At 70.9% G+C, this 57,671-nt stretch carries 44 protein-coding genes and 2 pseudogenes (1 of these 46 running past the window's edge); 31 read left to right on the top strand and 15 right to left on the bottom strand.

From position 1 onward, the window contains the following. The 3 genes from ABT137_RS12725 to ABT137_RS12715 form a co-directional block, all read right to left on the bottom strand. Positions 1-789, bottom strand: the 5' portion of a protein-coding gene (locus ABT137_RS12725) for an ABC transporter permease (RefSeq protein WP_351706798.1). The gene continues 36 nt to the left of window position 1, outside the view; the window shows 789 of its 825 coding nt (coding positions 1-789); its start codon is at positions 787-789; its stop codon lies beyond the left edge, outside the window. Next, the gene (locus tag ABT137_RS12720) at positions 789-1,718 is read right to left on the bottom strand and encodes an ABC transporter ATP-binding protein (protein ID WP_351706795.1); all 930 of its coding nucleotides are present in this window, start codon (positions 1,716-1,718) and stop codon (positions 789-791) included. The genes ABT137_RS12725 and ABT137_RS12720 overlap by 1 nt, the downstream gene beginning before the upstream one ends. Before the next feature lie 557 nt (positions 1,719-2,275). Beyond that, positions 2,276-3,436, bottom strand: a complete 1,161-nt coding sequence (locus tag ABT137_RS12715) for a serine hydrolase domain-containing protein (protein WP_351706792.1) — start codon at positions 3,434-3,436, stop codon at positions 2,276-2,278. Between the two features lie 303 nt (positions 3,437-3,739). Between ABT137_RS12715 and ABT137_RS12710 the strand changes: the two genes are divergently transcribed. Beyond that, on the top strand, positions 3,740-5,431 hold the full coding sequence (locus ABT137_RS12710) for an RNA polymerase sigma factor (RefSeq protein ID WP_351706789.1): 1,692 nt from the start codon (positions 3,740-3,742) through the stop codon (positions 5,429-5,431). Positions 5,432-5,510: 79 nt separating this feature from the next. Here ABT137_RS12710 and ABT137_RS12705 read toward each other — a convergent pair whose 3' ends face one another. Both ABT137_RS12705 and ABT137_RS12700 read right to left on the bottom strand, forming a co-directional pair. Next, positions 5,511-6,188: a glycerophosphodiester phosphodiesterase gene (locus ABT137_RS12705; RefSeq protein ID WP_351706786.1), complete on the bottom strand. Its 678-nt coding sequence runs from the start codon at positions 6,186-6,188 to the stop codon at positions 5,511-5,513. Between the two features lie 33 nt (positions 6,189-6,221). Beyond that, positions 6,222-7,414, bottom strand: a pseudogene (locus tag ABT137_RS12700) (adenosine deaminase). Between the two features lie 53 nt (positions 7,415-7,467). Here ABT137_RS12700 and ABT137_RS12695 point away from each other — a divergent pair. After that, the gene (locus ABT137_RS12695; RefSeq protein WP_351706783.1) at positions 7,468-8,187 is read left to right on the top strand and encodes a DUF4190 domain-containing protein; all 720 of its coding nucleotides are present in this window, start codon (positions 7,468-7,470) and stop codon (positions 8,185-8,187) included. Positions 8,188-8,269: 82 nt separating this feature from the next. On the opposite strand, the gene ybiA is transcribed toward ABT137_RS12695, so the two are convergent. Then, positions 8,270-8,842, bottom strand: a complete 573-nt coding sequence (gene ybiA / locus ABT137_RS12690) for a riboflavin biosynthesis intermediates N-glycosidase (protein ID WP_351706780.1) — start codon at positions 8,840-8,842, stop codon at positions 8,270-8,272. Between the two features lie 209 nt (positions 8,843-9,051). Here ybiA and ABT137_RS12685 point away from each other — a divergent pair, with 209 nt between their 5' ends. The 8 genes from ABT137_RS12685 to ABT137_RS12650 all read left to right on the top strand — a co-directional run bounded on the left by ABT137_RS12685 (position 9,052) and on the right by ABT137_RS12650 (position 18,767). After that, complete coding sequence (locus tag ABT137_RS12685) at positions 9,052-10,587, top strand: gamma-aminobutyraldehyde dehydrogenase (protein WP_351706777.1); 1,536 nt, start codon at positions 9,052-9,054, stop codon at positions 10,585-10,587. A 52-nt stretch (positions 10,588-10,639) separates the two neighbouring features. Next, a complete protein-coding gene (locus tag ABT137_RS12680) occupies positions 10,640-11,875 on the top strand; it encodes a polyamine ABC transporter substrate-binding protein (protein ID WP_351706774.1) in 1,236 nt (411 codons plus the stop codon). 7 nt (positions 11,876-11,882) lie between these two features. Further along, positions 11,883-13,028, top strand: coding sequence for an ABC transporter ATP-binding protein (locus tag ABT137_RS12675; RefSeq protein WP_351706771.1), 1,146 nt, complete (start codon positions 11,883-11,885; stop codon positions 13,026-13,028). Continuing rightward, entirely contained in the window at positions 13,028-13,960 is a 933-nt protein-coding gene (locus tag ABT137_RS12670) for an ABC transporter permease (protein WP_351706768.1), read from the top strand. Before ABT137_RS12675 ends, ABT137_RS12670 begins: the two co-directional genes overlap by 1 nt. Beyond that, the gene (locus tag ABT137_RS12665; protein WP_351706765.1) at positions 13,961-14,761 is read left to right on the top strand and encodes an ABC transporter permease; all 801 of its coding nucleotides are present in this window, start codon (positions 13,961-13,963) and stop codon (positions 14,759-14,761) included. 40 nt (positions 14,762-14,801) lie between these two features. After that, complete coding sequence (locus tag ABT137_RS12660; protein ID WP_351706762.1) at positions 14,802-16,229, top strand: NAD(P)/FAD-dependent oxidoreductase; 1,428 nt, start codon at positions 14,802-14,804, stop codon at positions 16,227-16,229. Positions 16,230-16,355: 126 nt separating this feature from the next. After that, positions 16,356-16,799, top strand: a complete 444-nt coding sequence (locus ABT137_RS12655; RefSeq protein WP_351706759.1) for a hypothetical protein — start codon at positions 16,356-16,358, stop codon at positions 16,797-16,799. A gap of 192 nt (positions 16,800-16,991) precedes the next feature. After that, positions 16,992-18,767: a chitinase gene (locus tag ABT137_RS12650; RefSeq protein WP_351706756.1), complete on the top strand. Its 1,776-nt coding sequence runs from the start codon at positions 16,992-16,994 to the stop codon at positions 18,765-18,767. Here ABT137_RS12650 and ABT137_RS12645 read toward each other — a convergent pair. Further along, positions 18,706-19,563 (bottom strand): phosphatase PAP2 family protein, encoded by an 858-nt coding sequence (locus ABT137_RS12645; RefSeq protein ID WP_351706753.1) that lies wholly within the window; start codon positions 19,561-19,563, stop codon positions 18,706-18,708. The genes ABT137_RS12650 and ABT137_RS12645 overlap by 62 nt on opposite strands. 222 nt (positions 19,564-19,785) lie before the next feature. Further along, positions 19,786-21,120 (bottom strand): 4-aminobutyrate--2-oxoglutarate transaminase, encoded by a 1,335-nt coding sequence (gabT, locus tag ABT137_RS12640; RefSeq protein ID WP_351706750.1) that lies wholly within the window; start codon positions 21,118-21,120, stop codon positions 19,786-19,788. A gap of 305 nt (positions 21,121-21,425) precedes the next feature. Between gabT and ABT137_RS12635 the strand changes: the two genes are divergently transcribed. The 3 genes from ABT137_RS12635 to ABT137_RS12625 all read left to right on the top strand — a co-directional run bounded on the left by ABT137_RS12635 (position 21,426) and on the right by ABT137_RS12625 (position 27,290). After that, a complete protein-coding gene (locus ABT137_RS12635; RefSeq protein ID WP_351706747.1) occupies positions 21,426-23,603 on the top strand; it encodes an ATP-binding protein in 2,178 nt (725 codons plus the stop codon). Positions 23,604-23,725: 122 nt separating this feature from the next. Further along, positions 23,726-25,294, top strand: a complete 1,569-nt coding sequence (locus ABT137_RS12630; RefSeq protein ID WP_351706744.1) for a PucR family transcriptional regulator — start codon at positions 23,726-23,728, stop codon at positions 25,292-25,294. A 547-nt stretch (positions 25,295-25,841) separates the two neighbouring features. Continuing rightward, complete coding sequence (locus ABT137_RS12625; RefSeq protein ID WP_351706741.1) at positions 25,842-27,290, top strand: aldehyde dehydrogenase family protein; 1,449 nt, start codon at positions 25,842-25,844, stop codon at positions 27,288-27,290. A 213-nt stretch (positions 27,291-27,503) separates the two neighbouring features. Here ABT137_RS12625 and ABT137_RS12620 read toward each other — a convergent pair whose 3' ends face one another. Next, positions 27,504-30,407, bottom strand: coding sequence for a glycoside hydrolase family 3 C-terminal domain-containing protein (locus ABT137_RS12620; protein ID WP_351706738.1), 2,904 nt, complete (start codon positions 30,405-30,407; stop codon positions 27,504-27,506). A gap of 392 nt (positions 30,408-30,799) precedes the next feature. On the opposite strand from ABT137_RS12620, the gene ABT137_RS12615 reads away from it, so the two are divergent. The 4 genes from ABT137_RS12615 to ABT137_RS12600 all read left to right on the top strand — a co-directional run bounded on the left by ABT137_RS12615 (position 30,800) and on the right by ABT137_RS12600 (position 34,960). Continuing rightward, positions 30,800-32,491 carry an extracellular solute-binding protein gene (locus tag ABT137_RS12615; RefSeq protein ID WP_351706735.1) on the top strand — a complete coding sequence of 564 codons (1,692 nt, stop codon included), beginning with the start codon at positions 30,800-30,802 and terminating at the stop codon, positions 32,489-32,491. 28 nt (positions 32,492-32,519) lie between these two features. After that, the gene (locus ABT137_RS12610) at positions 32,520-33,560 is read left to right on the top strand and encodes an ABC transporter permease (RefSeq protein WP_351706732.1); all 1,041 of its coding nucleotides are present in this window, start codon (positions 32,520-32,522) and stop codon (positions 33,558-33,560) included. Next, positions 33,557-34,501 carry a carbohydrate ABC transporter permease gene (locus ABT137_RS12605; protein WP_351706729.1) on the top strand — a complete coding sequence of 315 codons (945 nt, stop codon included), beginning with the start codon at positions 33,557-33,559 and terminating at the stop codon, positions 34,499-34,501. Before ABT137_RS12610 ends, ABT137_RS12605 begins: the two co-directional genes overlap by 4 nt. Before the next feature lie 282 nt (positions 34,502-34,783). After that, positions 34,784-34,960 carry a hypothetical protein gene (locus tag ABT137_RS12600; protein WP_351707524.1) on the top strand — a complete coding sequence of 59 codons (177 nt, stop codon included), beginning with the start codon at positions 34,784-34,786 and terminating at the stop codon, positions 34,958-34,960. Here ABT137_RS12600 and ABT137_RS12595 read toward each other — a convergent pair. After that, positions 34,957-36,585: pseudogene (locus ABT137_RS12595) on the bottom strand (IS200/IS605 family accessory protein TnpB-related protein). The gene ABT137_RS12600 and the pseudogene ABT137_RS12595 sit on opposite strands and share 4 nt — an antisense overlap. A gap of 210 nt (positions 36,586-36,795) precedes the next feature. On the opposite strand from ABT137_RS12595, the gene ABT137_RS12590 reads away from it, so the two are divergent. From ABT137_RS12590 to ABT137_RS12575, 4 genes are read left to right on the top strand one after another with little or no spacing between them, the layout of a single operon-like run. After that, positions 36,796-36,990 carry a hypothetical protein gene (locus tag ABT137_RS12590; RefSeq protein WP_351706726.1) on the top strand — a complete coding sequence of 65 codons (195 nt, stop codon included), beginning with the start codon at positions 36,796-36,798 and terminating at the stop codon, positions 36,988-36,990. Continuing rightward, positions 36,987-38,972 carry a beta-galactosidase gene (locus ABT137_RS12585; RefSeq protein WP_351706723.1) on the top strand — a complete coding sequence of 662 codons (1,986 nt, stop codon included), beginning with the start codon at positions 36,987-36,989 and terminating at the stop codon, positions 38,970-38,972. The genes ABT137_RS12590 and ABT137_RS12585 overlap by 4 nt, the downstream gene beginning before the upstream one ends. After that, the gene (locus tag ABT137_RS12580) at positions 38,969-41,197 is read left to right on the top strand and encodes a glycosyl hydrolase family 95 catalytic domain-containing protein (RefSeq protein WP_351706720.1); all 2,229 of its coding nucleotides are present in this window, start codon (positions 38,969-38,971) and stop codon (positions 41,195-41,197) included. Before ABT137_RS12585 ends, ABT137_RS12580 begins: the two co-directional genes overlap by 4 nt. Before the next feature lie 35 nt (positions 41,198-41,232). Further along, positions 41,233-41,946: a glycoside hydrolase family 12 protein gene (locus ABT137_RS12575; RefSeq protein WP_351706717.1), complete on the top strand. Its 714-nt coding sequence runs from the start codon at positions 41,233-41,235 to the stop codon at positions 41,944-41,946. A 46-nt stretch (positions 41,947-41,992) separates the two neighbouring features. Here the strand turns inward: ABT137_RS12575 and ABT137_RS12570 are convergent, their stop codons facing one another. From ABT137_RS12570 to ABT137_RS12560, 3 genes are all read right to left on the bottom strand, one after another. Further along, a complete protein-coding gene (locus tag ABT137_RS12570; RefSeq protein ID WP_351706714.1) occupies positions 41,993-43,180 on the bottom strand; it encodes a sulfotransferase family protein in 1,188 nt (395 codons plus the stop codon). Between the two features lie 125 nt (positions 43,181-43,305). Beyond that, on the bottom strand, positions 43,306-45,360 hold the full coding sequence (locus ABT137_RS12565; protein WP_351706711.1) for a glycoside hydrolase family 31 protein: 2,055 nt from the start codon (positions 45,358-45,360) through the stop codon (positions 43,306-43,308). Between the two features lie 73 nt (positions 45,361-45,433). After that, on the bottom strand, positions 45,434-46,447 hold the full coding sequence (locus ABT137_RS12560; protein ID WP_351706708.1) for a LacI family DNA-binding transcriptional regulator: 1,014 nt from the start codon (positions 46,445-46,447) through the stop codon (positions 45,434-45,436). Between the two features lie 233 nt (positions 46,448-46,680). On the opposite strand from ABT137_RS12560, the gene ABT137_RS12555 reads away from it, so the two are divergent. From ABT137_RS12555 to ABT137_RS12545, 3 genes are all read left to right on the top strand, one after another. Then, positions 46,681-46,848, top strand: a complete 168-nt coding sequence (locus tag ABT137_RS12555) for a hypothetical protein (RefSeq protein ID WP_351706705.1) — start codon at positions 46,681-46,683, stop codon at positions 46,846-46,848. Positions 46,849-46,983: 135 nt separating this feature from the next. Then, positions 46,984-47,157, top strand: a complete 174-nt coding sequence (locus tag ABT137_RS12550; protein WP_351706702.1) for a hypothetical protein — start codon at positions 46,984-46,986, stop codon at positions 47,155-47,157. 144 nt (positions 47,158-47,301) lie between these two features. Further along, positions 47,302-49,236, top strand: a complete 1,935-nt coding sequence (locus tag ABT137_RS12545; RefSeq protein ID WP_351706699.1) for an acyl-CoA dehydrogenase family protein — start codon at positions 47,302-47,304, stop codon at positions 49,234-49,236. Between the two features lie 12 nt (positions 49,237-49,248). Here the strand turns inward: ABT137_RS12545 and ABT137_RS12540 are convergent, their stop codons facing one another. Next, positions 49,249-49,668 carry a PIN domain nuclease gene (locus ABT137_RS12540; RefSeq protein ID WP_351706696.1) on the bottom strand — a complete coding sequence of 140 codons (420 nt, stop codon included), beginning with the start codon at positions 49,666-49,668 and terminating at the stop codon, positions 49,249-49,251. Then, a complete protein-coding gene (locus ABT137_RS12535) occupies positions 49,665-49,874 on the bottom strand; it encodes a type II toxin-antitoxin system VapB family antitoxin (RefSeq protein WP_133027381.1) in 210 nt (69 codons plus the stop codon). The genes ABT137_RS12540 and ABT137_RS12535 overlap by 4 nt, the downstream gene beginning before the upstream one ends. Positions 49,875-49,982: 108 nt before the next feature. On the opposite strand from ABT137_RS12535, the gene dxr reads away from it, so the two are divergent. The 7 genes from dxr to ABT137_RS12500 all read left to right on the top strand — a co-directional run. Continuing rightward, complete coding sequence (gene dxr, locus ABT137_RS12530; protein WP_351706693.1) at positions 49,983-51,254, top strand: 1-deoxy-D-xylulose-5-phosphate reductoisomerase; 1,272 nt, start codon at positions 49,983-49,985, stop codon at positions 51,252-51,254. After that, positions 51,251-52,555 (top strand): M50 family metallopeptidase, encoded by a 1,305-nt coding sequence (locus ABT137_RS12525; RefSeq protein ID WP_502984506.1) that lies wholly within the window; start codon positions 51,251-51,253, stop codon positions 52,553-52,555. Before dxr ends, ABT137_RS12525 begins: the two co-directional genes overlap by 4 nt. A gap of 170 nt (positions 52,556-52,725) precedes the next feature. Next, positions 52,726-53,883 (top strand): flavodoxin-dependent (E)-4-hydroxy-3-methylbut-2-enyl-diphosphate synthase, encoded by a 1,158-nt coding sequence (ispG, locus tag ABT137_RS12520; protein ID WP_351706690.1) that lies wholly within the window; start codon positions 52,726-52,728, stop codon positions 53,881-53,883. A 373-nt stretch (positions 53,884-54,256) separates the two neighbouring features. Beyond that, positions 54,257-55,105, top strand: a complete 849-nt coding sequence (locus ABT137_RS12515; RefSeq protein WP_351706687.1) for a GNAT family N-acetyltransferase — start codon at positions 54,257-54,259, stop codon at positions 55,103-55,105. 146 nt (positions 55,106-55,251) lie between these two features. Beyond that, complete coding sequence (locus ABT137_RS12510; protein ID WP_351706684.1) at positions 55,252-55,782, top strand: GNAT family N-acetyltransferase; 531 nt, start codon at positions 55,252-55,254, stop codon at positions 55,780-55,782. Between the two features lie 87 nt (positions 55,783-55,869). Next, positions 55,870-57,576, top strand: coding sequence for a proline--tRNA ligase (locus tag ABT137_RS12505; RefSeq protein ID WP_351706681.1), 1,707 nt, complete (start codon positions 55,870-55,872; stop codon positions 57,574-57,576). Next, the coding region (locus tag ABT137_RS12500) for a mycothiol transferase (protein ID WP_351707483.1) at positions 57,573-57,671 on the top strand (99 nt) is incomplete at its 3' end. The genes ABT137_RS12505 and ABT137_RS12500, both read left to right, overlap by 4 nt.

Genomic DNA, 57,671 nt, shown 5'->3' with positions numbered 1-57,671 from the left:
GGCCAGGGTCAGGGCCACCCAGCCGGCGAAGACGGCGATGCCCGCGCCGGGCGAGAGGGCGTCGGAGGACTGGTGCAGGGCGTACACCGCCTGGCCCGCGTTGCTCGGGAAGTAGGGGCTGAGGGTGTCGTACCAGGAGTCGGGCAGCAGCGAGGCCAGGCCGGGCAGGATCAGCAGGATGCCGACCAGGGAGGCGATGGCCCCCGCGGAGTTGCGCAGCAGCACGCCCAGGGCCACCCCGAAGACGGCGACCAGACCGAGGTAGAGACCGGCCCCGGCCAGGCTGCGCAGCACCCCGTCGTCGCCGAGCGACAGGGAGATCTTCTCGCCGTCCAGCCCCGGCGAGCCGAGACCGAACGCGGCCAGCGCGCCGAGCGTGGTCAGGACCAGCGCGATCGGGCCGATCACCGCGGCCTTCGCCCCCAGCACCGGCAGCCGGCGCGGGACGGCGGTCAGCGTCGACCGGATCATGCCGGTGCTGTACTCGCCGGCCGACAGCAGCACCCCGAGCACGCCCACGGCCAGCGACGCGAACGTCACACCGGTCAGGGCCAGGCTGACCGCGTCGCTGTCGCCGCCGTTCCGGCCGGGCGGGCCGCCCGCCGTGGCGCCCGCGGTGTAGGTGTAGCTGGCGATCGTCCCGAACAGGACCAGCAGGAACACGGCGACCGAGAGGGTGATCCAACTGGAGCGCAGCGACCAGAACTTGGCCCACTCCGAACGCAGCACCCGGGCGCCGGTGACCTTGTACGTGGCCGGGCGGGCGGGGGCGATGCTGGTGACGGTCATCAGGCGGCCTTTCGTGCGGTGCCGGCCGGAGCGCTCTGGTACTCGACCACGTCCCGGGTGAGGTCCATGAACGCCGTCTCCAGGGAGACGGCCTGCGGGGTGAGTTCGTACAGCGGGACGCCGTGCAGCGCGGCGATCGTCCCGATCTCCCGCGCGTCCCGGCCCGCGACCAGCAGTTCCTCGGCGGACGACGAGGTGATCGTGACGTCGGGACCGGCCAGCAGCGAGCGCAGCTTCGCGGGCTCGCCGGTGACGACCTTCACGCCACCGCCGCCCGCCTCCCGGGTGAAGTCGTCGACCGTGGTGTCCGCGAGCAGCCTGCCCCGCCCGATGATCACCAGATGGTCGGCGATCAGCGCGGTCTCGCTCATCAGGTGCGAGGAGAGCATCACGGCCCGCCCCTCGTCGGCCAGTTGACGCAGCAGGTTGCGGACCCAGAGCACGCCCTCGGGGTCGAGCCCGTTGACCGGTTCGTCGAGCATCACGATCGCCGGGTCGCCGAGCAGCGCGGAGGCGATGCCGAGCCGCTGGCCCATGCCGAGCGAGAAGGCGCCGACCCGCTTGCCGGCCACACTCGTCAGCCCGGCCAGCTCGATGACCTCGTCGACCCGGCTGCGCGGGATGCCGTGCGTGTACGCGAGCGCCATCAGGTGGTTGACCGCACTGCGCCCCGGGTGGACCGACTTGGCCTCCAGGAGGGTGCCGATCTCCTGCAGCGGCGCCGAATGTCCGGCGTAGGAACGGCCGTTGACGGTGACCGAGCCGTGGGTGGGGGCGTCCAGGCCGACGATCATCCGCATGGTGGTGGACTTGCCCGCGCCGTTCGGGCCGAGGAAGCCGGTCACCTCGCCCGGCTTCACGGTGAAGCTCAGACGGTCGACGACGGTCTTGTCGCCGTAGCGCTTCGTCAGTTCGCGCGCTTCGATCATGGAGCTGGGCCTTCCTGCCTCGCACTCGGCCGCGGCCGGTCCCGGCGCGGTGTCCGTTGTCGACGGTAGGAGCGGGCGGGCCCCGGGCCCTGGGACCCCGGGGGAATCTTCGGCGGTCCACTGGTACCGGGGTACCAGTGGACCGTCATCCCCGCGGGCGACGTGGCAATGGTTCATATCTCGCACGGCCATGGCCCGGCGGCCGATTCACGGGGGCGGCTGACTTCTACGGCTACCCGGGCGCTGGTTCACTCCCTCCCGCCCCCTGACGTCGATCGCAAAAGGGAGTTCACCGGTACCCGCCTGGTGGTGGACGGCGCGGAGATCGACAACCGGGGCGCGGTCCGCACCGGGGTCATCGCCCGCGGCGGCGCCAACGTGATCGTCAAGAACTCCCGCATCCACACCCACGAGGGCGTCCTCCCCGCCGACTACCAGCCCGGTCGTCGACGCGGACGCGTCGGTCCGGGCGCGGGCCGGCCGGTCCCTCACCCTGACCGTCGACGGCACACCGACCGCCCTCACCCCGGGCACCACCTGTACCGGCGCGCTCACCCTCACCCCTGCTTGAGCGCGGCGAGCACGATCCGCTCGGCGACCGGGTTCGGGTCCTCGCTCTTCGCGTCGGTCGCGTTGACGGAGTAGACGAGGGTCCGGCTCAGGTCCCGGGTCCCGGCGATGGCCGCGCTGTAGCCGTACCGGGAGCCCGACTTGACCCAGTACACCCGGCCCTCGTAAGCGAACCGCTGAAGCCCGGCGCTGTAGGTGGCGCCCTTGATGTTCGCCGGGACCGTGAACATCTCCTCCAGCTGCGGTCCCGGCGGCACGATCCGGCCCCGGAAGAGGGAGGTCAGCAGCCGCTCCAGGTCGGCCGTCGTGGAGATCATGTCCCCGGCGGCGAACCGGTCCGCCTGGTTCCACTCGGTGACGTCCACGAACTCCGCCGTCCCGTCGGCCTTCGCCACCTTCTGGTAGCCGTGGTTGTGCGGGCCGAGGATGCGCGGGTCGGTGCCGGGGAAGTAGGTGTCCCGCATCCCGGCGGGCCGCAGCACCAGCCGCTCGGCCACGGAGGCGTACGACTGCCCGGTCACCTTCTCGATCAGCAGACCGAGCACGGTGTAGTTGATGTTGAGGTAGTCCTGCTTCTCACCCGGGCAGAACTCCGGCCCCTTCGCCACCGCCGACCGCACGACCTGCTCCGGGGTGAGGGTGTCGAAGCGGTGTGCGTACTGCGCCTCGAAGGAGTCGCCCCAGCCGTCGCCGGCCTGGATGCCGCTGGTGTGGTTCAGCAACTGCCGCACGGTGATGGGCCGGAAGGCCGGGGTGAACAGGCCCGGGAGGTAGCGCTGGACGGGTGTGTCGAGGTCGATGCGGTGCTGTGCCGCGAGTTTCAGTACGGCCGCCGCGGTCACCACCTTCGTCGTGGAACCGGCCCGGAAGCGGGCGTCCGGGTCCGCGGCCCGGCCGCTCGCCAGGTCGTGCACGCCCGCGTTGCCCCGCCAGACGCCGTCGGTGCCGCCGACCCGGACGAGCGCGGCGGTGGCGTCCGCGTCGGGCAGTCCGGCGATCGCGGCGCGCAGCGCCTCGGCGTCGGGGCCGGTGGTGGCCCGGGCGCCGGCGGGGGCCGATGCCGCGACGGCGGGGACCGCCAGCGGTCCGGCGGTGAGGGCCAGCAGGAGGGTGGCGGCGAGGGCGGTGCGCCGGGTGTGGACACGCATGCGTGGGCTCCAGGGGAGAGAGGGAGAGAGGAAGAGGGGAAGAGGGGACGGGTGGAGGGGCACGGCCATCCTCCGGGAGCGCGGCGGTCGGCCGGATCGTCCGCTGGGAGGGTGTGCGCCCCTGAGCCGCCCCCCATCAACTGCCGTTGAAAACAGGGAAGTTGAAAGGGGTCACCCCTAGGGGGCGGAGGCCGGTGAGGAGCCCGGGGCGAAAAAAGTGTTATCCCGGAACCCCGCACTCCGTCTCCACACTGTGATCCCCGACATTGCCAAGGCCACCGCTCCGGCTGAGAGGGTGCGGTTATGAGGACGGACGTGCCGGGGTCGCGGCAGTGGCGGGCCACGGTCGCGGCCGCACAGGCCGGCGACCGGCGCGCGCTGGACGAACTGGTCGAGGGCTGGCTGCCGTTGGTCTACAACGTGGTCGGCCGGGCCCTCAACGGCCACGCCGACGTCGACGACGTCGTCCAGGAGACCATGCTGCGTGCCGTCGGCAACCTCGGCACCCTGCGCGACCCGGACAGCTTCCGGTCCTGGCTGGTGGCCATCGCCATGCGGCAGATCCGGGACCGGGCGCGCCGCAGGCAGGACCGGAAACTGGACGAGGCCGTCCCGGACGGCACCGCCGACTTCGCCGAACTCACCGTGCTGCGGCTCCAGCTGGAGGGCCAGCGGCGGGAGGTCGCCGAGGCCGTGCGCTGGCTGGACGCCGAGGACCGGCAACTCGTCTCGCTGTGGTGGCTGGAGGTCTCCGGCGAACTCACCCGGCGCGAACTGGCGGCGGCCGTCGGCATCAGCCGGCAGCACGCCGCCGTCCGCGTCCAGCGGATGAAGGAACGGCTGGAGACCTCGCGCGGGATCGTGCGCGCGCTGGACGGGGCCTGCCCCGAGCTGCGCGAGCTGACCGGCCGCTGGGACGGGCGGCCCGACTCCGTCTGGCGCAAGCGGCTGGCCCGGCACATCCGGGGCTGCGGCTACTGCGGCGACACCCGCGGCTCCGTCGTACCGGCGGAACGGCTGCTGGTCGGGATCGCGCTGGTCCCGGTGCCGGTCGGCTTCACCCTGTCGCTGGCGCTCGGCGGGAAGACGGCGGTGGCGGCCACCGCCGCGACGTCCACCGGATGGTCGGCGAAGGTGCTGGGCGCGCTCACCAAGCCGGCCGTGGCGGTGACGGCGGGCGCGACGATCGTGGCGGGCGGCGCCTACGTCGTCGTACAGACGCCGCACGATCCGGCACCGCGGACCGCGGTGTCGCCGACGGCGGCCGTCTCGCGTGCGGTACCGCAGGCACCGGTGACCACTCCCTCGCCGTCCCCTTCCACCTCACCGTCCCCGTCCCCGTCCGCTTCGGCTTCGGCGAGCGCGGCGGTCTACGGCTCGGTCGTCGACGCGGCCGACACGGCACCGGACCCGGACGTGAAGCCGGGCGCGCTGCCGCACCGGCCGGAGGGCGGGATCACCAGCAGCGGCGGGGCGCACGCCGTTCTGAACCACCGCGGGGACGGAGTCACCCTCTCCGGACAGGGCTATGTGCTGGTCCGCTGGCAGATCTCGCCGCAGTACCGGGCCGGGAGCCTGGTCATGCCGTCCTGGACCGGGCTGAAGGGGAAGATCTTCCATGTGGCGTCGGGGGGCGGGCGGCGCATGGACGACCGGGTGAGTACGACGGACGCGTCCGCGACGGGGATGGGGAGCTCGGCGGTCGGGTATGCGGTGCTGCCGTCGGGGGCGCAGCAGATGTGGCAGAACGAGTACTACTACGTCGACGGCAGCGTCACGTTCACGGTGAACGAGCGGGGCGCCGACTACGGGGTGAGCGTCTTCCCGTCGTCGTGGGACGCGGTGGAGAAGGACGTGCTGTACGGGCCTCCGGACGGGGCGATCCGGTATGGGCTGGTGCGGGATGACGGGGAGGATTCGGCGCCGGTGCCGCAGTACGTGACACGGTCGGTGCCCGCTGATGCGGCGACCGTGGCGCAGAGGTCGCGGGTTTAGCGCGGGCCGGTGGGGGCTTGTCGCGCCCACGCGGCGGAGCCGCATATCGAGTACGGCCCCGCGCCCCTGACGGGGTGCTTCAGCGCAGGGAATCGAGTAGATCCACCCTGTTCGTCGTGATGGAGTCGACGCTCATCGCCAGCAGACGGCGCAGGGAGCGGCGGGTGTCCGGGGTCCAGCACGAGACCAGGTAGCCGCTGCGGTGGACGTGTTCGGCCAGGGCGTGGTCGAGCAGGGTGAAGCGGTAGTTCAGGTAACGGGGGCGGATCACGTCCAGAAGCGCGGGGCGGACCGGCGCCAGGGTCTTGCGGGTCAGGGCGATCTCGGCGGACGGGTCGGCCGCCCGGACCGCCAGCATCGTGACGGCGTCCCCCGTGTAGTAGACGCGGTCCGTCGCGTCGCACTCCCGGGCCACGGCCACGATCCTGGCCACCGCCCGCTCGCTCGGCCCGCCGGGCAGGTCGAGCATCACCCGGCTGCCCTCCGTCGCCGCCAGCGCCTTGGCGAGGGTCGGGACTCCGCCCGCGGTGAGACCGCGCACCTCGTCCGCCGACAGGCTGTGCAGCGGGCGGTCGTGCTCCCACAGCCGCTTGAGCGTGTCGTCGTGCAGGAGCACGGGAACGCCGTCACGGGTGAGCCGTACGTCGGTCTCCACCGCGTCCGCGCCCCGTTGGAGCGCGGAACGCAGGGAGTCGAGCGTGTTCTCGCGGAAGCGGTAGGGGTCGCCGCGGTGGGCCACGGCGGTCACGGTCTGCATGAGCCCATGGTGTCAGGGCTCAGTGTCGGTTCATTAAGGGGCGAGCCACGCCTTCATGTACGCGTCGATCTCGGCCGAGATCCTCGCCTTGCCCGGCAGGTCCAGGAAGGACGCCTCCACCGCGTTCTTCGCGAGGTCCGCGAGGCCGCGCTCGTCGAGGCCGAGAAGGCGGGCGGCGACCGCGTACTCGTTGTTGAGGTCGGTGCCGAACATCGGCGGGTCGTCGGAGTTGACCGTGACCAGGACACCGGCGGCCACGAAGTCCTTGATCGGGTGCTCTTCGAGGGTGCGGACCGCGCGGGTGGCGATGTTGGAGGTCGGGCACACCTCCAGGGCGATCCGGTGCTCGGCCAGGTGGGCGAGGAGCTTCGGGTCCTGCGCGGAGCTGGTGCCGTGGCCGATGCGCTCGGCGCGCAGGTGGGTCAGCGCGTCCCAGACCGTGCCGGGGCCGGTGGTCTCGCCCGCGTGCGGGACGGAGCGCAGGCCGGCCGCGATGGCCCGGTCGAAGTAGGGCTTGAACTGCGGCCGCGGCACGCCTACCTCGGGGCCGCCGAGACCGAACGAGACCAGGCCCTCCGGGCGGAGCCGGTCGTCGGTCGCGAGCCGTGCCGTCTCCTCGGCGGCCTCCAGACCCGCCTCGCCCGGGATGTCGAAGCACCAGCGCAGCACCGTGCCGAACTCGGCCTCCGCCGCCTTCCGCGCGTCCTCGATCGCGTCCATGAAGGCCCGCGCGTCGATCCCGCGCCGGGTGGACGAGAACGGGGTGATCGTCAGCTCGGCGTAGCGCACCTGCTGGCGGGCCAGGTCGCGGGCCACCTCGTAGGTGAGCAGCCGCACGTCCTCAGGCGTGCGGATCAGGTCGACCACCGACAGGTAGACCTCGATGAAGTGGGCGAAGTCCGTGAACGTGAAGTAGTCGGCCAGGGCCTCGGGGTCGGTCGGGACCTTGGAGTCGGGGTGCCGGGCGGCCAGTTCCGACACGATGCGGGGGGAGGCGGAGCCGACGTGGTGGACGTGCAGTTCGGCCTTCGGCAGCCCGGCGACGAAGGCGTGCACATCGTGCGCGTCGCGCGGGGCGGCGGGGTCGGTGTGGCGGTCGGTCTCGGTCAAGGGTTCCTCCCCGGAACGGCGCGGGCCGCCTACGGCGGGGTACGGCCGTGGGCCCGACGCGGTGATCGGCTGATCGGTAGTGCGAGGTCATCGTAGGCCGGACCGGCGTTCGACAGGACGGGGCCGTAGCATGACGGCGGCACGCGGTCGGGAGAGGGGACATCGCGAGATGGCTGACGAGGCGCCGGAGACTCCGAAGGTACGGCTGGACAAGGGGGAGGGAGCCGGGGCGGAGGCGCCGCTGGTACCGCCGCCGGTTCATGACCAGCGGACGGTCGCGGCGATACCGGGGCCCGACGGCTCCGCCGGCGCACCGCCGCAGGGCTGGGCCAACCCCTTCGCCGCGCCGTCCGACACGCCCCCGGCTCCGCCGGTGAACCCCTTCGCGGCGCCGGATCCCGCCGGACCGCCGCCCAATCCCTACGCCCCGCCCGCGCCGCAGCGACCGCAGAGCGCGGCGGTGCCGCCACCGCCGATCGCCCCGAACGGGCCGGGGCCGGTTCCGTACGGCTACCCCGGTGCCCCTGCGCCCGGTGCTCCGGTGCCGGGGTACGGCTATCCGGGCCAGCCGCTGCCGTCCTATCCGGCCGGGCCCGGGGGGTACGGCGGCTGGCCCGGGATGCAGCCGATGCCGAACAACGGGCTGGGGACGGCCGCCATGGTGACCGGGATCATCAGCGCGATCGGGTTCTGCCTGGCGCCGGTCGCGTTGGTGATGGGGGTGCTGGGGATTGTGTTCGGGGCGATCGGGCGGGGGCGGGTGAAACGCGGGGAGGCGACGAACGGCGGGCAGGCGCTGGCCGGGATCATCTGCGGATCGGCGGGGCTGGTGCTTGCCGCCGCGTTCATCACGCTGATTGTGGTGGCGGGGAGCCAGGGGAACCAATAGAGGTCGTCGTTCGGGTGCGGCTGCGTGGGGGCTGGTCGCGCCCACGCGGCGGAGCCGCATATGGATACAGCCCCGCGCCCCTTTAGGTAGGGCCGGTCCCCTCCGCCAGAAGCCGTGCCCGCGCCTCCATCAACGCGAACCCCAGCAGGTTCAGCCCCCTCCACCGCTGCGGGTCCTCCGCCCCCGCATCCGTCGCCGCCAGGCCGATACCCCACACCCGGTCCACCGGGCTCGCCTCCACCAGGACCCGGTCGCCGGTCCCCAGGAGAAAGTCCCGTAGCCCGGGCTCGGCGCCGAACTTGTGTGCGCTGCCCTCGGCGACGATTCCGAAGCGCTCCCGCTGCCATATCGCCTCGTCGAAGCCCCGGACCAGTCGGCCCGCCTTCTTCGCCGCGGCGGGGTGTGCCGCCGCCAGGACCGCGCGCTCCGCCTCCGGGTCCCCGAAGAGCCGGGCCTTTCCCGCCATCATCCAGTGCTCGGCGGTCGCGTATTCCACACCGTCGACCACGAAGGGTGACGGCCACCACTGGCTCAGACAGCTCGCCGAGATCCGCCCGTCCGGCCTCGGCCGGTGTCCCCAGAAGTGCAGGTACTTGATCCTGGCCCCCGCCTGGACCGCCCTGATCAGGGCCTCCACAGAATCGATCTTCGCCATGCACGCCAGTCTGGCAGCCACCACTGACACTCCGTCCCGGCTTTTCCCTGCCGACTCGACACCTGGTCGACAGATTCCGTCGCGTAACCAAAAGGCAACAACGGAATCACTTGTTGGTCGCCACCTGCTCTGTCAGGATCGGCAGTCAAATCGAGCTGGAGCTACGCCACCCGCCTCTCGGGACGGGGTGACGGCGGAGGAGAAGCGACATGGACAACCCGGGCACCGCCACCCCGGAGACCTTCCCCGCGCAGGAGCGGCTCGCGGGCGGCGCGCAGTACATCGCGGGCCGGTTCGCCAAGGGCACGTCAGGCCGTACGCACGCCGTCGTCGACCCGGCCACCGGCGTGGACGTGTACACGTACGAGCTGGCCGGCACCGAGGACGTCGACCGGGCCGTGGCCGCCGCGCGGGCCGCCTTTCCGGGCTGGGCCGCGACCACGCCCGGCGACCGGTCGGACGCGCTGCACCGGTTCGCCGCCGTGCTCGCCGACCGCGCCGAGGAATTCGCCCGCGCCGAGTCCCTCCAGTGCGGCAAGCCGTTGAAGCTGACGCGTGAGTTCGACGTGCCGGGGACCATCGACAACACCGCGTTCTTCGCCGGTGCCGCCCGGCATCTGCAGGGCCAGGCCGCCGCCGAGTACTCCGGTGACCACACGTCGTACATCCGCCGTGAGCCCATCGGTGTCGTCGGCTCCATCGCGCCCTGGAACTATCCGCTCCAGATGGCCGCCTGGAAGATCCTCCCGGCGATCGCCGCCGGCAACACCGTCGTGCTGAAGCCGGCCGAGCTGACCCCGCTGACGTCGCTGCTCTTCGCCGAGGCCGCCACGCTCGCCGGTATCCCGGACGGTGTGATCAACATCGTCACCGGGACCGGGAAGGTGGCCGGAGAGCACCTCGTCGGGCACCCCGACGTGGCCATGACCTCCTTCACCGGGTCCACCGGTGTCGGCAAGCGGGTCGCCGAGGTCGCCACCGCGACCGTGAAGCGGCTCCACCTGGAGCTCGGCGGCAAGGCGCCGTTCGTGGTCTTCGACGACGCGGATCTGGAGGCGGCCGTCAACGGCGCCGTCGCGGGTGCTCTCATCAACACCGGGCAGGACTGCACCGCGGCCACGCGCGCGTACGTGCAGCGGCCGCTCTACGAAGCGTTCGTGGAGCGGACGGCCGCCCTGATGGAGACCGTGCGGCTCGGGGACCCCTTCGCGCCCGGTACCGACCTCGGGCCGCTGATCTCGCACGCCCAGCGGGACCGGGTCGCCGGGTTCGTCGAGCGGGCGCGCGGCTACGCGCGCGTGGTGACCGGCGGCGAGCCCCCGCAGGACGAGCTGAAGAGCGGCGCCTACTACCGGCCCACCCTGATCGCCGACGCGCCGCAGGACAGCGAGATCGTCCAGTCCGAGATCTTCGGGCCGGTGCTGGTCGTTCTGCCGTTCGACAGTGATGATGAGGGGATCCGGCTGGCCAACGACACCCCGTACGGTCTGGCAGCCTCCGCGTGGACCGGCGGCGTCTACCGGGCGAACCGCGCGACCCGCGAGATCAAGGCGGGCTGCGTGTGGGTCAACGACCACATTCCGATCATCAGCGAGATGCCGCACGGCGGCTACAAGGCGTCCGGCTTCGGCAAGGACATGTCGGCGTACTCGTTCGAGGAGTACACCCAGGTCAAGCACGTTATGTTCGACAACACGGCGGTACCGCGGAAGGACTGGCACCGCACGATCTTCGGGGACCGATAGTCAGATCTCCGGCCGCTCATCACGGCCCCCTTCCCGAAAGGGCATCAAGCGCATGAGGCAGTACGAGCCCGACCGCCCGACCCCGGTCGAAGTGGCCGCGATGCGGCGCAGTCTCCGCACCGGCCGGGCCGCCCTGGCCCGCCGGTCGTTCCTGGGCGGCGCGCTCGCGGTGGGCGGCGTCGGGGCGCTGAGCGCCTGCGGCATCCCCGCGGCCGGCAAGTCCCAGGGCGGGGTCTCCGCCGACGACCACTCGGCCACGGAGAAGGTCGTCAACTTCTCCAACTGGCCTGAGTACATCGACGTCGACGACAGCGGGAAGAACCATCCGACGCTGGACGCGTTCCGCAAGCGGACCGGCATCACGGTCAAGTACACCGAGGACATCAACGACAACGACGAGTTCTTCGGCAAGATCCAGCCGCAGCTCGCCGCCGGCCAGGACACCGGCCGCGACCTGATCGTCCTCACCGACTGGCTGGCCGCCCGCATGATCCGGCTCGGCTACGTCCAGAAGCTGGACGCGTCCAACCTGCCGCACGCCTTCGCCAACCTGTCGGACCAGTTCCGCAGCCCCGACTGGGACCCGGGCCGGGCCTACTCGTACCCCTGGCAGGGCATCTCGACGGTCGTCGCCTTCAACAAGAAGGCGCTGAACGGCGTCGAGGTGAAGTCGGTCTCCGACCTGCTCGACAACCCCGCGCTCAAGGGCCGGGTCGGGCTGCTGACGGAGATGCGCGACACCGTCGGCATGACCATGCTCGACATGGGCATCGACCCGGCGACGTTCACCGGGGACGACTACGACGCGGTGATCGCCCGGCTCCAGAAGGCCGTCGACAAGGGGCAGATCCGCCGGTTCACCGGCAACGACTACACCTCGGACCTCAGCAAGGGCGACCTGGCCGCATGTGTCGCCTGGGGCGGCGACATCGTGCAGCTCCAGGCGGACAACCCGGACGTCGCGTACGTCATCCCGGACAGCGGCTACATGACGTCGACCGACAACATGCTGATCCCGAACAAGGCGCGCCACAAGACGAACGCCGAGCGGCTCATCGACTACTACTACGAGCCCCAGCAGGCCGCGGAACTCGCCGCCTACATCAACTACGTCTCCCCGGTCGCGGACGTGCAGCCGTACCTCGCCAAGATCGACAAGTCGGCGGCCAGCAACCCGCTGATCGTTCCCGACAAGGCCATGCAGGCCAAGTCCCGTGCCTTCCGCTCCCTGAGCTCGAAGGAAGAGACGGCCTACCAGCAGAAGTTCGCGAAGCTCACAGGGGCGTGACGACACCATGACGACAGACAGCAGCGGCGACGTCCGCCTCACCGGCATCGGCAAGACCTACGACAACGGCTTCACCGCCGTACAGCCGATGGACCTGACCGTGCCGCAGGGTTCCTTCTTCGCCCTCCTCGGTGCCTCGGGCTGCGGCAAGACCACCACCCTGCGCATGATCGCGGGGCTTGAGGAGCCGACCACCGGCACCGTGCACCTCGGCGACCAGGACGTGACCCATCTGCCGCCGTACAAGAGGCCGGTGAACACGGTCTTCCAGTCCTACGCCCTCTTCCCGCACCTCGACATCTTCGAGAACGTCGCCTTCGGCCTGCGCCGGCGCGGCATCAAGAGCGTGAAGAAGCAGGTCGAGGACATGCTGGAGCTGGTCCAGCTCGGCGAGCAGGCGCGCAAGAAGCCGCACCAGCTCTCCGGCGGCCAGCAGCAGCGCGTCGCGGTGGCCCGCGCGCTGATCAACCACCCCAAGGTGCTCCTCCTCGACGAGCCGCTCGGCGCCCTCGACCTCAAGCTGCGCCGTCAGATGCAGCTGGAGCTCAAGCGGATCCAGACCGAGGTCGGCATCACCTTCGTGCACGTCACGCACGACCAGGAGGAGGCCATGACCATGGCCGACACGGTCGCCGTGATGAACGCGGGACGCGTCGAGCAGCTCGGCTCGCCGGCCGACCTCTACGAGAACCCGAACACCACCTTCGTCGCGAACTTCCTCGGCACCTCGAACCTGATCGAGGCCGAGGTCGACACGAAGAGCGGGGACGACATCATCCTCAAGGCCGGCGGCGGGAAGCTGGTGCTGCCCGAGGCGCGATGTTCGGCGCCGACCACGACCGGCGGCAAGGTGCTGGTCGGGATCCGGCCCGAGAAGATCTCCCTCACGCACGCCGACGACGCGGGCTCCATCCCCGAGGGCCGCAACCGCATCACCGGCAAGGTCGTCGACGCCAGCTTCATCGGCGTCTCCACGCAGTACGTCATCGACAGCCCGGTCTGCGACGAATTCGCGGTGTACGTGCAGAACATCGAGCGCGACGGGCGGCTCGTCCCCGGTGCCGACGTCGTCCTGCACTGGCGCCCGGCCCACACCTTCGGCCTCGACGCCGCCCAGGACATCGACGCCGGCACCGAGGAGGAGGCCGCCTGATGGCCACGCTCTCCGAGGCGCCCCCGCCGCTGGCGGCCGCCGAACCCGAGACGAAGAAGGCCCCGCGCAAGCGCGGCAGATGGACCCCCTACTGGCTGCTGCTGCCCGGCATCCTCTGGCTGGTCGTCTTCTTCGCCCTGCCGATGATCTACCAGGGGTCCACGTCGATCCAGACGGGCTCCCTGGAAGAGGGCTACAAGGTCACCTGGCACTTCGTGACCTACTGGGACGCGCTGAGCGAGTACTGGCCGCAGTTCCTCAGGTCCGTCTTCTACGCGGCCGCCGCGACCGTGCTGTGTCTGCTGCTCGGCTACCCGCTGGCGTATCTCATCGCCTTCCGCGCCGGCCGCTGGCGGAACCTGATCATGATCCTGGTGATCGCACCGTTCTTCACCAGCTTCCTGATCCGCACCCTGGCCTGGAAGACGATCCTCGCCGACAACGGCCCGGTCGTGCACGTCCTGAACTCGCTGCACATCCTGAGTGTCACCGACTTCCTCGGCTGGACGGCCGGCGACCGCGTGCTGGCCACCCCGCTCGCCGTGGTCTGCGGTCTGACGTACAACTTCCTGCCCTTCATGATCCTGCCGCTCTACACCTCGCTGGAGCGGATCGACGGACGGCTGCACGAGGCCGCCGGCGACCTGTACGCCAAGCCGTGGACGACGTTCCGGAAGGTCACCTTCCCGCTGTCGATGCCGGGCGTGGTCTCCGGCACGCTGCTGACCTTCATCCCGGCGGCCGGTGACTACGTCAACGCCGAACTCCTCGGCTCGACCGACACCCGCATGATCGGAAACGTGATCCAGACGCAGTTCCTGCGAATTCTCGACTATCCGACGGCGGCCGCGCTCTCCTTCATCCTCATGGCCGCGATCCTCGCCATGGTCACGATCTATATTCGCCGGTCCGGGACGGAGGACTTGGTCTAAATGCCCTTCGTCAACTTGCTCAAGAAGAATCTCGTCGTCATCGCGGGACTGCTGACCCTCGGATATCTCCTTCTTCCGAACGTCATCGTCACGGTGTTCTCCTTCAACAAACCGAAGGGGCGCTTCAACTACGAATGGCAGCAGTTCTCGCTGGACGCCTGGAAGCAGCCGTGCGGGGTCGCCGACATGTGCGGCTCGCTCTCCATCAGCCTCCGGATCGCCGCCCTGGCGACGATCGGCGCCACCGTGCTCGGCACGATGATCGCCTTCGCGCTGGTCCGCTACCGATTCCGCGCCCGCGGCGCCGTCAACTCGCTGATCTTCCTGCCGATGGCGATGCCCGAGGTCGTCATGGCGGCCTCGCTGCTCACCCTGTTCCTCAACATGGGCGCCCAACTGGGCTTCTACACCATCCTGATCGCCCACATCATGTTCTGCCTCAGCTTCGTCGTCACCGCGGTCAAGGCGCGCGTGATGTCGATGGACCCGCGCCTGGAGGAGGCGGCCCGCGACCTCTACGCCGGACCGGTGCAGACGTTCGTCAGGGTCACCCTCCCCATCGCGGCCCCCGGAATCGCGGCGGGCGCGCTGCTCTCCTTCGCGCTCTCCTTCGACGATTTCATCATCACCAATTTCAACGCGGGCTCCACCGTCACCTTCCCCATGTTCGTCTGGGGTTCGGCACAGCGCGGCACGCCCGTCCAGATCAATGTCATCGGTACGGCCATGTTCCTGGTCGCCGTACTGTTCGTCCTGGCATCGATGCTCATCAACAACCGTCGCAACAGGCAAAAGGCATAACCGCATAACCCTTGATTGACTCTGTAGGGAGTTGAAAATCATGGCCCCAAGCGCCATGAGCCGTCAGGCAGATTGGACCAAGTCTCTTTCCGAAGCACAGCCGGTCCCGTACTGGCTGGAAGACCCCGGCAAGCCCCACCCCGAGCCCGCGCTGACCGGCGCCGACACCTGCGACCTGCTGGTCGTCGGCGGCGGCTACAGCGGACTGTGGACCGCGCTCAACGCCAAGGAGCGCGACCCCGGGCGCGAGGTGGTCCTGCTGGAAGGCCACGAGGTGGGCTGGGCCGCCTCGGGCCGCAACGGCGGCTTCTGCGCCGCCTCCCTCACCCACGGGCTGCCCAACGGCCTCGCCCGCTGGCCCGGGGAGATCCACCGACTGCAGGAGCTGGGCCTGCGCAACCTCGACGAGATCGAGGCCGCCGTCGCCCGGCACGGCATCGACTGCGAGTTCGAACGCACCGGCGAGATCGACGTCGCCACCGAGACCTACCAGGCCTGGGAGCTCCGCGACTGGCACAGACAACTGGAGCAGCGGGGCCTCGCGGACGGCATCGAGTTCCTCGACGCCGACGCGGTCCGCGAGCAGGTCGCCTCGCCCACCTTCGAGGCGGGCCTGTTCGACCGTCGCGGCGTGGCCATGCTGCACCCGGCCAAGCTCGCCTGGGGCCTCAAGCAGGCCTGCCTCGCGCTCGGCGTCCGGGTGTACGAGCACACGCCCGCCCTCGCCCTGAAGGCCTACGGCGCCGGCATGGCCGTACGCACCCCGTACGGGGCGGTCCGCGCCCGGCAGGTCGCGCTCGCCACCAACATCTTCCCGAACCTGCTCAAGCGGGTCCGCGCCTACACCGTCCCGGTCTACGACTACGCCCTGATGACCGAGCCGCTCACCGCCGAGCAGCTGGGCGCGATCGGCTGGAAGAACCGGCAGGGCCTCGGCGACTCCGCCAACCAGTTCCACTACTTCCGGCTGTCGGCCGACAACCGCATCCTGTGGGGCGGCTACGACGCCATCCACCACTACGGCGGCCGGGTGCGCCGCGAGTACGACGACCGTCCGGAGACCTACGCCAAGCTCGCCGGGCACTTCTTCACCTGCTTCCCGCAGCTGGAGGGCGTCCGTTTCACGCACGCGTGGGGCGGCGCGATCGACACCTGCTCGCGTTTCTCGGCGTTCTTCGGCGCCGCGCACCAGGGGCGGGTCGCGTACGCGGCCGGGTACACCGGCCTGGGCGTCGGCGCCAGCCGGTTCGGCGCCGACGTGATGCTGGACCTGCTGGCCGGGGAGGAGACCGAGCGCACCCGGCTGGAGATGGTCCGCAAGAAGCCGCTGCCGTTCCCGCCCGAGCCGTTCGCCTGGACCGGCATCGCCCTCACCAAGTGGTCGCTGGCCCGCGCCGACGCCCACGGCGGCCGCCGCAACCTGTGGCTGCGGGCGATGGACCGGCTGGGGCTGGGCTTCGACAGCTGAGCCGGTTCGACATGTGATCCAGCTCACTTCAAAACGGTGCCGAAACCCGCGTAATGCCTCCGGAAGACCTCCCTCTCTCCCCGTGACGCGACGCCGCGTCGACGAGTGAGATGGGGAGGTCTTCTGATGACTGGGGCGAAGACGGCGGTCGAGTGGCTGGCATCCGTCGCACCGGATCCCGAGGCCTGCCGCTGGGAATGGGAGCGCAACCCGCTAGGGGTCGCGCTGCTGCCCGCCGGCAGGGCCTGGGACGTACTGATCCTGCCGGGCGAGCTCGGCTATCCGACTCTCGACGTGCTCACCCGCGTCCTCGACCAACCGGGGCCTGTCCTGGTCGACTTCGGGGACGATCGGGTGGGCTTCTTCGTGCCGCCCGGCACGGCCGCCCGGTGGCTCGGCACCGGGATCCGCACGGCGGGCGCCGGCACCTGGATCGTCGTGCCGTATCCCGGCCGGTCGACCCAGGGGGTGCGGTGGCTGGTGGCGCCGGACGGGTCGGGGACGCTGACGGATCCGGCTCTGCTGGAGCTGGCCATGCATGAGGCGGCGGCGGGGTTGGCCGACGACTGAGCGCCGTTCGCGTGTCGGTTGTCGGTCGTCTGCGGCTGCGTCGTGGCTGGTCGCGCAGTTCCCCGCGCCCCTTCGGGGCGCTGTCGCAGGTCTTGACAACTGAATTGGTCTGGACCAAGTTGAGCGCGCACCCCACCTCCAAATCCCCCATCCCCGGAGGCACTTGTGGTTCGCGCGAGACCTGTCCTCACCATGCTCACGGCCGCGTTGCTGGCCGTACCCGGTATCACCGCGCTCTCGTCGGCCGCCCGTGCGGCCGACGCGGACCTCGCCGTCAACGGCGGGTTCGAATCGGGCCTCTCCGGCTGGACCTGCACGGCGGGCAGCGGCACGACGGTCAACTCGCCCGTGCGCAGCGGCAGTTCCGCGCTGCAGGCGACCCCGGCCGGCAGTGACAACGCTCAGTGCGCGCAGACCGTGACCGTCAAGCCGAGTTCGCAGTACACCCTGTCCGGCTACGTCCGTGGCTCCTACGTCTACCTGGGCGCGAGCGGCACCGGCACCACCGACGTCTCCACCTGGACCCAGTCCGCCCCCGACTGGCAGAAACTCACCACCACCTTCACCACCGGCGCCTCGACCACCAAGGTCACCATCTACACCCACGGCTGGTACGGCACCGGCGCCTACTACGCCGACGACGTGTCGCTGGTCGGACCGGGCGCCGCCACGGGCCAGCCGCCGGCCGCGCCCACCGGCCTCTCCACCGGCACGATCACGTCCTCCAGCGTGGCCCTGTCCTGGACCGCGGTCACCGGCGCGACGAGCTACGCGGTCTACCGGGACGGGACCAAGGTCCAGACGGCGACCGGGACGTCGGCCACCGTGACCGGGCTGAACCCGTCGACGGCGTACAGCTTCCAGGTCACCGCCGTGAACGACGCCGGCGAATCCGCGAAGTCGGCCGCGGTGACGGCCACCACGACCGCGGGCTCCTCCGGAGGCTCCACCGACCTGCCCACGCACGCCCTGGTCGGCTACCTCCACTCCTCCTTCGCCAACGGCGCCGGCTACACCCGGCTCGCCGACGTCCCCGACAGCTGGGACGTCATCGACCTGGCCTTCGGCGAACCGACCTCGGCCACCTCCGGGGACATCCGCTTCAACCGCTGCCCGGTCACCGAGTGCGCGAACGTCGAGAGCGACGCCGACTTCAAGGCGGCGATCAAGGCCAAGCAGGCGGCCGGAAAGAAGGTGCTGATATCGATCGGCGGCGCCAACGGCCAGGTCCAGCTCACCACGACCGCCGCCCGGGACACCTTCGTCTCCTCCGTCTCGAACATCATCGACACCTACGGCCTCGACGGCCTGGACATCGACTTCGAGGGCCACTCGCTCTCCCTGGACGCGAGCGACACGGACTTCAAGAACCCGACGACCCCGGTGATCGTCAACCTCATCTCCGCGCTGAAGACCCTCAAGGCCAAGTACGGATCGAAGTTCGTGCTGTCCATGGCGCCCGAGACGTTCTTCGTGCAGATGGGCTACCAGTACTACGGCACCGGCAAGTGGGGCGGCCAGGACCCGCGCTGCGGGGCGTACCTCCCGGTCATCTACGCCCTCCGCGACGACCTCACCCTGCTGCACGTCCAGGACTACAACTCGGGCTCGATCATGGGCCTCGACAACCAGTACCACTCCATGGGCGGCGCCGACTTCCACATCGCCATGACGGACATGCTGCTCACCGGCTTCCCGGTGGCGGGCGACGCCAACAACGTCTTCCCGCCGCTGCGTCCCGACCAGATCGCGATCGGCATGCCGGCGTCGACCAACGCCGGCAACGGCTACGTGGCGCCGTCCGAGGTCACCAAGACCCTGGACTGCCTGACGAAGAAGACGAACTGCGGCTCGTACGCCACCCACGGCACCTGGCCGGCCCTGCGCGGCCTGATGACCTGGTCGATCAACTGGGACCGGTTCTCGAACTGGGAGTTCCAGAAGAACTTCGACGCGTACTTCGGCTGAGCAGCAGCCTCAGGGACGTCAGCAGGACGGTGGCCAGGCACCAGCTGGCCACCACGTCCAGCGGCCAGTGCCAGCCGCGGCGGACCAGGCCGTAGGAGACGCCGAGGACCAGGGCCGCGCAGACGGCGACGGCGGTCCGGCGGGCGGCGGCGGACGTGAGCCAGGGGAGGAGGAGCAGGGTCGCGGAGCCGTACGCGATCGAGGCTGTCGCCGTGTGGCCGGAGGGGAAGTAGCCGACCGCCGGGGGCACCACCGGGGTCCCCGGACGGGCGGTCCAGTCCTTGAGCGGCACGATGATCGCCGGGACCAGGGCCATCAGGACGGCGGCGGCCGTGGGCGGCAGCCACCACCGGTCTGTACCAGTGGCACGGCCGCGCCGGGCGACGTACGCGATGACGAGCACCAGGACCGGGACCGCGACCTGCACGTTCCCGAGGTCGGAGAGGAGTTCGGAGAACCGGTCCGGGTGGACGAGTGCGCTGCTCAGGCGGCTGTCCAGGCGGAGCAGGGGGCCGTGGGCCACGACCTGCCAGGTGATCAGCGCGAAGAGGAGGGCCGGAAGGCCCAGAAGCCCCAGGAGTCCCGGGAGGGGAAAACGAAGGAAGGAGGTCGGCCGCCCCGGAACAGGGGGGGTGGTTCCGAGGCGGCCGTCCGGATCGGAACGCCGCGCGCCCCGGGGGGTTTGGGGCGGGCGACCGTCCGATCGGTGAGGAGATCCGGAGCCGGAGGCCCCGGTTGTGTGCGCGAGGGCACGACCAGGTCGAAGCTGGGGAGGCCCCGGCCTGAAATCGCCCACAGTCCCCTGTGGGCGGGGTGTATCTCTCATCTGGGTAGAACCTACGGCAGGGTCCGGTGCGGCGACAGGCGGAATCGCGTCCCGTCATCCACCTCGCACACCTTCTTCACACGGCCTGACGGGGGCCGCCCCAGCCCCCCACATCACGCCAGGTGGGAAGGGTGGGGCGGTGGTGACACAGGGGTTCGAGACCCTTTGCGCGGGCTGGGAGAAGCCTGTGGCTCAGATCCGCGCGAAGGCCTGCTCGATGATGTCGAGGCCCTCGTTGAGGAGGTCCTCGCCGATGACCAGCGGGGGCAGGAAGCGGAGCACGTTGCCGTAGGTGCCACAGGTCAGGACCAGCAGTCCCTCCTGGTGGCAGGCCTTGGCGAGGGCCGCGGTGGCCTCCGGGTTCGGCTCCTTGGTGGCGCGGTCCTTGACCAGCTCGATGGCGATCATCGCGCCCCGGCCGCGCACGTCGCCGATGACGTCGAACTTCTCGGCCATGGCGGCGAGGCGAGGCTTCATGATCGACTCGATGTTCTTCGCCTTGGCGTTGAGGTCGAGCTCCTTCATGGTCTCGATGGCCCCGAGCGCCCCGGCGCAGGCGACCGGGTTGCCGCCGTAGGTGCCGCCGAGCCCGCCGGCGTGCGCGGCGTCCATGATCTCGGCACGGCCGGTCACGGCGGCCAGCGGCAGACCGCCGGCGATGCCCTTGGCCGTGGTGATCAGGTCCGGGACGATGCCCTCGTCCTCGCACGCGAACCACTGGCCCGTACGGCAGAACCCGGACTGGATCTCGTCCGCGACGAACACGATCCCGTTGTCCTTGGCGAACTGGCTGATCGCCGGCAGGAAGCCCTTCGCCGGCTCGATGAAGCCGCCCTCGCCGAGCACCGGCTCGATGATGATCGCGGCGACGTTGTCGGCGCCGATCTGCTTGCTGATCTGGTCGATGGCCTGGGCGGCGGCCTCCGGGCCGGCGTTCTCCGGGCCGGTGAGCCAGCGGTAGGCGTAGGCGACCGGAACGCGGTACACCTCGGGCGCGAACGGACCGAAGCCGTGCTTGTACGGCATGTTCTTCGAGGTCAGCGCCATGGTGAGGTTGGTCCGGCCGTGGTACCCGTGGTCGAACACGACGACGGCCTGGCGCTTGGTGTAGGCACGCGCGATCTTCACGGCGTTCTCGACGGCCTCGGCGCCGGAGTTGAACAGCGCGGACTTCTTGGCGTGGTCACCCGGGGTGAGCTCCGCGAGGGCCTCGGCGACCTCCACGTAGCCCTCGTACGGGGTGACCATGAAACAGGTGTGGGTGAAGTCGGCCAGCTGGGCGCTCGCGCGGCGTACGACGGCCTCGGCCGAGGCACCGACGGAGGTCACGGCGATGCCGGAACCGAAGTCGATGAGGCGGTTGCCGTCGACGTCCTCGATGATCCCGCCGCCCGCACGCGCGGTGAAGACGGGCAGCACCGAGCCCACACCCTGGGCCACCGCTGCGAGACGGCGGGACTGCAGCTCCTGCGACTTCGGGCCGGGGATGGCGGTGACGACGCGGCGCTCCTGCGGAAGTGCGGTCATGGGGGCTCCCTGATGAGTGGTGCGAACCGATGCGTGCCGGGCGCGTCCCGTCCGGTTGCTCCGGTGGTGCGTTTTCGGACGCTTTCCTTCTTTCTTCGCAGGCTAGGGCCGGGTGTGGGAGGTGGGCATGCTCCATGTGGGCGTTGTCGGAGAGTGACGTTGTCCGTGATGGACATAGTGCGGTCGGGGGGTCGGTGCCCGGCCGGACGGCTCCTCGGCCGCGTAAGCGGTGAACTCCCCTTGCGAGGGCGTTAGATTGGCCGCTGACGGTGGACGGAAGAACGGCTGGTCAGGGAGCGAGAGCGATGGACAGCGACGGGACGCGGGACACGCGGCGTACGCATGCGAATCCTGTACCGCGTCCGGCGGGGCCACAGGACGCGGACGCGGTGCCGACCGAGGCGCCCGCGATGCCGCCACGGCCCACGGCACCGCCGACGGCGGTCCCGCCGCTGCCGGACGGCTCGGCCTTCCTGACCTGGCTGCGGGCGCCCAGGCCCGAGGCGGCACCGGGGGTGTGGCGGTTCGGGTACCGGCCCCGGGCGGAGCAGGAACCCGAGGAACTGCCCACGCGGCAACTGCTCAGCGGCGCCCTGATCGCCTTCCTGGTGGGGTGGCTGGTCTGGTCCCTGCTGACGCACGGGTACCTGGGGGCGTGGTGGGGGCTGCCGCTCCAGCTGTTCCTCCCCGACTCGTGGCAGGGCGCGAACGCCACGATCCCCCCGACCGCGACCCGTTTCATCTACGAGGGCTACACGTACCTGGTCGCCCTCACCATCATGCTCGTGGTGGGCAGGCTCGGCCGGTGGGGTGAGGTGTGGCGGCGGTTCGTGGCGCCCCGGTTCAGGGCCGCGGCGTCCGCCGGGTCTCGCCAGGAGCCTCCGGCGCCCTCGGAGGACCCCGCCCAGTGGCCCCACCTCCGTGCCGCCGGGGCCGACGCCGCCGCCGACCGGCTCGCCGGTGAGGCGCGCAGCGGGCTGATGCGGGACGTGGACCACGCCCGGATCGCCCGCGCCTGGCAGGGCGTAGGCAGCGGCCGGCACAGCATGGCCACCTTCACCGCCGCCGTGGTCAAGGACGGCGCCGCCGCCTGCCTGCACCCCTCCGGCGAACGCGACCTGCCCGCCCGGCACGCCCGCCACGACCTGGTCACCGGCCAGGTCCGGCTCGGCACCACGGCCGACGACCCCCGCAACCCCTACCGGTACCGGGGCACCGGCCTCGCCCTCGGCCCCGAACTGCTCGGCACCTCGCTGCTCGCCGTCGGCCCGGCCGGCTCCGGCAAGACCGGCAGTCTGGTCCGCCCGCTCGCCGAGTCGCTCTGCCTGCACGCGCTCGCCGGCCGCGCCTCCGTGGTCGTGGTCGGCGCGGCCGGCGCCGGCCTCGGACCCGCCGACGCCTACGACGTGGTCGTCCGCATCGCCCACCCCGAGTCCGTCTACGACCTCGACCTGTACGGCGGCACCTCCGACCCCGACGAGGCCGCCGCCATACTCGCCGAGGCCCTCGCCGGCGACCTCGCCGACCCGCACCCCGGCAGCGACAGCCGCCGCTCCACCACGGTCCTCGCCCAACTGCTCGGGCCGTTCAAGGCGGTCCACGGCCGCTTCCCCTCCGTCCCCGAACTCCGCCAGCTCCTCGACGGCGCCCCCGGCCCGCTCGCCGCGCTCCGCAAGGGGCTGACGGCCACCGGCCACGAGTCGCTGCTGCGCGAACTCGACGCACGGGAACGCCAGATGGGACACCCGGGGGACGTCGGCGCGGTCCTCGCCGACCGCATCGCGCTCCTCGACCGCCCGGCCTTCGCCGGCTTCTTCGACACCTCCGGCCAGTCCCGCCCGTTCTCACTCAAGGCCCTCGACCACCCGGTCCGGGTCCGCATCGACCTGCCCGAACGCGGCCACGCGGACGCCTCCCGCATCCTGGCCCGCCTGGTGCTCGCCCAGTTCACCGCGAGCGTCGCGGTACGGGACGACCGCTCGCTCTTCTCCTGCCTGCTCCTGGACGACGCGACGGGCGTGGTGACGCCGGAGGCGGTCCGCGCCGTCCAGCGGCTGCGCTCGGCCAACGCGGGCGTGGTGCTGACCCTGCGCACCCTGGACGACGTACCCCGCCCGCTCCGCGGCCCCCTGCTCGGCGCCACCGGCTGCCGGATGGCCTTCGCAGGACTCACCCCCTGGGACGGACAGGACTTCGCCGAGGTCTGGGGCAAGGAGTGGACCGAGGCCCGGGACGTCACCGACCGCCAGATCATCGCGGAGACCCCGGCGGGCAAGGCGCTGCACGTCGTACGCCGGGTGATCACCGGCAAGGCGGCCACGGCACGGGCGGTCACCGTCCGGCAGGTCGAGCGCGAGCGCTGGTCGGCGTCGGAACTGGCCCACGGTCTGCCGCCGGGCCACGCCGTCCTCTCCCTGACGACGGTCAAGGGCGAGCACGCGCCCCCGCTGCTGGTGGACCTGCGGGCCGGCGGCCGGGTCTGAACACCGGGGCACACGCGACCGTACAGTGAGGCAGAATCGAGAGAGGCCGTTCATACGGGACGGCCAAAGACCACTGCCCTCGCTCACGACGCTCACGACCCAAGAGAAGATCTGACGGCCTGATGCCACCGACGCTCGCCTCGCTCGTCCACCACTCCGCGCTCAAACTGACCGTGCGCGCGGGCGAGGACCGCCTCGACGTGCCCGTGCGCTGGGCCCATGTCAGCGAACTCGCCGACCCGGTGCCGTACATGGAGGGCGGGGAACTGCTCCTGATCACCGCGCTGAAGCTGGACGCGGAGGATCCGGAGGCGATGCGGAAGTACGTGAAGCGGCTGGTCGGAGCCGGTGTGGTGGGCCTCGGCTTCGCCGTCGGGGTCAATTACGACGAGATCCCCAAGGCCCTGGTCGACGCGGCGGAACACGAAGGCCTGCCGCTCCTCGAGGTGCCGCGCCGCACCCCCTTCCTCGCCATCAGCAAGGCGGTCTCGGCGGCGATCGCGGCCGACCAGTACCGGGCGGTGACGGCGGGCTTCGCCGCCCAGCGCGAACTGACCAGGCAGGCGCTGAGCGCCGGCCCGGAGGGCCTGCTCACCGCGCTCGCGGCGCAGGTGGACGGCTGGGCGGCGCTGTACGACGCGTCCGGCGCGGTCGTCGCGACGGCACCGGAGTGGGCGGGGCGCCGGGCGGCGCGCCTGACGCCGGACGTGGAGCGGCTGAGGGAACGCCCCGCACCGGCGTCCTCGGTGGTCGGCGGCCCCGACAACGAGGACCGGGTGGAACTCCACTCGCTCGGCACCGGCCGCCGCCCGCGAGCGGCCCTGGCGGTCGGCACGGCCTCGGCGCTGGGCACGGCGGAGCGCTACGCCGTCCACTCCGCGATCGCCCTCCTCACCCTCACGACGGAACGCTCCCGCTCGCTGCACGCCGCCGAGCAGCGGGTCGGGGCGGCGGTGCTGCGCATGCTGCTCGCGGGCCAGCCGGACCACGCCCGCGGGGTCGCCGGGGACCTGTACGGCGGGCTGCTCGACGCCCCGTTCCGGATGATCGTCGCCGACGCGGGCGGTGAGCTGCTGGCCGGTCTCACCGAGGCGGTGGAGTCGGCCGCGGCCCGCTCCGGGGAGGCGGTGCTGGTGGTGCCCGAGGGGGAGCGGCTGGTGGTGCTGGCCGCGGACGGGGGTGCGGCGGTGGCGGCGTGCGTGGAGTACGCGGCAGAGCGGGAGGCGGCGCGGGCGGTGCCGGCGGAGCAGGGCGGCGGCGAGGACGACGAACTGGTCATCGGCCTTTCCGCCCCGTCCGGCCCGATCGCCGCGGCGGCCGCCTACAAGCAGGCCGAACAGGCGCTGTCCGTGGCCCGGCGCCGGGGCCGGGTCCTGGTCGAGCACGACCAGCTGGCGTCGGGCTCGGTCCTTCCCCTCCTCGCCGACGACGCGGTGAAGGCGTTCGCCGACGGTCTGCTCAGGGCGCTCTACGAGCACGACGCGACCGGCCGGGGTGACCTGGTCGCCTCCCTCCGGGCCTGGCTCTCCCGGCACGGCCAGTGGGACGCGGCGGCGGCCGACCTCGGCGTCCACCGCCATACGCTGCGCTACCGGATGCGCAGGGTGGAGGAGATCCTGGGCCGCTCCCTGGACGACCCGGACGTACGGATGGAACTGTGGCTGGCCCTGAAGGCGACGTCGGCGGATTAGCCGGGTGCTTGCCCCCCACCCACCCGACTCGCTCAGTCGAGACCGCACCGTCTCGGCATCCGCCGAGGCCCCACAGACCGGCTGCCGTCCGAGGCCCGGTGGGGGCTTGTCGCGCAGTTCCTCCCCCAGCCTTCGGCCGGGGGTACCCCCAGCGCCCCTGGGTTTCTCACCGCGCCCGGCACCAGATCCTGAAGGCCACCTGCACCCCAACCACTCAGCCCGTCCGGCGTCCGGGGACGAGAACCGGCCCGCAGTCCCGCCTTCAGCCCGTCCGGCGTTTGAGGACGAGGCCGTTCAGGGCGATGCGGGGGGTCGGGGGCGGCAGCCCCCGGAGTGGGCGGTCGAAGGGGGGCGCCCCCTGGAGGATGGGAACGGGTAGGGGCGGCGGGGGCGAGGAAAGGCGGACCGCCCCCGGACCGTGCCAATCCGGCGCACCCCCCACCCCCACCACTACACCTCGGACAAACGCACCCCCGCCCCCACCGACCTACCGTGGACCCGAACACCCTGCACACCCACCCCCAACGCGGAAGGGCCGGGACTCGCAATGACCGCCACCCACGCCTTCTGGCTCGCCGGCCGCCAGGCCACCGGCGAGGACACCTTCGACGTCACCAACCCGTGGGACGCCCGTCTCGTCGGCAAGGTCAGCGTGCCCACCGACGCCCAGGTCGAGGAAGCCGTCGCCGCCGCGTACGCCGTACGGGACGAGTTCGCCGCCACCCCGGCCCACATACGCGCCGCCGCCCTCGACCACGTCAGCCGCCGCCTCGCCGAGCGCACCGAGGAGATAGCCCAGCTGATCTCCGCCGAGAACGGCAAGCCGATCAAGTGGGCCCGCGGGGAAGTCGGCCGCGCCGTCTCCGTGTTCCGGTTCGCCGCCGAAGAGGCCCGCCGCTTCAACAGCGGCGAGGCCCAGCGCCTCGACACCGACCTCGGCGGCCAGGGCCGCCTCGCGCTCACCCGCCGCTTCCCGAAGGGCGTCGTCCTCGGCATCGCGCCGTTCAACTTCCCCCTCAACCTGTGCGCCCACAAGATCGCCCCGGCGATCGCGGCCGGCGTGCCGATCATCCTCAAGCCGGCCCCCGCCACCCCCCTCTCCGGCCTGATCATCGGCGACCTGCTCGCCGAGACGTCCGGTCTCCCGGCCGGCTCCTGGTCGATCCTTCCGGTCGCCAACGACAAGATGGCCGCACTCGTCCAGGACGAGCGCCTCCCGGTCATCTCCTTCACCGGTTCCGAGAAGGTCGGCTACTCGATCATGGACTCGGTGCCCCGCAAGCACTGCACCCTGGAGCTCGGCGGCAACGGCGCGGCCGTCGTCCTCGGCGACTACGCGAGCGACGCCGACCTCGACTGGGCCGCGACCCGCATCGCGACCTTCTCCAACTACCAGGGCGGCCAGTCCTGCATCTCGGTGCAGCGGGTCATCGTCGACGCCGCCGTCCACGACCGTCTGCTCCCGCGCATCGTCGCCGCCGTCGAGGCCCAGGTCACCGGTGACCCCGCCGATGACAGGACCGACGTCGGCCCGCTGGTCAGCGAGGCGGCGGCCGAGCGGGTCGAGGCGTGGGTGAAGGAGGCCGTCGAGGACGGCGCCACCCTGGTCACCGGCGGCGACCGCGACGGCGCCAGCTACGCGCCGACCGTCCTCACCGACGTCCCGGCCGAGGCCACGATCTCCTGCGAGGAGGTCTTCGGCCCCGTCCTCACCGTGCAGAAGGTGAACGGCGAGGACGAGGCGTTCGCCGCCGTCAACGCCTCCAAGTACGGCCTCCAGGCGGGCGTGTTCACCCACGACCTGCAGCGCGCCTTCCGCGCCCACCGCGCCCTCGAGGTCGGCGGTGTCGTCATCGGCGATGTCCCCTCCTACCGCGCCGACCAGATGCCGTACGGCGGCGTGAAGCAGTCCGGCGTCGGCCGCGAGGGCGTCAAGTTCGCGATGGACGACTACACGTACGAGCGCGTCCTGGTCCTCACCGGCCTCGCACTCTGATCTGCCACGGACAGACCGGAGAGCGACGGAACGGCCGCAGCCCGCTGTGCGGGGGCTGCGGCCGTTCGCGTACGGGCTGCTCGACCGGGTTGTTAATGGGAACCATTTTCAGGTAATGTCGTCCATGACGCTCGATCGTCGTCCCCTAGAAGGGGCCCGGCACCGATGCCTTCCGGTGCCGGGCCCCTTCTCCGTGCCGGCCGCTCCGGACCCTCAACCGGAGAAGCCGACGTGCGCGAGCCGTAGCGGGCCGCGCAGTCCGAGGCGGAGGTCGTGCACGCCCTCGGCGGCGAGGTGGGCGGTGAGCGAGATGTAGGTGTACGCGTCGGCGGTCGGTTCGTCGAGGGTCAGTACGGCCAGCGGCGGGGCGCCGTCGAGGGACAGTTCCAGGGTGCCCCGGCCCGCCACCCTGGCCGTGACCTCCGTCGTGCCGGTGCCGAAGTCGCAGTTCCGGTAGACGAGTTCGCCCGTGCCGCCGTCCGTCGGGGTGACCGCGTCGCCCGCCGTCCGCGTGCGGTCCACGATCGCGACGCCCGACTGCTCGTCGAAGTCCGCCGGTTCCAGACCGGATCCGGAGGCGACGGCCCGCGGCGCCGCGGGCTCGCCGTCGAGGACCACCGTCGTACGGAGGCGGATGTCCCCGCTGGACGCGCCGGCGAGGAGGTCGTACGGGCCCGGTTCGCGGCGCAGCCCGCCGCGTGCCACGTCCCAGAACTCGAAGGCGGAGAGCGGGACTTCGAAGATCAGACCGCTCCGCTCGCCGGGGCGCAGGGTGAGCCTGCGGTGGGCGAGGAGTTCGCGGCGCGGGCGGACCGCCGACGGATCGACGGCCCGGGTGTAGAGCTGGGCCACCTCGTCCGCCGGCACGTCGCCGGTGTTGGTGACCGTGAAGGAGACGCGGAGCGTGCCGTCCGCCGTCTCGGTCGCCAGGTCCGCGTAGGAGAAGGACGCGTAGGACAGCCCGTGGCCGAACGGGAAGAGCGGGGTTCCCTCGAAGTAGAGGTACGTCTGGCGGGCGCCGAGCACGTCGTAGTCGAGCAGGTCGGGAAGGTCGGCGTCGGAGGCGTACCAGGTCTGCGGGAGGCGGCCCGCGGGGGAGACGTCGCCGGCCAGGACGCGGGCGAGGGCGGTGCCGGCCGCCTGGCCGCCGTGGGCCGTCCAGAGCACGGCCGGCAGCCGGGCCACGTCCACCGCGTACGGGTACGACGACACCAGCGCCAGCACCGTGTCCGGGTTCGCGGTGCGGGCGGCCCGCAGGAGGCGCTCCTGGTGCGGGGGCAGGGCCAGGGTCGTACGGTCCTCGGTCTCGCGGCCGTTGATGTGCGGGTCGTTGCCCGCGACCACCAGGACCGCGTCGGCCGCGGCGGCGGCCCTGGTGACGGCGTCCGTACCGCGTTCGACGATGATCAACTCGAAGATCGAAGCGTTCTCGGCGGCAACCTTCACCCCGTCGGTGGCGACAGAGACGTGGCGATCCGTGCCGAGGTGCCGGAGGAGGTGACCGTTCTCGTGGGGTTCCAGGCGGAACGTCTCCTGGACGACCCAGCCGCCGGGCTGGTCCGCGGCGGCGCGGACGAAGCCGTCCTCGGCGGCGGAGAGGTAGCGGCCGTCCGGGGCGCGGAGGGTGAGGACACCCTCGCCCCAGTCGGCCAGGGCGAACTCGGTGCCGGTGGCGTCGGCGGTCAGCGGCGGCAGGTCCGTGCGGCCCGCGAGCAGCGCCGGGTCCAGGGCGCCGGCCGAGCCGCGCGCCTCATCGGCGGCTTCGGGGGCGGGCGGCACGTGCAGGAAGGTGCCGTCCGCGAGCCGCAGCCGGACCCGGTCCACCCCCTCCGCGAACTCCACGCGCTCCGCGCCGAACCGCTCGTACAGGCCCTCCAGGGGAGTGGAGCGGTGGATCAAAGTGCCGCTGTACCAGTCGAGTTTGCACTCGTCGGCGAGCAGACCGACCACCGCGATCCGGGCGTCGGGCGCGAGCGGCAGCAGGTCGCCGTCGTTCTTGAGGAGCACGACCGCCTGCTCCGCCGCCTCCTGGGCGAGGGCGCGGTGGGCCGGGGTGTCGAACTCGGCGACACCCGGGTGCCGGTCGTCGTGCCGGTCGTCGTGCGGATCGCCGTGCGGAACGTCGCGCCGGTCGTCGTACGGGTCGTCGTGCGGGTCGAACTCGCCGAGACGGAAGCGGACCGAGAGCTGGCGGCGGACCGCCGTGTCGATGTCCTTCTCCGTCAGCAGCCCCTGAGCCAGCGCCCCATTGACCCGGGCGATGATCTGGGAGCTGTCCGTGCCGTGGTCGGTGAAGCTGTCGACGCCCGCGAGGAGGGCGGCCGCCGTGGCCTCCTCGTGCGTGGCGAAGTAGTGCTCGTGGTCGACCAGGTTGCTGGGCGCGCCGGCGTCCGAGCAGACCAGCAGCTCCTCGTCCGTCCAGGTGCGCAACTGCTCGCGCAGGTACGGGGAGACGTGGTTGGGGCGGCCGTTGACCAGGTTGTACGCGGGCATCACCCCGGCCACCGCGCCCGCCTCCACGGTCTCCCTGAAGGCCCGCAGGTCGTACTCGTGCAGCACCCGCGGGCGGACCGAGGAGGACGAAGTGGCCCGGTCCGTCTCGTTGTTGTGGGCCAGCCAGTGCTTCAGGACGGGGGCCGTGCGCCAGTACACCGGGTGGTCGCCGCGCAGACCGCGGGTGTAGGCGGTGGCGATGGCGGAGGTCAGCTTCGGGTCCTCGGAGTAGCCCTCCTCGTTGCGGCCCCACAGCGGGTGGCGCAGCAGGTTCACCGTCGGGGCCCAGACGTTGAGGCCGACGCGGTCGTCGCGGGCGCGCATCGCCCGGACCTCCTTGGACACCGCCTCGCCGACCCGTCGGACGAGGTCGGTGTTCCAGGTCGCGCCCAGGCCCACCGCCTGCGGGAACACCGTCGCCGGGCCCATCCAGGCCACCCCGTGCAGGGCTTCCTGACCGGTGCGGAAGGCGGCGATGCCGAGGCGCTCCACGGCGGGCGCGAACTGGTGCAGGAAGGAGACCTTCTCGTCCAGGGTGAGCCGGGCCAGCAGATCGTCGATGCGCTTCGCGAACGGCAGACGAGGATCGCGGAAAGGCGGCGTGGGCGGCGTTTGAGCGGTCACGTGCGGTTCCCCTTGCGATGGAGCGACGAGGAGCTTTCGAAGCGCTTCGATGCTCATTCGACGCACCGTCGGGTGTCAAGAGACGCTCACCGAAATTTCAAGCAGGACATAAGAAGAGGTCATCCCCACGACGTCGGAGGAATCTTGGGGGCGACCCTTGTGCACCCCCGAGTGTTCACTTAACCTCGCAGCAACATCGAAGCGCTTCGACTAGCCGGTGAGCCACAAGTCGACCAGCCGACAGGCGACTACCGACTAGCCGACCCGCCCCGTCCGCCCCAGGGACGCATCACCGTGGTCGGAGGATCGCTTCGGCTCAGCCAGTTCCACTCAAGACACCGCAGCCGACGGCCACCGCCGGGTGTCCTGGTGCGCCACGAAGGGTTGACGCAATGACGCCGAACGCCGCTTCCGCCCCCTCCGGGCCGAGCCGGAGAAGTTTCCTCGCCTCCACGGCAGTCGCCACCGCAGCGGTGGCGGGCGGGATGCCGCTGCTCGCCGCCTGCGGGGCGTCGGACAGCGGGTCGGGAGGGGGCTCCTCGTCGGGCAAGGGCGCGCAGAAACTGCTGCCGGCCTACGTCGCCAACAACGTGGTGACCCCGGACATCCCGTCGAAGAACGGCTCATCGATCGGCTTCACCGGCAAGCTCGACCTGGCGACCCTGAAGACCTCGGTCCCGAAGAAGCTCGGCAAGGGCGGCAAGGTCACCGTCATGGCGCCGTTCTGGGGCTCCCCGCCCAAGCAGGACAACCCCTACTACAACGCGATGAACGACATGATCGGCGTCGACGTCGAGTGGCAGAACCAGGACGGCAACACCTACGACCAGAAACTGGGCGCGGTCCTCGCCTCCAGCGACGTACCGGACGTCGTCGTCATCCCGAACTGGAACATGGGCGGCAAGATACCCACCGCCATCATCAGCAAGTTCGCGGACCTGGGTCCGTATCTCTCGGGCGACAAGGTCAAGGACTACCCGAACCTCGCGGCCATCCCGACCGACGCCTGGCGGCGCTGCATCTTCGGCGGCAAGCTGCGCGGACTGCCGATGCCGTCCTCGTACGTGACCAACATCGTGCCCTTCTACCGCAAGGACATCTTCGACAAGGAGGGCTACCAGGTCCCGCGCTCGGCGGACGAGTTCCTGTCCCTCGCCAAGGAGATCACCAACGCCAAGGCCAAGCGCTGGGCCTGCATGGACATGAAGTGGACCGCCTGGCAGATGTTCAGCGTGCTCTCCGGCAGCGAGAAGCCGCTCGGCTGGAACCTCGTCGACGGCAAGCTGATCAACCGCATCGAGACCGACGAGTACCTCGAAGCGCTGGAGTGGACCCGCAAACTCTTCGCCGCCGGGGTCGTGCACCCCGACTCCTTGCTGGGCAAGAACGCCCCCGACCCGGGCCCCAAGTTCGCGGCCGGCGAGTTCCTGATCTACCCCAACGACATCAGCCAATGGTGGAGCCGCACCGCCGAACAGGCCACCCAGAACCCGGACTACAGGATCTGGGGCATGGACGTCTACGCCCACGACGGCGGAAGCCCGCAGGTCTGGGCCGAACAGCCGGCCGGCATCTTCGCCTTCGTCAACAAGAAGGCCTCCGAGTCCGTCGTCCACGACGTGCTGGCCGTCGCCAACACCACCGCCGCGCCGTACGGCACCAAGGAGTACATGGCCACCAACTACGGCGTCGAAGGCACCCACTACACCGTCAAGAACGGCGTGCCCACCAAGACCACCCGGGGCAACAACGAGGTCATCAACGCCTATGTCATGATCGCGAGCCCCGCCGCCACCATCGCCCACCCCGACTTCCCCGACGTCGCCAAGGCGCAGGTGGAGTGGCAGCAGCGGATGGGTGGCTTCACCAGGAAGTCCAGCTTCTTCGGCCAGATGATCACCGAGCCGTCCCGCTACACCAACCTCATGGACGACTTCGAGACGCTGGAAGACGACATCACCCGCGGCCGCAAGAAGATCAGCGACATGCAGCAGGCCGTCGCCGAATGGAAGACCAAGGGCGGCGACAAGCTGCGCGACTGGTACCAGAAGCTGCTCGACGACAACGGCTCGTCGGCGAGCTGACCCCGCACCGAGGCAAGGGAGAACGGCCGTGTCCCACAGCACGGTGCCTCGCAGCAGGGCCGAGGCAGACGACGACGGTACGGGGAGGACCCCGGTGGCGTCCGGCGGCGCCACCGGAACCGGGAAGCAGGCGAAGACCGGGAAGCTGAGCCTGCGCCTCAGATTCAGACGCGACCGCGCGCTGATCCTGATGACGCTGCCCGCGGTTCTGCTGCTCCTGGTCTTCAACTACCTGCCGATCCTCGGCAACATCGTCGCCTTCCAGGACTACGACCCGTACGTCAGCGACAACGGCATCGTCTCCATGCTGCACAGCGCATGGGTGGGCATCGAGAACTTCCAGCAGATCTTCGCCGACTCCGCCTTCTGGAACGCGGTGAAGAACACCCTGGTGCTGTTCTTCCTGCAGCTCGTGCTGTTCTTCCCGATCCCGATCGCCCTCGCGCTGCTCATCAACAGCGTGGTCCGGCCGCGGGTCCGGGCGATCGCCCAGGCGGTCCTGTACCTCCCGCACTTCTTCTCCTGGGTGCTGGTCATCTCCGTCTTCCAGCAGATCTTCGGCGGGGCGGGCCTGTTGTCGCAGCTGCTGCGGCAGCACGGCTACGACGGTCTCGACATCATGACCGACCCGTCGACCTTCAAGTTCCTGGTCACCGCGGAGAGCGTCTGGAAGGACGCGGGCTGGGGGATCATCGTCTTCCTGGCGGCGCTGGCATCCGTGAGCCCGGACCTCTACGAGGCCGCCGCGATGGACGGCGCGGGCCGCTGGCGCCGCATCTGGCACGTCACGCTACCCGCCCTGCGCCCGGTCATCGCACTCCTGCTGGTCCTGCGGGTCGGCGACGCGCTGACCGTCGGCTTCGAACAGATCCTCCTCCAGCGCGATGCCGTCGGGCCGGGCGCCTCGGAGGTCCTCGACACCTTCGTCTGGTGGAACGGCGTCCGGAACCAGGACTTCGGCTACGCGGCCGCCGCCGGCCTCATCAAGGGCGTGATCAGCCTCGGACTGGTCCTCGCCGCCAACAAGGTGGCCCATCTCATGGGCGAGCAGGGGGTGTACAAGAAGTGACCGCCGTCGTCGACAAACCTCCCGTACGGGAACGGCCGCCGTCCCGGTGGGCCGCGCCGCCCCGCCCGGTCTGGGAGGAGGAACCGAGCAGGGCCGGCGTCGCCGGCAAGGGCCTGGTCCTGACCCTGGCCTGCCTCGCCATCCTCTTCCCGCTCTGGATCGTGGTCGTCACCAGCCTGTCCTCCCGGAAGACCATCGACGAGGCGGGCGGCCTGGTGATGATCCCCAAGGGCATCACCTTCGTCGCCTACCGGGAGCTGCTGAGCGGCGGTCAGGTCACCCGGGCCACCATCATCTCCGTCCTGATCACCGTCGTCGGCACGCTGTTCTCGATGACCGTGTCGGTCCTGTGTGCCTACGGCCTCTCGCGCATCGGCTCGCTCGGCCACCGCTGGTTCCTGATGCTGCTGCTGGCGACGATGTTCTTCAGCGCCGGCCTGATCCCGACCTACCTCCTGGTCCAGTCCCTGGGCCTCACCGACAGCTATCTCGCCCTGATCCTCCCGAGCGCGGTGAGCGTCTTCAACATCCTTGTCCTGCGCGGGTTCTTCATGGGCATCTCGCAGGAACTGACCGACAGCGCGCGCATCGACGGCGCCGGCGACTTCCGGATCCTGTGGCAGATCGTCATGCCGCTGTCCAGGGCGGTGCTGGCCGTGATCACCCTGTTCTACGCGGTCGGGTACTGGAGCGCCTGGTTCAACGCGTCCCTGTACCTCAACGACCAGGACAAGATGCCGCTGCAGAACGTCATGATCCAACTGGTGCAGAAGCAGCAGGCCCCGGTGGGACTGGCCCAGTCCATCAAGACGGGCGAGCTGTCGGGGCTCGCGGTGCAGATGGCGGTGATGGTGATGGCGTTGCTGCCGGTGGCGGTGCTTTCGCCGTTCGTCCAGAAGCACTTCAAGAAAGGCATGTTGACCGGGGCCGTGAAGGGGTGACGGTCGCCCTCTGAAGGGGGTGGCGGGCGAGCGTCGGCGGCTGCGGGTGCATGGGGGTTGCTCGCGCAGTTCCTCCCCCAGCCTTCGGCCGGGGGTACCCCCGGCGCCCCTTACGGGGCGCTGCCCAGCCGCCCCTCTCCAGCCACCCAGCTGCGGGCAGGCGTGCCGCAGGGCGGCACGGGTGGGCGCAGCGGCACCCCGCAAGCGCGGGCGAGCGAAACCCCCCGCCCCCCACCCCCGCCCCGGACCACCCACCCAACCCACGCCCACCGAAGGTTCCCCATGCCAACCCTGCGCCGCAGAACCGTCCTCGCCGGCACCGCAGCAACCGCCGCCCTCACCGCCCTCCCCCTCCCCACCGCCCACGCGGCCGAGCCCCAGCCGCAGGCGTACCGCTGGCGCAACGCGGTGATCGGCGGCACCGGATTCGTCACCGGCGTCCTCTTCCACCGTTTCTAGAGACTGAGCGGGAGTGAGTCCTGTTGCCAGAACCCATGCTCAGCCGTGTGCCCCGAACGGTGTTGGGCACACTGGTCCCCCGCTTTCGCTCCTCGTCCGGCGCGCACGGATCGTGTCCGTGGTCCGGGGACGTGGGGGCGGGGTTCCTCACGCACCGGGGCCGCCGAGCCGGCCTGGACGGTCCGATGCCCCGCACGATCGCTCTGGTCGTGTGGGGGCGGTGCCGTCCGTCGCCTGATCGGGTGCCCCAGGGCGCGCCTGCCGATTGCCACGGCGGCAACGTCGTGGCGGGTGGTCTCCCTGCTCTTGGTGGTGAGGGGTTTCCGCCAGTGCTGGGCGCCCCACTTGGAGGTGTAGGCCGGGTCCACGGCGACGAGGGGGATGTCGAGTTCGGCTGCCATGCTGACCAGCCGGGCGCGCAGCTTGGCCACGGGAATGCCGGAGATGAGCTTGCGGAAGCGCTTACGGCGGCCGTGCTTCTCGCGGGTCTTCTCCGTGGTGAAGTCGAGGTCTTCGATAGCGATCGCGAGGCTGCGGCGACTGGCCCAGTGCAGCAGACGGATCAGGGCGTGGCGGACCTGGGCGTCGCGGTGCTGGGCCGTGCCGGACAGGTCGTAGCCGAAGCGGAGCGGTTCGCCGACAGGGTTGCCGTGCTCGTCGAGCCGCCAGGCGGCCAGGTGGTCGGCGTTGGTGTCCACACCGACCAGGCCCAGCGCACGCGCCGTGGCCAGCGGCACGGTCTTGACCGGCGGGATCGTCCACGATGCGGTCAGGTGCCAGCGGCCCCGCACAGTGTCTTCATGAATGCGGTAGGCGACGGCCCGGTTGGCACCGACGCGGTCGCGCCACTCATCGCCCCGGTGCGCGAAGGCCACCTTCGCGGTGAGGACATACCGGCCGTGCGGCGCGTTCGCCAGGTGCGCCAGCGGCGTGGGGAGTTTGAGGGACACCTCGCCGTCGTCGGTGACGCGGATGGTCTCGTTGCCAAACCGCTTCCCGGACTCGCCGTCCGCTTGGAGGAACCGGCGCTCGGCCTGCCACCGCTGTCGCCACTGCGGCTCGGTGAGCTGTGCTGCCTACAGGTTGTGCCGGGTATTCAGCAGCCGTTTCCCGCCGCGCACCACGTGCACGATTCCTACCTCACGGTCGGACCGTGCCCCATCGAGCCGGTCTTCGAGCACATGCAGTCGGCGGGACGTGGCGAACCACTCCTGCTGGCTGCGGTAGCCGCCTGGCGCCTGCCTGGTGCCCTTCTCACCCACGGGCCGGGACAGCCGGTGTCTGATCGTTTCGATCCCGGCCTGAAGGCTCTGGATGTGCGCCCGCTGGCCGCGCCGGGCGAGCGCCCACTGATCATGGGTGGCCTTCGTGATCGACCCGGCCCAGCGCGACGAGGACTGTTGTGTGAGGGTGCGCTTGCGCTCGGCCCACTGTTCACTGTCGTGGGCCGACCCGGCCGCACACCGGGCCTTCAGGTCACCGGAGGCCAGCGTACCGAGCAGATCGCCGACCAGGCGAAGTACCTTCTCGTCCTCGACGCTGAGGTGCTTGAGCCGGTCACGGACCGCGACCCCCGACGGGCCCGGCACCACGAACGATGCTGCCAGCTCCCGCACCTCACCCACCCTTTCATCTCCCGCACAACACAAGCTGAAGTGCCCACCACCGGACTAAACGACCACCGCCCGCAAAGGTCACGCATTCGACGTAGGAACCTTCGTTCCTACGCCCAGGCATTGGCACCCGCCGTGGCCTGGACACTCACTCACACACGCCGGAACGCGCTCGTGTGCAGTCGATCGACAGCAGTTCACCCCCCAGTGTTCGGAGCCACGATGGGACTCGCTCAGACCCCGGCCCAGCCGACCAGTGTCGTGCGCACCGGCTGGGGCGATCACGGCAACGGCGCGAATTCCGACGACGGGCAGGTCTGGGCACCCTTCGCGGCGCACTCGGTCATCGCCAAGGACGCGGCTGGGGCGACCGCCGCCGACACACGCGGCATCCAGTACCGGGCCTCCGTCCGATGACCGCCGGACGGAAGCCGCCGGGCCTCTCCGACGCCACCCGCGGCCGCATCCTCTTCGGCGGCGACTACAACCCCGAACAGTGGCCCGAGGAGACCTGGCACGAGGACGTCCGGCTGATGACGGCCGCCGGCGTCAACTCCGTGACCATGGGCGTCTTCTCCTGGGCGCGGCTCGAACCGCAGCCGGGGGAGCGGGACTTCGGCTGGCTGGACCGGCTCATGGACCTGATGCACGACCACGGCATCGGCGTCGTCCTCGCCACCCCCACCGCGGCACCGCCGCCGTGGCTGGGGCGGCTGCACCCGGACACCCTGCCCCGGGACGCCGACGGGCGCACCGAGTGGTGGGGCGGCCGCCAGCACTTCTCGCACTCCAGCGCCACCTACCGCCGGTACGCCGCCGCCATCACCGAGGACCTCGCCGCCCGCTACGCCGGCCACCCCGCCCTCACGATGTGGCACATCAACAACGAGTACTGCACCTTCGACCACGGCGACGAGGCCGCCGCCGCCTTCCGCCGCTGGCTGCGCGGGCGCTACGGCACCCTCGACGCCCTCAACACCGCATGGGGCACGGCGTTCTGGAGCCAGGGCTACGACACCTGGGACGGCATCCTGCCGGCGCGCCACGCCCACTACCTGAAGAACCCCACCCAGGTGCTGGACTTCCGCCGCTTCACCTCCGACATGCTCCTGGAGTGCTTTCAGGCCGAACGGGACATCGTCGCCCGGCACACCCCGCACATCCCGGTGACCACCAACTTCATGCCGCTCTGGATCGGCCAGGACGCCTGGCGCTGGGCCGCCGAGGAGGACGTCGTCTCCGTCGACCTCTACGCCGACCCGCGGGACCCCCTGGGCGCGCAGCACGGCGCGCTCGTGCACGACCTCACCCGCTCCCAGGCGCGCGGCCCCTGGATGCTCATGGAGCAGGCCGCCGGGCCGGTCAACTGGCGCGGGGTCAACCACCCCAAGCCCCGCGGCCTCAACCGCCAGTGGTCCCTCCAGGCCGTGGCCCGCGGCGCGGACGCCGTCTGCTACTTCCAGTGGCGGCAGTCGAGGCAGGGCGCGGAGAAGTTCCACTCCGGGATGGTCAGCCACGCGGGGGAGGAGGGCCGTACGTACCAGGAGGTCAAGCAGCTCGGCTCCGAACTGGCGGCGGTCGGGGCCGAGGTGACCGATCGTCCTATCGAGGCGGACATCGCGATCCTCCACGACTGGCACTCCTGGTGGGCCGGCGCCCACGAAGGCCGGCTCTCCACCGAGGTGGACCTCCCCGACGTCCTGCACGCCTGGCACCGGGCCCTGTGGGAGTCGAACCTCACCACCGACTTCGCCCACCCCGAACACGACCTGGCCTCCTACAAACTGGTCGTCGTCCCGCAGCTCTACCTCCTCACCGACGCCGCGATCGGCAACCTCCTCGGCTACGTCCGCGGCGGCGGCACCCTGGTCAGCGGCTTCCTGACCGGCATCGCCGACGAGGACGACCGGATCCGCCCCGGCGGCATGGACGCACGGCTGCGCGAGCTGTTCGGCATCCGCACCCTGCACGAGTGGTGGCCGCTGGACGCGGGCGAGACCGTCGCGTGCGAGGGCTTCCGGGGAACCCTGTGGTCGGAGGAGATCGAGGCCGCGCCCGGCGTCACGCAGACGGTGCCGTACCAGGGCGGTGAACTCGACGGGCTGCCCGCCGTGCTGCGCACCGGACGGGCCTGGTACCTCTCCACGCTCCCGGAGCCGGAGGCGCTGCGGAAGCTGCTCGGCCGGATCGCGGCGGACGCGGGGGTGCGCCCGGTGCTCGACGGGCTGCCCGCGGGCGTCGAGGCGGTCCGCCGGGGCGCGCTGCTGTTCCTGTTCAACCACGGGCGTGACGAGGTGAAGATCTCCCTCATGGGAACACATCGAGACCTGCTGACCGGTATGACCGTCACCGACGAGACCGTCCTCGGCCGCTACGGCGTGGCGGTGCTCAAGCCATGACCGCCACCGGCACGGACACCCGCGTCAACACCGCCACCGGCCCCGTCCACGGCACCTGGGAGCCGGCCCCCGCCGCCCGCTGGGAGGACGCCTTCCTGAGCGGGAACGGCCACCACGGGACCCTCGTGTTCGGCGATCCGGACGACGACCGTGTCATCGTCACCCATCACACCCTCGTCCGCCCGAACGGCGGCGAACACGCCCGCCCGCCCCGCCTGGCGGCCGAACTCGCCGAGCTACAGGACAGGTTGCTCGCCGGGGAGCCGGCCGCCGCCGAGAGTTTCACCGACGGCCGTCCGCTCCAGTGGGTGCAGCCCTTCCACCCCGCCTTCCAGATCCGGCTGCGCAGGCCGCACGGCCGGTCCGACGGCTACCGCCGCTCCGTCGACTTCACCACCGGCGAGGCCACCGCCACCGCCGCCGACTGGACCAGCCGGGTCTTCGTCTCCCGCGCGGACGACGTGATCGTGCAGCAGGTCGTCGGCGCCGCCGACCTCGACATCGCCCTCGACCACCGGCTCCCCGGCGCCCCGCCCGGCCTGGGCGTCGGCCACGGCGCGCTGCGCACCCCCGAGGGCGCCCTGCTCAGCCTCCGCGCCCGCTACCCCGACAGCGACCGCGCCTACACCGGCGTCACCCTGGTCGCCGTCACCGGCGGCAGCACCGGACTCGTCCCGCCGGGCGTCCGCGTCACCGGCGCCGAGTCCGTCCTCCTCCTCACCCGGGTCCGCCGCCACACCGGCGAACTCGACGTGACCGCCGAGGCACGTGCACTGAGCGACCTGCTCGCCGACCAGGAGTCGTACGACGCGCTGCTCGCCCGCCACCTCGGCCCGCACCGCACCGCCTACACCCGCGTCACCCTCGACCTGGGCGCCGACCCGGCGGAACGCGCGCTGTCAGGATCCGAGTTGCTCAGGAAGCCGGCCGAAGCGGCTCTCCTGGAACGGCTCTTCGCCGCCGGCCGCTACCACCTGCTCTCCGCCTCCGGCATCAACCCGCCCCGCCTGACCGGCCTGTGGACCGGCGACTGGGACACCGCCTGGTCGGGCGCCTTCACCAATGACGCCAACGTCAACCTCCAGACGGCCTCGGCCGCGGCCGCCGCCCTTCCCGAAGTCACACAGGCCTGCGCCGCACTGATCCAGCGCCAGCTCGGCGACTGGCGGGAGAACGCCCGCGCGGTGTTCGGCGCCCGGGGTGCGGTCGCGCCCGCGCACAGCGACGGCGAGTCCGGGCTGGCCTACCACTTCAGCCGGGAATACCCCCTGCACCTGTGGACGGCCGGCGCCGACTGGCTTCTCAAACCGCTCGTCGACCACGACGAGATCCGCGGCGAGCACGATCCCCGTACGGCGGCGGCGCTGGCCGAAGTCGCCCGGTTCTACGAGGACTTCCTCACCCGGACCGACGCCCACGGCCACCTCGTGATCGTGCCCTCCTACTCGCCCGAGAACCGCCCCGCGAACGCGAGCTGGGGCGCGATCAACGCGGCGATGGACCTGTCCGCCGCCCGGCACGCCCTGCGCACCGCGGCCGACTACCACCCGGGCCCGGACGCCGACCGCTGGCGCGCCCTCGCCGACCGGCTGCCCCCGCACCGGACCAACGCCGACGGCGCACTCGCCGAATGGGCCTGGCCCGGCCTCGACGACACCTACGACCACCGCCACCTCAGCCACCTCTACGGCGTCTGGCCGCTCGACGAGATCACCCCCTACGACACCCCGGAGCTCGCGGCCGCCGCCCACCGCGCGCTCGAACTGCGCGGCGCCGAGAACGACTCGGCCCACGGCCACCTCCACCACGCGCTCGTCGCGGCCCGCCTGCGCGACGGCGAGCGGGTCGGGGCCGCCCTCGACCGGGTCCTGGCCGGCGACTTCTTCCACGCGTCCCTGATGAGCGCCCACTACCCGCACCGCGACGTCTACAACGCCGACGCCGCACACACCTTGCCCGCCGTGCTCGTCGAGGCCCTCGTCCAGTCGACCCCGGACCGCCTGGTCCTGCTCCCGGCGCCGCCGACCACCCTGAGCACGGGCCGGCTGCACGGCATCCGCACCCGCTTCGGAGCCGACCTCGACCTCGACTGGACCCCCGACGGCGCGCGGGCCGTCCTGAAGCCGCACCGGACCCTCCGCGTCGGCCTGTGGACTTCCTCCGGCAGTCGGCCGCTCGACCTCGTCGCCGGAGAAGACCACGTCCTCACCCTGGGGACGTGGTAGCCACCGCACCTCCCCCCACCCATGGAAGGGACACCATGGCAACACGCACGCTGAGCAGAGTCGCCACCGCCCTGATCGCCCCCGCGCTCGCCCTCGGCGCCACCGTCGGCCTCGCCGCGGCCCCCGCCTCGGCCGCCGTCTGGAGCTCCTGCGACCAGTGGGGCAACACCACCCTGAACGGCTACACCCTCTACAACAACATCTGGGGATCCGGCGCCGGCACCCAGTGCATCTGGGCCAACTCCGGCACCAACTGGGGCGTCAACGCCAACCACCCCAACACCGGCGGCATCAAGTCCTACCCCAACTCCAAGAAGGTGATCAACAAGACGATCACCTCTCTCGGGTCGCTCACCAGCAGTTACAACGTGACCGTCCCGTCGTCCGGCGCGTACAACACGTCGTACGACATCTGGGACACCGGCTACGCCAACGAGATCATGCTCTGGGTCAACAAGACCGGCGCCGTCGGCCCGCTCGGCACCTCGCAGGGCACCCTCACGCTGGGCAGCAACACCTGGACCGTCTACAAGGGCAACAACGGCTCGAACAACGTGTATTCGTTCGTCCGCAGTTCCAACTCCACCTCCGGCACGATCGACATCCTGCCGATCCTGAAGTGGATCAAGGACACCAAGGGCTGGTTCGGCAACGTCACCATCGGTGACGTGCAGTTCGGCTTCGAGATCACCTCCTCGTCCGGCGGGCTGGACTTCACCGTCAACAGCGAGAGCGTCAGCAGCAGCTGAGCCACCGGGGGCGGCCCCGCCACCAGCGGGGCCGCCCCTTGTTCTGTCACGCCCGGTCGACCTCGGCGCGCAGCGCGTTGTAGTCCGCGAAGGCGGTGTCGACGTCCGCGCGGGTCAGGCCGTAGCGGGCCAGGTCGTAGCTGTGCACGCGGGTCCCTCTGGGGCGGGTGGCGACGGCCGGGAGGCGGGCCGCGTCGGCCTCGGTCCAGCGGGCGCCGACGGCCGCGTAGAGCTTCGGGGCGCCCGCGGCCGGGTCGGCGCCCAGCCAGGAGTACGGCACGTCGACGAGGGACTCGCGGGGGATGCGAGCGCGGGACGCAAGGCCGCGGGCCGCCGAGCGGGCCAGCAGCTGCAGCCAGGTGGCGCCGATCCGGTCCAGGTCGAGGGGGCGGGTGTTCACCGCCATGCCGTGCTCGACCAGGCTGCAGAACGAGGCCACGGCGGTGGCCGGATCGCGGTGCGTCCAGACGATCGTGGCGTCCGGGAAGACCGCGCGCAGCGCGTCCAGGTTCTCCAGGTGCAGCGGCGACTTCAGCACCCAGCGGCGGCGCGGGCGGCCGTACTGGAGCACCTGGTAGATCTGCTTGAGGTAGCGGTAGTCGGCGCCGAAGTCATGGCTCTCGTGCCAGGGCAGGTACTCCGGGATCACCGCCTGGGACAGCGGCATCACCGTGTGCGGCAGCGCGAACGTGCACTCCTCCGGGCCCTCGGGGCGCAGGTTGTGGATGTGCCGGAACCGCGGGGAGAAGAGGTTGATGCCGCCGACCAGGCGGCGGGCGGTCGTGATCGCCTTCTCCCGTTCCTCCGGCGGGAGTTCCAGGTCGGGGGTGAGCAGCTCCCAGAGCAGTGGGCAGCGGTGGTCCGCGGAGAGGGACAGGATGCCGTGGGTGAGCGTGGTGGCGGTGCGCGGCAGGCCCACCACGAACACCGGTCGCTCGACGGGCTCCCGCTCGATCTCGGGATGCTCGGCGAGCAGCCGGCGGATCCGGGCCCGGTTGGCGAGATGCCGGCCGACGTGGCCGCGTGCGGACAGCCAGCCGACCGGGGTGAGATGTTCGGCTCCCGCCCAACATCGGAGCAGGTGACGGAAGCCGTCGGTGAAGCGCTCGTCGTCCTCCGTCGGCCCGGCCGCGTCGAGCAGCCGGTCGAAGGCCCGGTCCGGCGTGCGGCGGGCGCGGAAGCCGGGTCTGAGGAGCAGGTTGGCGAGCGCGAGGGGGAACGGACCTGAGGGCACGGCAGCGGGACCCTTCGTGGGGGGACAGGGAAGGGGATACTGACTACCCCCTCCAACTGCCTGACCACACTGCCGAGTTGAGACATTTACCGGCCGGTAACGGGAGGCGTCGCAATCCGGCCGGACTATTCCGCGACCGGTAGTTCCGCCCCGTCCCGCAGGAACAGCGGGATGCGGTCCAGCGGCGCGTCCACCGTCACCGCCGCGCCGCCCTCGTACGACTCACCCGTCCACGCGTCCGTCCACCGGGCTCCCGCCGGCAGATACGTCGTCCGGACCGTGGCGCCCGCCGTCAGCACCGGCGCCACCAGGAGGTCACGGCCGAAGAGGTACGCGTCGTCGACCGTCCAGGCCGCCTGGTCCTCGGGGAACTCCAGGAACAGCGGCCGCAGCACCGGCAGGCCCTCCTCGTGGGCCTCCCGCATGACCCGGAGGACATACGGCTTCAGGCGCTCGCGCAGCCGCAGGTACTTCTCCAGGATCGCGCCGGCCTCCGCGCCGTACGACCACACCTCGTTCGGGCCGCCGGTCATGTCGGGGCCCAGCGGCATGCCCGGGTCGCGGAAGCCGTGCAGGCGCATCAGCGGGGAGAGCGCGCCGAACTGGAACCAGCGGACCATCACCTCGCGGTAGGCCGGGTCGTCCGGGTCGCCGCCGTGGAAGCCGCCGATGTCGGTGTTCCACCAGGGGATGCCGGAGAGGGCCGTGTTGAGGCCGGCCGCGATCTGGTGGCGCAGGGTCGCGAAGTCGGTGCCGATGTCGCCGGACCACAGCGCCGCCCCGTACCGCTGACTGCCCGCCCACGCCGAGCGGTTGAGGGTGACGACCTCCTCGCCCTCGGCCCGCAGGCCCTCGTAGAACGTCCGGGAGTTCTCGGCCGGATAGCTGTTGCCGACCTCCAGTCCTGGGCCCGTCCAGTAGCGCAGGTTCTCCTGGAAGCCCGGCTTCAGCTCGGGCTCGCAGGCGTCCAGCCAGAACGCCGTGATGCCGTACGGGTCCAGGTAGTTCTCCTTGACCCTCGACCACACGAAGTCCCGGGCGTCCGGGTTGGTGGCGTCGTAGAAGGCGACCTGGACGGTCGACGCCACCTCCTTGTCCGGCCAGTCGGCGTGGGCCGTCGGGCCGTACTGGGTGCCGATGAAGTAGCCGCGCTGCTCCATCACCGGGTGGTTCTCGCTCAGCGGGGACACCGACGGCCAGACGCTCACCACCAGCCTGATGCCGAGCTCGTCGAGTTCGCGGACCATCCCGGCCGGGTCCGGCCACTCCTTGAGGTCGAACTTCCAGTCGCCGAGGTGGGTCCAGTGGAAGAAGTCGCAGACGATCGCCGAGACGGGCAGGCCGCGGCGCTTGTACTCCCGGGCCACGGCGAGGAGTTCGTCCTGGGTGCGGTAGCGCAGCTTGCACTGCCAGAAGCCCGCCGCCCACTCCGGCAGCATCGGTGAACGGCCGCTCACCGCACTGTAGTTGCGCTGCCCGTCGGCCGGGGTGCCGACGGTGATCCAGTAGTCGAGCTGGCGGGCGGAGTCGGCCACCCAGCGGGTGCCGTTGCCGGCCAGCTCGACGCGGCCGATCGCCGGGTTGTTCCAGAGCAGGGTGTAGCCGCGGCTGGAGACCAGGACCGGGATCGAGACCTCCGCGTTGCGCTGGACCAGGTCCACAACCAGGCCCTTCTGGTCCAGGCGCCCGTGCTGGTGCTGGCCCAGGCCGAACAGCTTCTCGCCCTCGTAGGCGGCGAACCGCTGCTCCAGACGGTGGTGGCCGTTGCCGACCGCGGTGTAGAGGCGGGAGCCGGGCCACCAGAAGTGGGCGCGCTCCTCGGCCAGCACCTCCGAGCCGTCGTCGGTGCGCAGGAAGCGGACCAGGCCCTCTGCGGACACCTCGACGGTGAGCTGACCAACCGTCAACTGTCCTTCTTCGTCAGCGATCTTGACGGTCGATCCGGTGGCCGGGGGCTCGTCGAGCAGGGCGCCCGGCAGCCCTTCGAGGATCGGCCCGCCGAGCCGGGCCCGTACCCGGACCGCGTCCGGCCCCCAGGGCTCGATCCGCAGTGTCTCCTGACGGCCGCTCCACTCCAGGGCGCCGTCCCGCTCCCGGAACGTGCCGACGGTGGGGGAGGACTGCGCGAGGCTGACCTTGGGCTGCACTGTGGCAGACGGGTTTTCGGCAGGCTGATTCACGTGCGCGCTCCTGAATGAGTGCAGACATGGGGGTGCCCCGGCTCGGCAGGACACGGTGAGCAGGGAGAGCGGTTCAGGACCCGGCCGGCGCCGGTCCTGTGCTCGCCCGTACCGTCAACTCGGGTGCGATCAGCACGACTTCGTCACTGCCCCGGCCGTCCAGCTTGGCGACCAGGTGCTCCACGGCGTACCGGCCCATCTCCTGCGCGGGGATGGCGACCGAGGTCAGCCGCACCGAGGCCTGGACGGCGACCTGGTCCGGGCAGACCGCGACCACGGACACGTCCTCCGGCACGGCCCGGCCCTGCTGGCGCAGCAGCGCGAGCAGCGGCTCCACCGCGGACTCGTTCTGGACGACGAAGCCCGTGGTGCCCGGGCGTTCGTCGAAGATCCGGGCCAGTGTGGCGGCCATCGCGTCGTACCCGCCCTCGCACGGCCGGTGCAGCACCCTCAGGCCCAACTCCCGGGCCCGGGACCGGAGTCCGTCCAGGGTGCGCTCGGCGAAGCCGGTGTGCCGCTCGTAGACGGCCGGGGCCTCGCCGATGACAGCGATGTCACGGTGACCAAGCTTCGCGAGGTGCTCCACACACAGTGCGCCGGTCGCCCCGAAGTCGAGATCGACGCAGGTCAGCCCGGAGGTGGAGGCCGGCAGACCGATGAGCACGGAGGGCTGGTCGGTCTGCCGCAGCAGCGGCAGCCGCTCGTCCTCCAGCTCCACGTCCATCAGGATCATGGCGTCGGCCAGCCCGCTGCCGGTGACCCGGCGCACCGCGTCCGGACCCTCCTCGCCGGTGAGCAGCAGGACGTCGTAGCCGTGCGCGCGGGCCGTGGTGGCCACCGCGATCGCGATCTCCATCATCACCGGCACGTACATGTCGGTACGGAGCGGGATCATCAGCGCGATGATGTTCGACCGGCTGCTGGCCAGGGCGCGGGCGCCCGCGTTCGGGTGGTAGCCCAGCTCCCGGATGCTCTGCTCGACCCGCTGCCGGGTGATGGCGGAGATGGACCGCTTGCCGCTGAGGACATAGCTCACCGTGCTCGCCGAGACTCCGGCGTGCTGGGCGACCTCGGCGAGGGTGACCATCCAGCTCTCCAAGCTTTGTGAAGCGCTTCGACAGTGCGCATTGCTGACAGGTGGCGAGTGAGGGTGGTTCGACAGTAGCCTCAGTGCGGGTGGGTGTCCATAGGTTGTCGAAGCGCTTCGACAACGAATTGCCGAGGCGATATCGGCAACCTTTCCAGGGGGCGGCGGCCACAGAGAGGTCGTACGGCCGTCCGACGGGTCGTACCCGAACCGTCCCCCGGAAGGACCCCTCGATGCAACACCGCAGACCGCGCCTGTCCAAGACGCTGCTCGCCGCCTCGGTCGCGCTCACCGCCGCCGCGGGCGTCACCGTGGCGCAGGCCGGCGAGTGCGGCAAGCCGAGCGCGGCCAGCGCCGCGCTCGGCAAGTATTACGCCACCTTCTCGGCCGCGCCCGGCTGAACCCGTCGCTCGGCGGCAGCACCCGATGACGCCAATCCGGTCGACGCCACGTACAACTGTGTCCCCGGCGTTCGCCGGTTCGTGCCTTCAAGGGCTGGCGGACTGACAAAGTGACGCTAGCGCGTCGGCCCACTCGTGCGGCGGCTCATCACCGCATCCGGTGACCAAATCGACGACTTCACCCAGGCCCTGGTCCGCCGCAAGCTGCTGAGCAACGACAAGTACCTCTCCGGCATCGAGTCGGGTACCGAGGTCTTCAAGTGCTCGGGTCGGCTGGACACCACGTCGTACTCCGTCGACATCGGCTGAGAAACGCGTCGGGGCGGTCGGCCCGTCAGCCGATCGGACCGCGAGGGCTGGTAGGTACGGCCCGTTTCGGGTACCAACGATCCAGTAGCACTGGTCGGTAACGAACGGTCCTCAACAACCCCTTTCGTGGCGAGGTGAGCCTCAATGTCCGCCCCCACCACCAAGAAACCCACCGTCACTGAGCGGGAGGCCCGCCAGGTGGCGGAGGCCGCCCGGGAACAGGACTGGCGCAAGCCCAGTTTCGCCAAGGAACTGTTCCTCGGGCGCTTCCGGCTCGACCTCATCCACCCGCATCCGCTCCCGGCGGACGACGACGTGCAGCGCGGCGAGGAGTTCCTGGCGCGGCTGCACGAGTTCTGCGAGACGAAGATCGACTCGGCGCTCATCGAGCGCGAGGCGCGCATCCCGGACGAGGTGATCGCCGGCCTCAAGGAGCTCGGCGCCCTCGGCATGAAGATCGACACCAAGTACGGCGGCCTCGGCCTCACCCAGGTCTACTACAACCGGGCCCTCTCCCTGGTCGGCTCCGCGAACCCGGCGGTCGGCGCGCTGCTCTCCGCCCACCAGTCGATCGGCGTGCCGCAGCCGCTGAAGATCTTCGGCACCCAGGAGCAGAAGGACGCCTTCCTGCCGCGCTGCGCCCGCACCGACATCTCGGCGTTCCTGCTCACCGAGCCGGACGTCGGCTCGGACCCGGCGCGCCTCGCCACCACCGCCGTACCGGACGGGGACGACTATGTCCTCGACGGGGTGAAGCTGTGGACCACCAACGGCGTGGTCGCCGACCTCCTGGTCGTCATGGCGCGTGTCCCCAGGACGGAGGACAGCAAGGGCGGCATCACGGCCTTCGTCGTCGAGGCCGACTCACCCGGCATCACCGTCGAGAACCGCAACGCCTTCATGGGTCTGCGCGGCATCGAGAACGGCGTCACCCGCTTCCACCAGGTCCGGGTCCCGGCCGCCAACCGCATCGGCGCCGAGGGCGCGGGCCTCAAGATCGCCCTCACCACGCTCAACACCGGGCGGCTCTCGCTCCCCGCGATGTGCGTGGGCGCCGGCAAGTGGTGCCTGAAGATCGCCCGCGAGTGGTCGGCGGTCCGCGAGCAGTGGGGCAAGCCGGTCGCGCTGCACGAGGCGGTCGGCTCCAAGATCAGCTTCATCGCGGCGACCACCTTCGCCCTGGAGGCGGTCGTCGACCTGTCCTCCCAGATGGCCGACGAGAACCGCAACGACATCCGCATCGAGGCCGCCCTCGCCAAGCTCTACGGCTCCGAGATGGCCTGCCTGATGGCGGACGAGCTGATCCAGATCCGCGGCGGCCGCGGCTTCGAGACGGCGGAGTCGCTGGCGGCCCGCGGCGAACGCGCCGTCCCCGCCGAGCAGCTCCTGCGCGACCTGCGTATCAACCGCATCTTCGAGGGCTCCACGGAGATCATGCACCTGCTGATCGCCCGCGAGGCCGTCGACGCCCACCTCTCGGTCGCCGGCGACCTCATCGACCCCGACAAGTCCCTCCAGGACAAGGCGAAGGCGGGCGCGAACGCGGGCGTCTTCTACGCCAAGTGGCTGCCGAAGCTGGTCGCGGGTCCGGGCCAGCTCCCCACGTCGTACGGCGACTTCAAGCACGGCGTGGACCTCGCCCCGCACCTGCGCTACGTGGAGCGGCACGCCCGCAAGCTGGCCCGCTCCACCTTCTACGCCATGTCCCGCTGGCAGGGCCGGATGGAGACCAAGCAGGGCTTCCTGGGCCGGGTCGTGGACATCGGCGCCGAGCTGTTCGCGATGAGCGCGGCCTGCGTCCGCGCCGAACTGCTGCGCCGCCAGGGCGACCACGGCCGCGAGGCCTACCTGCTCGCCGACGCGTTCTGCAGGCAGTCCCGCATCCGCGTCGACGAGCTGTTCACCCGCCTCTGGTCGAACACCGACGACCTGGACCGCAAGGTCGTCAAGGGCGTGCTCGGCGGCTCCTTCGAATGGCTGGAGCAGGGGATCGTCGACCCGTCGGGCGAGGGCCCGTGGATCGCCGACGCGACCCCCGGGCCGTCCCAGCGGGAGAACGTCCGCCGCCCGTTCGGGTGAGGACGGCCGCTGCTACAGGCTGCCCGGTGGCATGAGCCACTGAGTGGGCTGGCCGGTGACCGACGCGATGGTCTCGAAGTCGTTGTCGTAGTGCAGCACGGTGAGGCCCTGTATCTCGGCGGTGGCGGCGACGAGGAGGTCGACCGTCCCCGCCGAGCGGTGCCGGCCCTTGGCGGTCAGCTCCTCCTGGACGCGCCATGCCCGCGTCAGCGCGCGGTCGTCCAGGGGTGTCCAGCAGAACAGGGCGTCCAAGTCCTCGACCATCTGCACGCGGTTCTCGGCGTTCCTGGCGCTGTAGAGGAACTCGATCTCGGTCACCGGGCATCGGGCGACGAGTCCCTCTGCGAGGGGGCTCTCCCAGTGGGCGAGGGCAGGCTGCCTGAGGACCCGGACGAGGGCGCTTGTGTCGATGAGGTATTTGGCCGTGGTCATCGTCGATAGTTCGCCTTGTCCAGGAGGATGTCGAAGTCACCCGCGTCGGCCTGCGCGGCCAGCCGGGCCAGCGCGAGGGCACGCTTCTTACGTTCGACGCCTTCTTTCAGGGCCGCGGTCACGGTGTCCTTCTTCGTCTTGGTCCCGAACGCTATGGCCGCCTGCGCCAGCAGTTCCTCGTCGATGTCGATCAAAGTCTTGGCCATGGCGACACTCCCCGTATATCAAGCCGAGTCTTGCGTATATAGAGTACCGCGCCGCCCATGAGGGGACGCCCTGTCCTCCCTGTCACCCGTTGCCGCCACAATGGGGGGATGACCGACAGTCCCGCCAGTCCGGCACCCCTCGCCGACCCGCACCTCGTGTACGACCCGCTCGTGGGCGACGGCCCGAAGGACGTGGTGATCCTCGGCTCCACCGGATCGATCGGCACCCAGGCCATCGACCTCGTCCTGCGCAACCCCGACCGCTTCCGGGTCACCGCGCTGTCCGCCCACGGCGGCCGGATCGCCCTCCTCGCCGAGCAGGCGCACCGGCTGCGGGTGCGCACCGTCGCGGTCGCCCGCGAGGACGTCGTACCGGACCTGCGCGAGGCACTCGCCGCGCTCTACGGCCCCGGCGAACCGCTCCCCGAGCTCCTCGCCGGACCCGACGCGGCCACGCACGTCGCCGCCTCCGACTGCCACACCGTGCTCAACGGCATCACCGGCTCCATCGGCCTCGCGCCCACCCTCGCCGCCCTGGAGGCGGGCCGCACCCTCGCGCTCGCCAACAAGGAGTCGCTGATCGTCGGCGGCCCGCTGGTCAAGGCGCTCGCCAAGCCCGGCCAGATCATCCCGGTCGACTCCGAGCACGCGGCGCTCTTCCAGTCGCTGGCGGCGGGGACCCGGGCCGACGTCCGCAAGCTGGTCGTCACGGCGTCCGGCGGGCCCTTCCGCGGCCGTACCAAGGCCGACCTGGCACACGTCACCGTCGAGGACGCGCTCGCCCACCCCACCTGGGCGATGGGACCGGTCATCACGATCAACTCCGCGACCCTGGTCAACAAGGGGCTGGAAGTCATCGAGGCGCACCTCCTCTACGACATTCCCTTCGACCGCATTGAGGTGGTCGTGCATCCGCAGTCGTATGTCCACTCGATGGTCGAGTTCACGGACGGATCCACGATCGCGCAGGCGACGCCCCCCGACATGCGGGGGCCGATCGCCGTCGGTCTCGGCTGGCCCGAACGGGTCCCGGACGCGGCGCCCGCCTTCGACTGGAGCAAGGCCTCCACCTGGGAGTTCTTCCCGCTGGACAATGAGGCCTTCCCGTCCGTGAACCTGGCCCGGCACGTCGGTGAGCTCGCGGGCACCGCGCCGGCGGTGTTCAATGCGGCCAACGAGGAGTGCGTCGAGGCCTTCCGGTCCGGTCTGCTGCCCTTCAACGGCATCATGGAGACCGTGACCCGGGTGGTCGAGGAACACGGCATCCCCCGTACGGGAACTTCGCTCACCGTGCCGGACGTACTCGAAGCGGAGACCTGGGCACGGATCCGGGCCCGGGAACTGACAGCGCAGAAGGCGACCGCGGAGGCGCGTGCATGACAGCCCTGATGATGATCCTCGGCATAGTCGTCTTCGTGATCGGCCTGCTGGTCTCGATCGCCTGGCACGAGCTGGGGCATCTCTCCACCGCCAAGCTCTTCGGCATCCGCGTCCCGCAGTACATGGTCGGCTTCGGCCCGACCATCTGGTCGCGCCGCAAGGGCGACACGGAGTACGGCATCAAGGCCGTCCCGCTGGGCGGCTACATTCGCATGATCGGCATGTTCCCGCCGGGCGCCGACGGCCGGGTCACCGCCCGCTCCACCTCACCCTGGCGCAGCATGATCGAGGACGCCCGCTCGGCAGCCTTCGAGGAACTCCAGCCCGGCGACGAGACCCGCCTCTTCTACACGCGCGCCCCCTGGAAGCGCGTGATCGTGATGTTCGCGGGCCCCTTCATGAACCTCATCCTCGCGGTGGCACTCTTCCTCACCGTCCTGATGGGCTTCGGCATCAGCCAGCAGACCACCACGGTCAGCTCGGTCTCCCAGTGCGTGATCGCGCAGAGCGAGAACCGCGACACCTGCAAGAACACCGACGCCGCCTCCCCGGCCGCCGCCGCGGGCCTGAAGGCCGGCGACAAGATCGTCTCCTTCAACGGCGTCCGGACGGACAGCTGGAACCAGCTCTCCGACCTGATCCGGTCCACCCCCGGCAAGGAGGTCGCGATCGTCGTCGACCGCAAGGGCCAGGACGTCACCCTGCACGCGAAGATCGCCACCAACCAGGTCGCCAAGAAGGACTCCAGCGGCCAGATCGTCCAGGGCCAGTACGTCACCGCCGGCTTCCTCGGCTTCAGCGCCGCCACCGGCATCGTCCGCCAGGACTTCGGCGACTCCCTGACCTGGATGGGCGACCGCGTCGGCGAGGCCGTCGACTCGATCGTGAGCCTGCCCGGCAAGATCCCGGCCCTGTGGGACGCGGCCTTCGACGGCGCCCCGCGCCAGGCGGACTCCCCGATGGGCGTGGTCGGCGCGGCCCGCGTCGGCGGCGAGATCTTCACCCTGGACATCCCGCCGACGGAGCAGCTGGCGATGGCCCTGATGCTCGTGGCCGGCTTCAACCTCTCCCTGTTCCTCTTCAACATGCTCCCGCTGCTGCCGCTGGACGGCGGCCACATCGCGGGCGCCCTGTGGGAGTCGCTGCGCCGCAACCTGGCAAAGGTGCTGCGCCGCCCGGACCCGGGTCCGTTCGACGTGGCGAAGCTGATGCCGGTGGCTTATGTGGTGGCCGGGGTCTTCATCTGCTTCACCGTCCTCGTCCTGATCGCCGACGTGGTTAACCCCGTGAAAATCTCCTAGCCACACGGCGTTCGAAGCGGCCCGGAACACTGAGTTCCGGGCCGCTTCCATTGAGTGGGTTTACAGGTGGGGGATGTGCTCGCTCCTGTGCCGGTGCCGTAATCTCGAAGCCTGGAACCCGCTCACGACGGGACCTGGACCTAGATCCACGACTTGGGGTTGCACAGCAGATGACTGCGATTTCTCTCGGCATGCCGTCCGTTCCGACCAAGCTCGCCGAGCGCCGGAAGAGCCGGCAGATCCAGGTCGGCTCCGTGGCGGTCGGCGGAGACGCCCCGGTCTCGGTCCAGTCGATGACCACGACCCGTACGTCCGACATCGGCGCCACCCTCCAGCAGATCGCCGAGCTGACGGCGTCCGGCTGCCAGATCGTGCGCGTGGCGTGCCCGACGCAGGACGACGCGGACGCCCTGGCGACCATCGCCAAGAAGTCCCAGATCCCGGTCATCGCGGACATCCACTTCCAGCCGAAGTACGTCTTCGCCGCGATCGAGGCCGGCTGCGCCGCCGTCCGCGTCAACCCCGGCAACATCAAGCAGTTCGACGACAAGGTCAAGGAGATCGCGGCGGCCGCCAAGGACCACGGCACCCCGATCCGCATCGGCGTCAACGCCGGTTCCCTGGACCGCCGGCTGCTCCAGAAGTACGGCAAGGCGACCCCCGAGGCCCTGGTCGAGTCGGCGCTGTGGGAGGCGTCCCTCTTCGAGGAGCACGACTTCCGGGACATCAAGATCTCCGTCAAGCACAACGACCCGGTCGTGATGATCGAGGCGTACCGGCAGCTCGCCGCCCAGTGCGACTACCCGCTCCACCTCGGCGTCACCGAGGCCGGCCCGGCGTTCCAGGGCACCATCAAGTCGGCCGTCGCCTTCGGCGCGCTCCTCTCCCAGGGCATCGGCGACACGATCCGCGTCTCCCTCTCCGCGCCTCCCGTCGAGGAGGTCAAGGTCGGCAACCAGATCCTGGAGTCCCTCAACCTCAAGCAGCGCGGCCTGGAGATCGTCTCCTGCCCGTCCTGCGGCCGGGCCCAGGTCGACGTCTACAAGCTCGCCGAAGAGGTCACCGCGGGCCTCACCGGCATGGAGGTCCCGCTCCGCGTCGCCGTCATGGGCTGCGTGGTGAACGGCCCCGGCGAGGCCCGCGAGGCCGACCTCGGCGTCGCCTCCGGCAACGGCAAGGGCCAGATCTTCGTCAAGGGCGAGGTCATCAAGACGGTCCCCGAGTCGAAGATCGTGGAGACCCTCATCGAGGAGGCCATGAAGCTGGCCGAGCAGATGGAGGCGGAGGGCACGGAGTCGGGCGAGCCGTCGGTGTCGGTGGCGGGCTGAGACCGCCTTCGGGCGACGGCGGGATTTCCTCGCCCCCGCCGCCCCTACCCGTCCCGTCCCGAAGGGGCCCCGCCCCTGCGACCCCGTCCAGGGGCTCCGCCCCTGGACCCCGCTCCTCAAACGCCGGCGGGGCTGGACTGCCTTCACGCCGGAAGGGCTGGACTGCCTTCACGCCGGCGGGGGCTGAGGCACCTTCTTCCCGCCCTCGGGCGTTCGAGGACGAGGCCGGAGGCCGACGCGGGGCTCTGGGGCGGCAGCTCCCAGGGACGGGACCCCAGGCGACGGCCACTTCACAGCACACGGGGCGGCACGGCCAAGCTTCCGCAGGTACAGTGCGGAGATCAGCAGAACCCCTCAGCGTGAGGCCCCGCACGTGTTGACGCAGACCACCTCACGGGTGCTCGAACCGAGTGACCTGGACGCCGCGCTCGCCGTACTCGACCGCGAGCCGGTCACGAACGCCTTCGTGACCTCACGTGTCCAGGTGGCCGGCCTCGACCCCTGGCGCCTCGGCGGCGAGATGTGGGGCTGGTACGAGGACGGCATGCTCACGTCCCTCTGCTACGCCGGCGCCAACCTGGTCCCGATCTGCGCCACTCCGCGCGCCGTCCGCGCCTTCGCCGACCGGGCCCGCCGGGCCGGCCGTCGCTGCTCCTCGATCGTCGGCCCCGCCGAGGCCACCGCCCAGCTGTGGCGCCTCCTGGAACCGCACTGGGGCCCGGCCCGCGAGGTCCGCGGCCACCAACCCCTGATGGTCACCGACGGCATGCCCGCAGACATCGCCCCGGATCCGTACGTCCGCCGCATCCGCAAGGACGAGATGGAGGCGATCATGCCTGCGTGCGTGGCGATGTTCACGGAGGAGGTGGGCGTCTCCCCACTGGCCGGCGACGGCGGCCTCCTCTACCAGGCGAGGGTCGCCGAACTCGTCGGCTCCGGACGCTCGTTCGCCCGGCTCGACGACAACGGCAAGGTCGTCTTCAAGGCGGAGATCGGCGCGGCCACGGCCCGGGCCTGCCAGATCCAGGGCGTGTGGGTCGCCCCCGAGTACCGCGGCATGGGCCTGGCGGCCCCCGGCATGGCAGCGGTCCTGCGGTACGCCCTCGCCGACGTCGCTCCCGTGGTGAGCCTCTACGTCAACGACTTCAACACCGCGGCGCGAAGAACCTATCTGAGGGTGGGCTTCCAGGAGGTCGGAGCCTTCATGAGTGTGCTGTTCTGACGGTTCTTCTCCCATGGGCGTGAGGGCAGCGCCCCGATAGGGGCGCTGGGGGTACCCCCGGCCGAAGGCTGGGGGAGGAACTGCGCGAGCAACCACAACCCACCCGCACTCGGACGACAACGCTCCGCCCCCTGTACGCTCCCCACATGGACCTCGTGATCGGCCCCCTGGACCTCCCCGCCCACGTGGACGAGGCCCTCGCAGTCCAGGCCATCGCATTCGGCCTCGGCCCCGACGAGGTTGCGGTCCGCCGCCAGATCGTCCTCCGCCACATGCAGTACGCCGGCGCCAGGGCCCTCGGCGCCACGGCCGACGGCCTGCTCGTCGGGTTCGTCTACGGCATGCCGAACTCCCGCACCCACTGGTGGTCCACCGTCGTGGAGCCCTACCTCCGCGCCCAGGGCAACGCCGACTGGCTCGACGACTCCTTCGTGATCACCGAGCTGCACGTGCACCCCCACCACCAGAACCGCGGCATCGGCCGCCGCCTGATCTCGCTCATCACCGACGGCGCCGCCGAGCCCCGCTCGATCCTCTCCGCGATCGACACCGACAGCCCGGCCCGCGGCCTCTACCACTCCCTCGGCTACGTCGACCTCGCCCGCCAGGTGCATTTCCCCAGCGCCCCGAAGCCGTACGCCGTGATGGGCGCGCCCCTGCCGCTCCGCCGCAAGTAGCCCGTCGTCGCTAACCGATTTCCACCGGCACAGCGTGCCCGGCTAACCTCCTAGCCATCACCCTTTTCCGGCAGGAGTACGAGAACCATGGCGAACGCACCGGTCCAACGCATGTCCCAGTTGATGGCGAAGACGCTGCGTGACGACCCGGCGGACGCCGAGGTCCTCAGCCACAAGCTCCTCGTCCGCGCCGGCTACGTCCGCCGCACCGCTGCCGGAATCTGGTCCTGGCTGCCGCTCGGCCTGAAGGTGCTCTCCAACATCGAGCGGGTCGTCCGCGAGGAGATGGACGCGATCGGCGCCCAGGAGGTGCTGCTCCCGGCCCTCCTGCCCCGGGAGCCGTACGAGGCGACCGGCCGCTGGGAGGAGTACGGCGCCGAGCTGTTCCGCCTCCAGGACCGCAAGGGCGGCGACTACCTCCTCGGCCCGACCCACGAGGAGATCTTCACCCTGCTGGTGAAGGACCAGGCGTCCTCGTACAAGGACCTGCCGGTCATCCTCTACCAGATCCAGAACAAGTACCGGGACGAGGCCCGCCCGCGCGCCGGCATCCTGCGCGGCCGTGAGTTCCTCATGAAGGACTCCTACTCCTTCGACCTGGACGAGGACGGCCTCGCCAAGTCGTACGCCCTGCACCGCGCGGCATACCAGCGGATCTTCGAGCGCCTCGGCCTCGACTACCGCATCGTCGCCGCCACCGCCGGCGCCATGGGCGGCTCGAAGTCGGAGGAGTTCCTGGCCCCGGCCGAGGCCGGCGAGGACACCTTCGCCGACTGCCCGAACTGCGACTTCGCGGCCAACACCGAGGCGATCTCTTACACGCTGAAGCCGGTGGACGCGTCCGGCGTGCCCGCTCTCGAGGAGATCCCGACCCCGGACACCCCGACCATCGAGACCCTCGCCGCCCACCTCGGCGTCCCGGCCTCCGCCACCCTGAAGAACCTGCTGGTGAAGGTCGACGGCGAGATCGTGGCCGTCGGCGTGCCGGGCGACCGCGAGGTCGACATGGGCAAGGTCGAGGAGCACTTCGCCCCGGCCTCCGTCGAGCTGGTCAACGAGTCCGACTTCGCCGGCCGTCCCGACCTGGTCCGCGGCTACGTCGGCCCGCAGGGCCTCGGCGAGAAGGTCAAGTACATCGCCGACCCGCGGGTGGCCCCGGGCACCTCCTGGATCACCGGCGCCAACAAGGCGGGCACGCACGCCAAGAACGTGGTGTCCGGCCGTGACTTCGAGGTCGACGAGTACGTCGATGTCGTCGTCGTGCTGGAGGGCGACCCCTGCCCGAAGTGCGGCACCGGCCTCAAGCTGGACCGCGCCATCGAGATCGGCCACATCTTCCAGCTGGGCCAGAAGTACACCAACGCCCTCAAGCTCGACGTCCTCGGCCAGAACGGCAAGCCGGTCCGCGTGACCATGGGCTCCTACGGCATCGGCGTCTCCCGCGCCGTCGCCGCCCTCGCCGAGCAGACCGCCGACGAGCACGGCCTGGTCTGGTCGCGCGAGGTCGCCCCGGCCGACGTGCACGTCGTCGCGGCCGGCAAGGCCCTGCAGACCGAACTCGCCCTGGACGTCTCGGAGAAGCTTCGGGCGGCCGGGCTGCGCGTCCTGGTCGACGACCGGGCCGGGGTCTCCCCGGGCGTGAAGTTCACGGACGCCGAACTGATCGGTGTGCCGCAGATCCTGGTCGCGGGCCGCCGCTCGGGCGAGGGCGTCCTGGAGCTCAAGGACCGCAAGACGGGCGAGCGCGAGGAGCTCACGGTGGACGAGGCGATCGCCCGCCTGACCGCCAACTGAGCCTCAACTCCGGGGAGGGGCTGTCCGAGTACGACATTCGGCGGCCGCTGACTCCCACGGGTACGAATCTGCTGGGGCTGGTCAAGCATCTCGCC

Origin of the sequence: Streptomyces sp. NPDC001980 (genome assembly GCF_040296885.1) — a bacterium.
GTDB lineage: Bacteria > Actinomycetota > Actinomycetes > Streptomycetales > Streptomycetaceae > Streptomyces.
The sequence above is the reverse complement of the archived record's forward strand: the minus strand, read 5'-3'. Positions and strand labels throughout refer to the sequence as shown.

What these genes read in the sequence shown, in the direction of transcription:
- ABT137_RS12720 (WP_351706795.1), bottom strand. Translation starts at nt 1,718, where the DNA reads ATGATCGAAGCGCGCGAACTGACGAAGCGCTACGGCGACAAGACCGTC.
- ABT137_RS12715 (WP_351706792.1), bottom strand. Translation starts at nt 3,436, where the DNA reads ATGCGTGTCCACACCCGGCGCACCGCCCTCGCCGCCACCCTCCTGCTG.
- ABT137_RS12710 (WP_351706789.1), top strand. Translation starts at nt 3,740, where the DNA reads ATGAGGACGGACGTGCCGGGGTCGCGGCAGTGGCGGGCCACGGTCGCG.
- ABT137_RS12705 (WP_351706786.1), bottom strand. Translation starts at nt 6,188, where the DNA reads ATGCAGACCGTGACCGCCGTGGCCCACCGCGGCGACCCCTACCGCTTC.
- ABT137_RS12695 (WP_351706783.1), top strand. Translation starts at nt 7,468, where the DNA reads ATGGCTGACGAGGCGCCGGAGACTCCGAAGGTACGGCTGGACAAGGGG.
- ybiA (WP_351706780.1), bottom strand. Translation starts at nt 8,842, where the DNA reads ATGGCGAAGATCGATTCTGTGGAGGCCCTGATCAGGGCGGTCCAGGCG.
- ABT137_RS12685 (WP_351706777.1), top strand. Translation starts at nt 9,052, where the DNA reads ATGGACAACCCGGGCACCGCCACCCCGGAGACCTTCCCCGCGCAGGAG.
- ABT137_RS12680 (WP_351706774.1), top strand. Translation starts at nt 10,640, where the DNA reads ATGAGGCAGTACGAGCCCGACCGCCCGACCCCGGTCGAAGTGGCCGCG.
- ABT137_RS12675 (WP_351706771.1), top strand. Translation starts at nt 11,883, where the DNA reads ATGACGACAGACAGCAGCGGCGACGTCCGCCTCACCGGCATCGGCAAG.
- ABT137_RS12670 (WP_351706768.1), top strand. Translation starts at nt 13,028, where the DNA reads ATGGCCACGCTCTCCGAGGCGCCCCCGCCGCTGGCGGCCGCCGAACCC.
- ABT137_RS12665 (WP_351706765.1), top strand. Translation starts at nt 13,961, where the DNA reads ATGCCCTTCGTCAACTTGCTCAAGAAGAATCTCGTCGTCATCGCGGGA.
- ABT137_RS12660 (WP_351706762.1), top strand. Translation starts at nt 14,802, where the DNA reads ATGGCCCCAAGCGCCATGAGCCGTCAGGCAGATTGGACCAAGTCTCTT.
- ABT137_RS12655 (WP_351706759.1), top strand. Translation starts at nt 16,356, where the DNA reads ATGACTGGGGCGAAGACGGCGGTCGAGTGGCTGGCATCCGTCGCACCG.
- ABT137_RS12650 (WP_351706756.1), top strand. Translation starts at nt 16,992, where the DNA reads ATGCTCACGGCCGCGTTGCTGGCCGTACCCGGTATCACCGCGCTCTCG.
- gabT (WP_351706750.1), bottom strand. Translation starts at nt 21,120, where the DNA reads ATGACCGCACTTCCGCAGGAGCGCCGCGTCGTCACCGCCATCCCCGGC.
- ABT137_RS12635 (WP_351706747.1), top strand. Translation starts at nt 21,426, where the DNA reads ATGGACAGCGACGGGACGCGGGACACGCGGCGTACGCATGCGAATCCT.
- ABT137_RS12630 (WP_351706744.1), top strand. Translation starts at nt 23,726, where the DNA reads ATGCCACCGACGCTCGCCTCGCTCGTCCACCACTCCGCGCTCAAACTG.
- ABT137_RS12625 (WP_351706741.1), top strand. Translation starts at nt 25,842, where the DNA reads ATGACCGCCACCCACGCCTTCTGGCTCGCCGGCCGCCAGGCCACCGGC.
- ABT137_RS12615 (WP_351706735.1), top strand. Translation starts at nt 30,800, where the DNA reads ATGACGCCGAACGCCGCTTCCGCCCCCTCCGGGCCGAGCCGGAGAAGT.
- ABT137_RS12600 (WP_351707524.1), top strand. Translation starts at nt 34,784, where the DNA reads ATGCCAACCCTGCGCCGCAGAACCGTCCTCGCCGGCACCGCAGCAACC.
- ABT137_RS12590 (WP_351706726.1), top strand. Translation starts at nt 36,796, where the DNA reads ATGGGACTCGCTCAGACCCCGGCCCAGCCGACCAGTGTCGTGCGCACC.
- ABT137_RS12585 (WP_351706723.1), top strand. Translation starts at nt 36,987, where the DNA reads ATGACCGCCGGACGGAAGCCGCCGGGCCTCTCCGACGCCACCCGCGGC.
- ABT137_RS12580 (WP_351706720.1), top strand. Translation starts at nt 38,969, where the DNA reads ATGACCGCCACCGGCACGGACACCCGCGTCAACACCGCCACCGGCCCC.
- ABT137_RS12575 (WP_351706717.1), top strand. Translation starts at nt 41,233, where the DNA reads ATGGCAACACGCACGCTGAGCAGAGTCGCCACCGCCCTGATCGCCCCC.
- ABT137_RS12560 (WP_351706708.1), bottom strand. Translation starts at nt 46,447, where the DNA reads ATGGTCACCCTCGCCGAGGTCGCCCAGCACGCCGGAGTCTCGGCGAGC.
- ABT137_RS12555 (WP_351706705.1), top strand. Translation starts at nt 46,681, where the DNA reads ATGCAACACCGCAGACCGCGCCTGTCCAAGACGCTGCTCGCCGCCTCG.
- ABT137_RS12545 (WP_351706699.1), top strand. Translation starts at nt 47,302, where the DNA reads ATGTCCGCCCCCACCACCAAGAAACCCACCGTCACTGAGCGGGAGGCC.
- ABT137_RS12540 (WP_351706696.1), bottom strand. Translation starts at nt 49,668, where the DNA reads ATGACCACGGCCAAATACCTCATCGACACAAGCGCCCTCGTCCGGGTC.
- ABT137_RS12535 (WP_133027381.1), bottom strand. Translation starts at nt 49,874, where the DNA reads ATGGCCAAGACTTTGATCGACATCGACGAGGAACTGCTGGCGCAGGCG.
- dxr (WP_351706693.1), top strand. Translation starts at nt 49,983, where the DNA reads ATGACCGACAGTCCCGCCAGTCCGGCACCCCTCGCCGACCCGCACCTC.
- ABT137_RS12525 (WP_502984506.1), top strand. Translation starts at nt 51,251, where the DNA reads ATGACAGCCCTGATGATGATCCTCGGCATAGTCGTCTTCGTGATCGGC.
- ispG (WP_351706690.1), top strand. Translation starts at nt 52,726, where the DNA reads ATGACTGCGATTTCTCTCGGCATGCCGTCCGTTCCGACCAAGCTCGCC.
- ABT137_RS12510 (WP_351706684.1), top strand. Translation starts at nt 55,252, where the DNA reads ATGGACCTCGTGATCGGCCCCCTGGACCTCCCCGCCCACGTGGACGAG.
- ABT137_RS12505 (WP_351706681.1), top strand. Translation starts at nt 55,870, where the DNA reads ATGGCGAACGCACCGGTCCAACGCATGTCCCAGTTGATGGCGAAGACG.